The organism is Paenibacillus lacisediminis (assembly GCF_046567315.2).
Window position 1 is genome coordinate 115,344 of the sequence record NZ_JBKIAX020000009.1, and the last position, 57,671, is coordinate 173,014.

40 protein-coding genes and 1 riboswitch (2 of these 41 cut by a window edge) are annotated in these 57,671 nt (G+C 54.8%); of the genes, 11 read left to right on the forward strand and 29 right to left on the reverse strand.

The window, feature by feature from the left end; genetic code table 11:
* On the reverse strand, positions 1-1,032 hold the 5' portion of the coding sequence (locus ACLD72_RS18285) for a hypothetical protein (RefSeq protein WP_411000540.1). 207 nt of this gene lie to the left of the window's left edge; only the first 1,032 of its 1,239 coding nucleotides appear in the window; its start codon is at positions 1,030-1,032; the stop codon falls past the left edge of the window.
* Between the two features lie 555 nt (positions 1,033-1,587).
* Entirely contained in the window at positions 1,588-4,629 is a 3,042-nt protein-coding gene (locus ACLD72_RS18290; protein WP_411000538.1) for a glycoside hydrolase family 2 TIM barrel-domain containing protein, read from the reverse strand.
* A gap of 112 nt (positions 4,630-4,741) precedes the next feature.
* Here ACLD72_RS18290 and ACLD72_RS18295 point away from each other — a divergent pair, with 112 nt between their 5' ends.
* Positions 4,742-5,644 (forward strand): helix-turn-helix domain-containing protein, encoded by a 903-nt coding sequence (locus ACLD72_RS18295; RefSeq protein WP_411000536.1) that lies wholly within the window; start codon positions 4,742-4,744, stop codon positions 5,642-5,644.
* A gap of 29 nt (positions 5,645-5,673) precedes the next feature.
* On the opposite strand, the gene ACLD72_RS18300 is transcribed toward ACLD72_RS18295, so the two are convergent.
* The 4 genes from ACLD72_RS18300 to ACLD72_RS18315 all read right to left on the reverse strand — a co-directional run bounded on the left by ACLD72_RS18300 (position 5,674) and on the right by ACLD72_RS18315 (position 9,470).
* Positions 5,674-5,817, reverse strand: coding sequence for a glycosyl hydrolase family 28-related protein (locus ACLD72_RS18300; protein ID WP_411000534.1), 144 nt, complete (start codon positions 5,815-5,817; stop codon positions 5,674-5,676).
* An 18-nt stretch (positions 5,818-5,835) separates the two neighbouring features.
* Entirely contained in the window at positions 5,836-6,966 is a 1,131-nt protein-coding gene (locus tag ACLD72_RS18305; protein WP_411000532.1) for a glycoside hydrolase family 105 protein, read from the reverse strand.
* Between the two features lie 80 nt (positions 6,967-7,046).
* Positions 7,047-8,570 carry an extracellular solute-binding protein gene (locus ACLD72_RS18310; RefSeq protein WP_411000530.1) on the reverse strand — a complete coding sequence of 508 codons (1,524 nt, stop codon included), beginning with the start codon at positions 8,568-8,570 and terminating at the stop codon, positions 7,047-7,049.
* A 42-nt stretch (positions 8,571-8,612) separates the two neighbouring features.
* Positions 8,613-9,470: an ABC transporter permease gene (locus ACLD72_RS18315; protein WP_411000658.1), complete on the reverse strand. Its 858-nt coding sequence runs from the start codon at positions 9,468-9,470 to the stop codon at positions 8,613-8,615.
* Positions 9,471-9,833: 363 nt separating this feature from the next.
* Between ACLD72_RS18315 and ACLD72_RS18320 the strand changes: the two genes are divergently transcribed.
* Positions 9,834-10,748 carry a carbohydrate ABC transporter permease gene (locus tag ACLD72_RS18320; protein WP_411000528.1) on the forward strand — a complete coding sequence of 305 codons (915 nt, stop codon included), beginning with the start codon at positions 9,834-9,836 and terminating at the stop codon, positions 10,746-10,748.
* 364 nt (positions 10,749-11,112) lie between these two features.
* Here ACLD72_RS18320 and ACLD72_RS18325 read toward each other — a convergent pair whose 3' ends face one another.
* Positions 11,113-13,365, reverse strand: coding sequence for an AraC family transcriptional regulator (locus tag ACLD72_RS18325; protein ID WP_411000526.1), 2,253 nt, complete (start codon positions 13,363-13,365; stop codon positions 11,113-11,115).
* Positions 13,366-13,530: 165 nt separating this feature from the next.
* On the opposite strand from ACLD72_RS18325, the gene ACLD72_RS18330 reads away from it, so the two are divergent.
* The 4 genes from ACLD72_RS18330 to ACLD72_RS18345 all read left to right on the forward strand — a co-directional run bounded on the left by ACLD72_RS18330 (position 13,531) and on the right by ACLD72_RS18345 (position 18,526).
* Entirely contained in the window at positions 13,531-14,526 is a 996-nt protein-coding gene (locus ACLD72_RS18330) for a LacI family DNA-binding transcriptional regulator (RefSeq protein ID WP_411000524.1), read from the forward strand.
* Positions 14,527-14,868: 342 nt separating this feature from the next.
* Positions 14,869-16,308 carry a tagaturonate reductase gene (locus ACLD72_RS18335; protein WP_411000522.1) on the forward strand — a complete coding sequence of 480 codons (1,440 nt, stop codon included), beginning with the start codon at positions 14,869-14,871 and terminating at the stop codon, positions 16,306-16,308.
* Positions 16,296-17,783 (forward strand): UxaA family hydrolase, encoded by a 1,488-nt coding sequence (locus ACLD72_RS18340; RefSeq protein ID WP_411000521.1) that lies wholly within the window; start codon positions 16,296-16,298, stop codon positions 17,781-17,783. Before ACLD72_RS18335 ends, ACLD72_RS18340 begins: the two co-directional genes overlap by 13 nt.
* Positions 17,784-17,809: 26 nt before the next feature.
* Positions 17,810-18,526 (forward strand): rhamnogalacturonan acetylesterase, encoded by a 717-nt coding sequence (locus tag ACLD72_RS18345; RefSeq protein WP_411000519.1) that lies wholly within the window; start codon positions 17,810-17,812, stop codon positions 18,524-18,526.
* A gap of 165 nt (positions 18,527-18,691) precedes the next feature.
* On the opposite strand, the gene ACLD72_RS18350 is transcribed toward ACLD72_RS18345, so the two are convergent.
* The 9 genes from ACLD72_RS18350 to ACLD72_RS18390 all read right to left on the reverse strand — a co-directional run bounded on the left by ACLD72_RS18350 (position 18,692) and on the right by ACLD72_RS18390 (position 26,685).
* On the reverse strand, positions 18,692-18,967 hold the full coding sequence (locus tag ACLD72_RS18350) for a hypothetical protein (RefSeq protein ID WP_411000517.1): 276 nt from the start codon (positions 18,965-18,967) through the stop codon (positions 18,692-18,694).
* Between the two features lie 514 nt (positions 18,968-19,481).
* Entirely contained in the window at positions 19,482-21,023 is a 1,542-nt protein-coding gene (locus tag ACLD72_RS18355) for an MFS transporter (RefSeq protein ID WP_458476115.1), read from the reverse strand.
* A gap of 59 nt (positions 21,024-21,082) precedes the next feature.
* The gene (locus ACLD72_RS18360; protein ID WP_411000657.1) at positions 21,083-21,700 is read right to left on the reverse strand and encodes a cysteine hydrolase family protein; all 618 of its coding nucleotides are present in this window, start codon (positions 21,698-21,700) and stop codon (positions 21,083-21,085) included.
* 66 nt (positions 21,701-21,766) lie between these two features.
* Positions 21,767-22,804: an ABC transporter substrate-binding protein gene (locus ACLD72_RS18365; RefSeq protein WP_411000513.1), complete on the reverse strand. Its 1,038-nt coding sequence runs from the start codon at positions 22,802-22,804 to the stop codon at positions 21,767-21,769.
* A 41-nt stretch (positions 22,805-22,845) separates the two neighbouring features.
* Positions 22,846-23,751, reverse strand: a complete 906-nt coding sequence (locus ACLD72_RS18370; protein WP_411000511.1) for an ABC transporter permease — start codon at positions 23,749-23,751, stop codon at positions 22,846-22,848.
* Between the two features lie 41 nt (positions 23,752-23,792).
* The gene (locus ACLD72_RS18375) at positions 23,793-24,575 is read right to left on the reverse strand and encodes an ABC transporter ATP-binding protein (protein ID WP_411000509.1); all 783 of its coding nucleotides are present in this window, start codon (positions 24,573-24,575) and stop codon (positions 23,793-23,795) included.
* 131 nt (positions 24,576-24,706) lie between these two features.
* Positions 24,707-25,084, reverse strand: coding sequence for a Na-translocating system protein MpsC family protein (locus ACLD72_RS18380; protein WP_411000507.1), 378 nt, complete (start codon positions 25,082-25,084; stop codon positions 24,707-24,709).
* 179 nt (positions 25,085-25,263) lie between these two features.
* A complete protein-coding gene (locus ACLD72_RS18385) occupies positions 25,264-25,440 on the reverse strand; it encodes a hypothetical protein (protein WP_411000505.1) in 177 nt (58 codons plus the stop codon).
* 243 nt (positions 25,441-25,683) lie between these two features.
* Entirely contained in the window at positions 25,684-26,685 is a 1,002-nt protein-coding gene (locus tag ACLD72_RS18390; protein ID WP_458476103.1) for a Gfo/Idh/MocA family protein, read from the reverse strand.
* Positions 26,686-26,829: 144 nt separating this feature from the next.
* Between ACLD72_RS18390 and ACLD72_RS18395 the strand changes: the two genes are divergently transcribed.
* A complete protein-coding gene (locus ACLD72_RS18395; protein WP_411000503.1) occupies positions 26,830-27,417 on the forward strand; it encodes a Uma2 family endonuclease in 588 nt (195 codons plus the stop codon).
* Between the two features lie 334 nt (positions 27,418-27,751).
* Positions 27,752-28,672, forward strand: a complete 921-nt coding sequence (locus ACLD72_RS18400) for a M15 family metallopeptidase (RefSeq protein WP_458476104.1) — start codon at positions 27,752-27,754, stop codon at positions 28,670-28,672.
* A 17-nt stretch (positions 28,673-28,689) separates the two neighbouring features.
* On the opposite strand, the gene ACLD72_RS18405 is transcribed toward ACLD72_RS18400, so the two are convergent.
* From ACLD72_RS18405 to ACLD72_RS18440, 8 genes are all read right to left on the reverse strand, one after another.
* The gene (locus ACLD72_RS18405) at positions 28,690-29,646 is read right to left on the reverse strand and encodes a 3'-5' exoribonuclease YhaM family protein (protein ID WP_251592595.1); all 957 of its coding nucleotides are present in this window, start codon (positions 29,644-29,646) and stop codon (positions 28,690-28,692) included.
* A 107-nt stretch (positions 29,647-29,753) separates the two neighbouring features.
* Positions 29,754-30,785 (reverse strand): protein-glutamate methylesterase/protein-glutamine glutaminase, encoded by a 1,032-nt coding sequence (locus tag ACLD72_RS18410; protein ID WP_458476105.1) that lies wholly within the window; start codon positions 30,783-30,785, stop codon positions 29,754-29,756.
* 24 nt (positions 30,786-30,809) lie between these two features.
* Complete coding sequence (locus tag ACLD72_RS18415; protein ID WP_411000500.1) at positions 30,810-31,625, reverse strand: CheR family methyltransferase; 816 nt, start codon at positions 31,623-31,625, stop codon at positions 30,810-30,812.
* A gap of 3 nt (positions 31,626-31,628) precedes the next feature.
* Entirely contained in the window at positions 31,629-33,455 is a 1,827-nt protein-coding gene (locus tag ACLD72_RS18420; RefSeq protein WP_411000498.1) for a methyl-accepting chemotaxis protein, read from the reverse strand.
* A 28-nt stretch (positions 33,456-33,483) separates the two neighbouring features.
* Positions 33,484-33,978 carry a chemotaxis protein CheW gene (locus ACLD72_RS18425; protein ID WP_411000496.1) on the reverse strand — a complete coding sequence of 165 codons (495 nt, stop codon included), beginning with the start codon at positions 33,976-33,978 and terminating at the stop codon, positions 33,484-33,486.
* 35 nt (positions 33,979-34,013) lie between these two features.
* Positions 34,014-36,200 carry a chemotaxis protein CheW gene (locus tag ACLD72_RS18430; protein ID WP_411000494.1) on the reverse strand — a complete coding sequence of 729 codons (2,187 nt, stop codon included), beginning with the start codon at positions 36,198-36,200 and terminating at the stop codon, positions 34,014-34,016.
* 135 nt (positions 36,201-36,335) lie between these two features.
* Positions 36,336-36,424, reverse strand: a riboswitch (cyclic di-GMP riboswitch).
* 259 nt (positions 36,425-36,683) lie between these two features.
* Complete coding sequence (locus tag ACLD72_RS18435; RefSeq protein WP_458476106.1) at positions 36,684-43,952, reverse strand: WIAG-tail domain; 7,269 nt, start codon at positions 43,950-43,952, stop codon at positions 36,684-36,686.
* Positions 43,953-44,127: 175 nt separating this feature from the next.
* Positions 44,128-46,101 carry a glycoside hydrolase family 127 protein gene (locus tag ACLD72_RS18440; RefSeq protein WP_411000490.1) on the reverse strand — a complete coding sequence of 658 codons (1,974 nt, stop codon included), beginning with the start codon at positions 46,099-46,101 and terminating at the stop codon, positions 44,128-44,130.
* A gap of 134 nt (positions 46,102-46,235) precedes the next feature.
* Between ACLD72_RS18440 and ACLD72_RS18445 the strand changes: the two genes are divergently transcribed.
* On the forward strand, positions 46,236-47,117 hold the full coding sequence (locus tag ACLD72_RS18445; RefSeq protein ID WP_411000488.1) for an AraC family transcriptional regulator: 882 nt from the start codon (positions 46,236-46,238) through the stop codon (positions 47,115-47,117).
* 315 nt (positions 47,118-47,432) lie between these two features.
* Positions 47,433-49,313, forward strand: coding sequence for a right-handed parallel beta-helix repeat-containing protein (locus ACLD72_RS18450; RefSeq protein ID WP_458476107.1), 1,881 nt, complete (start codon positions 47,433-47,435; stop codon positions 49,311-49,313).
* A gap of 118 nt (positions 49,314-49,431) precedes the next feature.
* Here the strand turns inward: ACLD72_RS18450 and ACLD72_RS18455 are convergent, their stop codons facing one another.
* The 4 genes from ACLD72_RS18455 to ACLD72_RS18470 all read right to left on the reverse strand — a co-directional run bounded on the left by ACLD72_RS18455 (position 49,432) and on the right by ACLD72_RS18470 (position 53,823).
* Positions 49,432-49,890, reverse strand: coding sequence for a disulfide oxidoreductase (locus ACLD72_RS18455; protein WP_411000484.1), 459 nt, complete (start codon positions 49,888-49,890; stop codon positions 49,432-49,434).
* Between the two features lie 19 nt (positions 49,891-49,909).
* A complete protein-coding gene (locus tag ACLD72_RS18460; RefSeq protein WP_411000482.1) occupies positions 49,910-50,623 on the reverse strand; it encodes a DsbA family protein in 714 nt (237 codons plus the stop codon).
* A 1,068-nt stretch (positions 50,624-51,691) separates the two neighbouring features.
* Positions 51,692-52,594, reverse strand: coding sequence for a transposase (locus ACLD72_RS18465; protein WP_458476108.1), 903 nt, complete (start codon positions 52,592-52,594; stop codon positions 51,692-51,694).
* 611 nt (positions 52,595-53,205) lie between these two features.
* Positions 53,206-53,823 (reverse strand): 50S ribosomal protein L25, encoded by a 618-nt coding sequence (locus tag ACLD72_RS18470; protein WP_411001621.1) that lies wholly within the window; start codon positions 53,821-53,823, stop codon positions 53,206-53,208.
* Between the two features lie 263 nt (positions 53,824-54,086).
* Between ACLD72_RS18470 and ppk1 the strand changes: the two genes are divergently transcribed.
* Positions 54,087-56,198, forward strand: a complete 2,112-nt coding sequence (ppk1, locus tag ACLD72_RS18475) for a polyphosphate kinase 1 (protein WP_411001620.1) — start codon at positions 54,087-54,089, stop codon at positions 56,196-56,198.
* Here ppk1 and ACLD72_RS18480 read toward each other — a convergent pair.
* Positions 56,158-57,671, reverse strand: partial view of a Ppx/GppA phosphatase family protein gene (locus ACLD72_RS18480; RefSeq protein WP_411001619.1) — the 3' portion only. The gene runs 31 nt beyond the window's last position; only the last 1,514 of its 1,545 coding nucleotides appear in the window; its start codon lies off the right edge, out of view — the gene reads right to left on this strand; the stop codon is at positions 56,158-56,160. The two genes, ppk1 and ACLD72_RS18480, sit on opposite strands and share 41 nt — an antisense overlap.

Consider the following 57,671-nt stretch of genomic DNA (forward strand, 5'->3'; position numbering starts at 1 on the left):
TTTGAAAGTTTTAAAGTTCCATAAGTATATGTTACTTGCATTTCCGTCGTAACCCCATTCACTAAAACTATCTTCAATTATATTATCTATTTTAGTAGGAGGAGTTCCATCGGCTGTAGTATAGCCATTATCTTTCGCTTTTTTCAGCACATCTCTATAAATAGCACTTGTAGTACTTGGGATATCTGAATACCCTTGTTCCTCATACCAATTTGCCATTGCAGTTATTGAAACGAGGACACAATCGTTATCACCACCATAATCATCCATATCCAAACCAACGTATCCCGATAAAGAGATTCCATCTTCATATTCATAATCACCATATCTATCTTCCATATAGGCGTATCTGTCGTCAATTACGTAGCCGTCTATCTGACCTTCATAACTTTTTCCCATATAACTACCATTAATAATATTTTTCAACTCTTGATTTTTTCGGACTATTTCATCGCTCATTTCAAACTCACTTTTACTTTTTTTGATTTTTTCTCGATTTTTAATCTGTTTTTCATCCATATCGTAATATTTTCCATTAGATTCTAGATAATACTGTAATGGACCAGAGTATATAATTCTGTTTTTCTCATCTTCTTTCTTAGAAGAATCATTTAACTTTATTTCCTTGAGAGTTGCTGCTTCCAAATTTTCTTCAAATATTGGTGCACTTTCATAAGAAAACTCTTGAATTGGCATTTCATTTATATTAGAAGAAACTGTTACATACCCACTATATGATCCGTTTGTACTCAAATTAAATGTGTACCCAGTAACAAAACCGTCTGTATCATACAGGGTGTAAACTTCATCAATCATTGTAGTTTCGTCCCAGTTGTTTTCCTCACTTTTATTTTTTAGTACAAAAAGCAAAGCAATATTTGCCGCTTCATTCTCATTAAAAAAAGAGACTTCTTTTTCAGTTTCACTTTTAACTTCGGGCTCATCTTCACTGGCAAATGCAGTCAATGATGTAGTCAGTGACATACTTAGTGCTATTACTACTACAAACGCTAAGCCAAATAAGTTCTTCATGAATATTCCTCCACGAAATTTTATTATATTACGTAAGTATCCTTACTAATAATAACAATTTGCTTTTCCTGGGAAGTTTAATTAAATCAGGCTGGTGTTTTGATTAATTTTTTAGTTTACATGTGAGGTTTTCCTATTAGGGAAGCATGTGATCTCGGGGTACAAGTAATTGAAAAAGATTATGTTAATCGAAGTATGTAGATAAATTTTTATATCTGTTTTTGTGAATACATTAAAATTTAATGTAACAAAAAAGAGCAACTATTACGCTACACAAAATTAATTATATCAATACACAAACCTCCTTTATTATAATATTTTGGTAATAATTGCAGATATATGCTAACAAATATTGAATCCACATTCAAGTAGTCGAAATTAGTATAATATGAATTATTTATAACAATTTATTTATGTTATCAAATAATTTATTTTTTATTTCATTGCTTTGAAAGTTATTAAAAAATGAGATTACTTAAAAACACTAGATTACAAGAAAAAAGAGGAACCCCCGAAGCTTGGAGTTTCCTCTTCATTTTATTTAAGCAATTTTCTTTAATCCTCCTTAAACACCGGCGCCACCGTCAGCTCGAAATCAAACGATTTCTCCTTGAGCTGGTAAGCCTCGGCGAGCTGTGGGCCGCATGAGCCCGAGCCTGCCCCGCTCATTTTGTAGTCGATCGACACGATCGTTTCGTCGCGTCTTGTGAGCTCGTAGATGTGACGGGCCCCGGTCAGGTCCTCCGGCGTGTAGTGCAGGGCCTGGAAGGAAAACGGCTGCGGTGAGCGGAATTCCAACCCCATGCCCAGTTCGCTGGAAGCGATCGCCCATTCCGTTCCGTAGCGGGACCCGTTTTCCTGCGGCATAATGTAAGATTCGAACATGTCGTCCACGGTGAGCAGATATTTGCCTTTTCGGACGCTGGCCCGCTTGTCGACATAGCTTTCATGCGGACCGTAGCCGTAATACTCGATCTCCTCGGTTCCCTTCGGCATTGTCAGTTCCAGGCCAAACCGCGGCAAAAACGGAAGATCCTCGCGAACCTCGACGTGCACGGCCAGCTTCACTTCGCCGGTCGGCGCAAACGTCCATACCGCCTGCCCGCGCAGGAAGGGACTAAACGTATAGCCGCCCAGCGAAAAATCAGTGCAGACCTCAACCGCAGCGTCCGAACGTTGTTGCCACCGGCTGCCATACACCTTCATGCCGGCGCGGTCCAGTCCCGCCGCCTCCCAGGCTTTGCGGATGTACATGTCGTTGTCCATCGGCGCCCGCCAGATGTTGAACCGGGCAGGTTGCTGCAGCAGCGGAACGCCATGCTTCGACATCCGGCTGATTCCCCCGGTCCGCAAATCAAAAACATGCTCGAAATCAAAGCCAGTCACCGTCAGCAGGCCGCCATGTTCGCCAGCTTCCATAAACTCGGCGTAATGCTTACCTTGCGGCGGTTGAACCTCCGGCGCAGCCGCCTTCTCCCCCGAAAACTCGAATTGATAGAAGGCGATCTCGTAACCTTCTTCCGCCCAGCGGTTATCCTGCTGCTGCCGCACCGAGCAGGTCAGCACGAACGGCCCCGGATGAAGCTCCTGCGGAAGCACGAAAGGAATCGTCAGCGGCTGCGTTTCCCCAGGCAACGCCGAAAGCGGAGCCGTCCGGCCCTGCTGCAGCGTTTCGCCGCCCCGCTCCAGCTTCCAGCTCACCGCCAGGTGCGACAGTTCCAGAAAATCGTAGCGGTTCAGCACCCGGAACCGGCCTTGTTCCGCATTCTCCGCTTCGATCAGCACCGGCGCGATCACCTGCTTTAATTCCAGCAGCCCGGTATGCGGCTTGCGGTCCGGCGACACGAGGCCGTCAATGCAGAAGTTGCCATCGTTCGGCTTGTCGCCGAAATCACCGCCGTAAGCAAAATAACTTTCGCCGTCCGGCGTTTTGGCTGCAATCCCGTGGTCGCACCACTCCCATACGCAGCCGCCCATCAGCTTCGGATAGGCATAAATAACATTCCAATAGTCCCGCAAATCGCCCGGGCCGTTCCCCATCGCATGGCTGTATTCGCACAGGAACAGCGGTTTCGCGTTGTTTTCGTCCTTGGCGTACGCTTCGATCTCCGGCACCGACGCGTACATCCGGCTGTCCATGTCAAGGTTTTCCGTATTCGGATCGCCATAATACCGGGCGGCCGCGCCTTCGTAGTGAACCAGTCTCGACACATCGCGCGCTTTCGTCCATTCGGCCATCGCCATATGGTTCGGACCGTACCCCGATTCATTGCCCATCGACCAAATGATGACCGAGGCGTGGTTTTTATCTCGTTCAACCATCCGCACCGCCCGCTCGACAAAAGCTTCTTTCCAGGCCGGATCCACCGACAATTTATGAAAAGAACCCTCCTCGATTTTCCCGGTCTGCGTCACCCCATGGCATTCCAAATCCGCCTCGTCGATCACGTAAAACCCGTACTCGTCGCAAAGCTCGAGAAATCTGGGATCATTCGGATAATGCGAGGTGCGGATCGTATTGATGTTGTGCCGCTTCATCAGCTTCAGATCCCGGATCATATGGTTGAGTGGAACGGTCTTCCCAAGCGCCGGATGCGAATCGTGGCGGTTGACGCCTTTAAGCTTGACGGCGCGGCCGTTGATTTGGAAGACGCCACCCGCGATCTCCACCTTTTTAAAGCCGACCCGGAACCGCAGCACCTCCGCTCCCGCATACAGCAAAAGCTCGTAAGCCCTCGGCTGCTCGGCGTTCCACAGCTGCGGCTGCGACACGTTCAGCTCAATGACGCCCTGACCGTCAATCACAGCCTCTTGTTCCCCAACAAGGTTCCCGTCCGGGTCGCGCAGTTCAGCTTTGACCTTGATGCCGCCGGTCGTTTCGATTTCCGAACGCAGCTTGCCCGTGGCCAGATCGTCCGACAACAGCGGTTTGTTGAACGCGTCGCGCACATGCGCCTTGTCCCGGGACAGCAGGTACACATCACGGTAAATGCCGGAAAAACGCCAAATATCCTGATCCTCCAGGTATGTGCCGTCGCACCATTTCAGAACCAGAACCGCGATGCGGTTGCGGCCGGCCTGCACGTAAGGGGAAAGATCAAACTCGGCCGGAACGCGGCTGCCTTGGCTGTAGCCGACAAAACGGCCGTTCACCCATAGATAGAAGCAGGCGTTTACCCCTTCAAACACGACGTAGGTTTCCCGCTTCGTCCAATCAGACGGCAAATTGAAATCCCTTACATAAACGCCCGCGGGATTGTCGTCCGGCACGAAGGGCGGGTCATAAGGAATCGGATAGTTGACATTCGTATAATGAAGCTGATCGTACCCGTTCGTCTGCCAGCAGGAGGGCACGATCAGGTTGTCCCAAGCGGCGGGATCCGTGTCTTTTTCAAAAAAACGGTCGTTAATTTCATGCAAGCCGCGATGATAACGGAACTTCCAGGCGCCGTTCAAGGTCTGGTAAAAAGGCGAACGCCCGCGTTTTCCCGACTTGGCTGCTTCGGCCCCCGCATACGGAATAAAGGAAGCTCTCGCCGGCAGGCGATTTACTTGCAGGGTGGATAAAATTTCCCAGTATTTTTCCAACTCAATCATGGCTTCACACTCCTAACAGGTTTGCTCTCATTATAGATGTGAGCTATAATCGGGCGGAAGCGACAAATCGGACAAAACACCGTACAAAATGGACAAAAAGAGGTGACGCCCCATGGAACTGCTCCCGCTCAAAAGCAATTTGACACATTCCCTGCGCGAGTTTCTGCCACTATCCGTTTATACTGCGGGCACGGAAATTCAGCCGCCGATCACGCGAATGAAAGGTTTTTCCGCCCATCAGCTGTTTCTGACGCTCTCCGGCTCGGGGCGGTTTCGCCAGCTACAGATAGATAAGGACAAATGGGACACGCTTGCCCCAGGGCAGCTCTTATACATCCCCGCCGGCTGCGCGCATGAGTATATGCCGTATGGAGAACAACCTTGGTACGTCGGGTACGTTACGCTGGTGGAGAATTTTGGAGACCTGCTAAGCCAGTGGGGATTTCATCATGCTCCTAAAAAGCTGCAGTTGTCGGACGTGTCCCTGTTCACCGGTCCGCTCCGGGAAATCTGGGAGCACTCCGGCGCGGACAACGATCCGTGGCAAACGACGGATTTGCTGCTATCCCTGCTGCTGGCGATTGTGAAGGATACCGCCGCTGCCGGGACGCCCGGCAAACCGTCTTCCGAATCGCCGCAGCACACTCTGCTGCCCGCTTCCTACCGGGAATCGGTCGTTGACGTGGCCGTCCGCTTCCTGCACGACCATATGAACCGGCCGATCACCATCTCCCGGCTGGCGGAGCATGTCGGCTATTCGCAAAAACAGTTGACCCGTCTGTTCCGCCAGTCGATCGGCCTGACGCCGCTGCAGTATTTGCAGCAAGTCCGGCTCAGAACCGCGCGCCTGCTGCTGCAGGATCACCCCGAGCTAACCGTCCGCCAAGCCGCGTCCTACGTTGGCCTGGAGCCGGTTTATTTCACGCGGCTGTACAAACGCGAGTTTCACCAGCTGCCTTCGGAGGATCGCGGCAACGGGACATTGGGCTCGCCGACCAGTCCGCCCAGGCAGTGATCATATTCTGAATCACGATGCCGCTCGATTTATTGCCCTCGCGGATGCGATAATCCCACAAGGCAATTGAGCAGCGCCGCGCTCGCGGCTTCGATGGCGGCTTGAATCGCTGCGGTCGTGGGCGTTACTCCGTCACCAATCGCGCCGTAGTCGGCGGCGTTGTACACTTGCATCTCTTTTTTACCTCCTGTTCACGGGGTCCCTTTCATACCCTCGAGCCATTCCACCTCGGCGCAAGCCTGCAGGAACGCCCCGACTCCCTTAAGATCATTCGTAATGATCGGCTCGCTAATGTAATAAGCGTAGGTGCCGTCCCGCCGATCCTCTCCGCCCAGCCCGGCCACCTGGCAGTTTTTGTTCAGATTGACCCAGCCTTCTTTCGTTTCCAGCACAAATTCGGTAATCAGCCCCTGGTAAGCCTTATCCAACGTTTTCCGCCAACTGTCCGCATCCAGCACCCCAAGGCGGATTCCTTTAGCGATGGCAAACACGATCATGCTGGAAGCCGATGCTTCCAAATAGTTGCCTTTACATCCGCCCATATTCACGACCTGATACCAAACGCCGCTGGCCTCATCCTGATAATTCCGCAAAGCCGTCAGCACCTCAGCGAATATCCGGACAAGCTCGGAGTAATCGCGATGCCCTTGCGGCAGCAGCTCCAGCACATCCGCCAAGGCCATGACATACCATCCCAAGGACCGGCCCCAAAAATTCGGGGACAACCCGGTGGCGGGATCGCACCAGGGCTGGACCTTTTTTTCATCCCAGGCATGATAGAGCAGCCCCGTATCGGCGTCCTTTGTATGCTTTTCGCACAAAATAAACTGCTTCGTCACATCGTCCAGGCCGTTTCCATCCTCGAAAGTGAGCAAATACTCCAGATAGAACGGCGCTCCCATATAAAGGCCGTCAAGCCAAATTTGATAAGGATAAATCTGCTTGTGCCAAAACGCCCCTTCTGACGTACGAGGATGCGCGGCCAACTGCGATCGCAGCAGAGCGGCCGCTTGCCGGTACTTCTCCAGACCGGTTTCCCGGTGCAGCAAAAACAACAGCTTGCCGTTATTCAGGTGATCGATATTGTATTCATCCTTGCGGTATCCCCGCACACTTCCGTCTTCGCCGACAAAATAATCCATATGATCCCGGATATACTCAAAATACTTGCGCTCCCCCGTCTGTTTCCAAACAAGAGCAAAACCCTTTAACACCACGCCATAATCGTAAGACCATTTGCCGTTGTACCCCTTCTCGTACAATTTCGGCGTCCGCTCCATCACGGATAATGCGGTTTTTACCGCCCATTTCATCTGATTCATCGATCATTACACCCTCCCTGCGAAAAAATAAATGACGGTCCTTGCCACAGGTACGTGGAAAGGACCCCATCGGTATATGTTTAGGAGCTGGTCTCCTTATACGCGGCTTCGTACTCGCTGATAATTTTGCTGCCCCCGGACTGCTTCCACTTCTCAATCTCTGCCTTGAACCCGTTCAAATCGAGGGAGCCGAGAATGTATTTATAGGTAGCGTCCGTAATGATCTTTTGCAGCTCCGACCCCATCGTCGTAAAGGTTTCCGATTCCAGCGAAAAAGCCGGATTGTAGACCGCGTATTTCTCGTTATCCAAAATCAGTTCAGTGGCTTCGACCTTCAGCGGATCGGCATCGTGAATTTTATAACCGGGTTCCTTTGGACGGGAAGAGGAGAACGGTTGGACTTCCTGCTCCCACTTATTCTGATCCAGAATCGTAACGGCCCTATCCGCATCAACCGTGTAGTGCACGCCTTCAATGCCATAGGTCATCAAGGTGAAGATCTCTTCATCCATCAGATCGTTCACGAATTTTAAAAGACGCTTTAATTCCGCTTCATCTTTGACTTCCGATCTGGGGAAGGCCAGCAGTCCGCCGATTCCGCCGTTCCCCGCCCAGATCGCCCGATCGCTTTCGTTGCCCGTTGAAGTAATATCGTTGACAAGCGCAATTTCCATCTCGTCCTGAATACCGATCGCGTTATTGAGCAAGTTTTTACCGTCAAACAAGGCGCCGACATAAATACCGGCCTTGCCTTGCGAGAAGCCGTCCTGTTGATCCTTCTTGGCCGTAACGGCAAAATCCTGGTTAATATAGCCGTTATCATATAATTTCTTCATATAATCCATCGTTTTGATGTATCCCGCGGTTTCAAACTCCGGGGTGAATTTACCGTCTTCGCTGACTTCCCAGTTGTTGGGTGTGCCAAAATAAGAGCCCAGCGTCTTAAATGCTCCGTAAATCAAATCGCTGCGGTCGATAAATCCGTACGTATCTTTTTTCCCGTTGCCGTCCGGGTCCTGCTCGGCGAAAGCTTTAGCTACGGCCATTAATTCATCGGTGGTTTTGGGTACTTCCAGGCCCAGCTTATCCAGCCAATCCTTGCGGATCACCACGCCATTGCGGGCCACGTCCTTGAGAAAAGGAACCCCGTACAGCTTGCCGGCGATTGAAGCGGCCCGCCGCTGTTCCTCGGAAATCGCCGCCAGATTCGGGAATTCATTCAAATAAGGCTCGACCTCCCAGAACATCCCCGATTTAAGCGCGTTGCGTACGGATGCGTTTTCAAGTATGGTCAGGGAAACAATGTCGGCCAGCGAGTCGGACGCAAGCGCGGTATTGATCCGCTCCTCCTTGCTCGCGTCGGGAACCCAGGAAAACTTGATTTTCGTATTCGTCTTTTCCTCGATCAGCTTCTGAATATCGCCCGTCGGCGTTGTAGCCGTATGCAAGATATTCATCCAGGTGATGTTAGCCGGTTCTTCACCTCCCGAACTTCCGCCTCCTTCGCCCGCGCCGGTGGTTGCACTTTTCCCGCTGCCGCAAGCGGACAACAAGAGGATGATGGCGAACCCTAAAACTGCCAATTGCTTCATTTTCAATTTCATTTTTATACCCCTTTCTTTTCATAAATTCATAGATTGCACTTATTAGTACACTCCATCTTCCCCAAATTTTTTGGCCAGCTTGTTGGAAAGCATCACCAAGATCAAACCGACCACCCCTTTGAACAATCCGACCGTTGTGCTAAAGCTTAGTTGTCCGTTCTTCAAACCGGCGGTATAGATATAGGTGTCGAAAATTTCCGCTACCTCGCGGTTCAGAGAATTAAGCATCAAATACATGTGCTCAAAGCCGAGATCCAACGTGCTGCCGATTTTTAGAATCAACAGCGTAATGATCACGGGACGGATCGCCGGCAAGGTGATATGCCACGTTTTTCTCCAGCGCCCGGCGCCGTCCATTTCAGCCGCTTCATATAGTTGCGTATCCACGACCGTAATGGCGGCCAAATAAATGATCGTCGACCACCCGAGCTCCTTCCAAATGATCTGCAGAATATACACGGTCCGCAGCCATTCCGGAGAAGTCAAAAAGCTGATCCTGTTAAAGCCCAGCGCGGCCAGAAATTCATTGATTACCCCGCCGTCCACATTCAGCAACACATACGTGATGGACACGATGATGACCCATGACATGAAATGGGGCAAATACATGATCGATTGGACCGCATTTTTAAACCATTTGTTCCGCACCTCGTTCAGCATCAGTGCCACAATGATCGGCAGCGGAAAGAAAAATACGATGTTCATGGCAAATAGGATAAGCGTATTCCTCAGCAGCATAATAAACGTAGGCTCCATAAACAAACGGATGAAATGCTTAGCTCCCACCCAAGGGCTTCCGGCAATCCCCAGGAAAGGCTGATAATCCTGAAAGGCGATCACCAGTCCGCCCATCGGCAAGTACTTAAATATAAGGAAATACACAAGCCCAGGGAAAATCATGAGATACAACAGTTTGTTGCGATTTAAGGCTTTCACTAGTGCAACCTCCTAAAAGTTTTGTGAGCATTACTTCCTGAATTGACTTCGAACAAAACTCGCTTCGGAAGCATAGGCCTAGTTTTGTGAGCATTACTTCCTTTTCACGTCCTTAAGCGTAATGGAAGGGGGGCATTCCGTATATAATCACCAGATGACAGCGGTTGCAGAATCGGCTGAGGACGGGCGTTTTCCGCGCTATCGCCTCATTTGCTGATTACGAGCTAAGCTGGTGAGCATATGCGTTTTAGTCTTCTTTTTCACGGTCCGAATAAGACCTCAATTGGGGATTATATACGTAATCCTCCTTTCGCTGGTAAGGTGAAAATGTCAAACGACGAAGAGGAGGAAACTCAAGTGGCACAAACTTTACGCAAAAAACATTCCATCGGCGATCGTATCTTTACGATCGTCAACAGCGCCTTGTTAGCCTTCATTGCTCTGGCTTGTCTCTTGCCTTTTGTCAATGTCATCGCCAGCTCTTTTGCTTCAACCCAGGAAATTATTGAGAAGAAATTCATCTTGTTCCCGACCACGTTTTCCCTGGACGCTTACAAGTATATTTTTTCAACGCCGACGATCTTCAGAGGATTGGGCGTATCGATCGGAGTCACTTTGGTCGGGACGCTCGTGAGCATGGCCCTTACCGCCTTAATGGCGTACGGATTGTCCCGCAAATATCTGTTCGGCCGAAGCTCCATCAACTTTATCGTCGTTTTCTCCATGCTGTTTAGCGGCGGGATGATTCCTACATTTCTCGTCGTAAAAAGCGTACATCTGATCGATTCCTACTGGTCCATGATTATTCCCACCGCCATCAACGCGTTTAACCTGATCATCATGCGCAACTTCTTCCAAGCGCTGCCGGACAGCCTGGAGGAATCGGCCAAAATCGACGGCTGCACCGATTTCGGCGTTTTCTTCAAAATCATGCTGCCCCTGTCTCTGCCCTCAGTCGCAACCATCTCGCTCTTCTACGGGGTAGCGTATTGGAATACGTATATGAACGCCATTCTGTATCTCAACGACTCCCTGAAATGGCCGATCCAGGTGCTGCTGCGCCAGATCGTTATCGTGTCCAGCGGCATGCAGGGCGACAACAGTGTCGTCGATATCGTCCCGCCGGCCCAAGCGATCAAAATGGGCGTAATCGTCGTCGCCACCCTGCCGATGCTGATCGCCTATCCTTTCGTGCAGCGCCACTTCGTGAAAGGGGCCTTGCTCGGCTCGGTCAAGGGCTAATACTTCCCCCAGCAAAGTGACTAAAAAACTGTCCGATTTCGGTTTTGAGCCAAAAAATAAGGCCAAGAAATGTCGTTATTCCAGTGACGCCGGACTATTTGAGAGAAATAGCGGAAATTTATGTCGCTATTTTCCCTGGTCGTAAGGAAATGCCCGCGTTCTGGACCATCCATAGGAAAATAAGCACATAAAATGCCGCTAGTGGGGACGAACAAGCCAGATTCCTGATAATAAGTACATAAAGTGTCGCTATCTGAAGGCCAACGGTCGGTCGTTCCGGTAGCCGGCCTGCAGGCACCGATTTCTACATTGATCATTACAAAAAGGAGCTTTTCCGCCTATGGAAAAGCTCCTTCTTCTATCGTTAAACCGCTTGCCTTGCTTTGCGGTATTCGCCAGGGGTGACATGCTCTTTTTTGCGGAACGAACGGATAAAGTTTTGCGGTTTATGGTACTGAAGCCGCTCCGCGATCTCCCTGACGGTCATGTCGGTTTCGACCAGCCACTTTTTGGCCATTTCCAGCCTGTAGTTCATCAAATATTCGCTAAATGTCGTGCCGTGTTCCTTTTTAAAAATATTGCTTAAATAGTTCGGATTATAATGCAGCCGGTCGGCGATTTGCTCGAGCGTTAACTCCTGATCATATTCGGACCTGACAATGACGGCGATTTCTTCGGACAGGCTGCGGAATTGCTTGTTCGTCTTATCCTTCATGCTCCTTACCATCGGAAAAATAATTTCGTCCACCAGCATCCGTTCGATTTCTTCGGGATTTCGCGTATCCAGCAGCACATGATACAGGGCGTAATTGTCCTGCTTCAGCAAAACCTCGATGCCGAGCAGCTGCTCAAGCTCAATCAGATTGTTCACGAACCGGACCAAGGCCACCTCGAAATTCATGGAGTGTTTATTCTTTTTCATCATCTCCGCCAGCAACAAATACAAACTGCGGCTAACCTGCTCCTCATCGCCGAGACGAATCGCATCAAAGAGCCGGGATTCCAGCTCCGCCGGATAATGAAGCAGTACCGGGCCCGTGACGCCCTGCGAAATATCTTCATAAAAGATGATCGATTCCTTGCCCAAATTAAGCCGGTGATGCAGCGCCTGTTTGCCCATTTCACAGGCTTCCTTGCTGCCAAGCAAACTGCCGTACGGGTTGCTGATGCCGATGCTGATGGACACCTTCAAATATTCCCGGGCCAGCTTCATCAAGGCCGTCGCTTGTTCAAACAGCGGTTTGCGGATTTCCTGTTCGGTTTTGCCCGTAAACATCAGGATCGTCGCTTGAGTCTTATCGTTCAAAATAATCGGAAGCATCCGCTGCTCCGGCGGAATTTGCTCTTCCGCCAATTTATTGACCGCCAGCAGCAACACATCTTTGTCCGACGCCTCGCGTTCGCCCAAGTTGTCCAATTGGATCAGCATCGTTACGTAAAGGCGGCCTACCGTCAGCCGGTATCCCAGCCTGGGCAGCTTTACGGCCAACTCGTCCGCGGAGACGCGCCCCCGGAACAGATTCATGACAAGCTGCGTTTCCAGCTGCGGTTTTTCCGCTTCCATCAGGTTCTCTAAACTTTCCTTTTCGGTTATTATCGTATCGATGGAATGAATAATCGTTTTAATTTCATCTTTGAGACCGGTTTGATCGTCAAGCGACAGACTGCGTTTAATTTGCCGGATCGGCCTTGTAAAATAAACGGCCAGGATATAAGCCACAATGACGATTAACAGCGTCAGTACCGTCCCCATCGTGATGATTCCGAACCTGGTCAGCTTCAAGGCGCCGGCGACTTCCCGTTGATCCAGCGAGGTCAGATAGATCCAGTTGTTATAATCCGAGACGGCATAAATAATTTTTGGCGCGGAAGCAGGATCGCCAGCCCTTTGCAGGGACAGCACCCCCGTTGGTTCATGATCTTCGTCAATCCGGGTGATAACCTCCTTCAGTTGCCCGGAAGTGACCCCAGAGTCTTCCGGATTGCTCTCATACATGAGTTCGCCCTGCTTATTCAAAATATAAACGCCGCTGCCGTCACCGGTTTGAATCGTCTGATTCAGCGTCTCCAGCGAGATATCCGACATGGCGATCGCTTGTTTGTTCTTGGAGGATACCGGCAACGTGTTGACGAACCGAATCCCCGTATCCGTTTTGATCCAGAACAGGCTTTGGTTTTTATCTTTCACATAGGTTGCGATAAGCTCGTTTCTCTCTTCTTCGCTCAGTTTCGCCAGCCTGCCGTTCGAAATCCGCCAGTTCTGCTCCAAGCTGATCAGCGCGTATTCCGTTCGCTCCATCCCCAAGGTGGCGATATAGTTAAGCTGGCTATTCACATTCCGGTACGCGATGAAGTCCTGCTCTGTGATCGGATTTTTGACAATTTCACTAAATGACGTTGTTGTGCTGTAGGTATCAAACGCATATTCGATCGACCGGATTTGCTGCTCCAAATTATTTTTCGTCTGTAAAATAAAGTTTTGCTTGCCGCCGGCGATCCGTTCATTCACGGAGTTAACCGTACTAATGTAGATGTAGCTGGCAAAGCTGACCACAAGACCAATGCCGAGCACAAGAATCGGGATGAATATTTTATAAAACAAACTTCCTTTATGCATGGGCGGGCGCTCCTTCTCTCAAGTGATCATTGTTATTATAGCGCTTACATGATTTGCGCGGCAATGCATTTTTCACGTGTGCAAAACGATATTTTTCTTGACTTTAAAAGAAAAGTGGATTTAGAATGAAAACGTGAAAAATATAATTGACGAAGAAGAGGTTGTATGGTCACGATCAAAGATATCGCACGCGTCGCCGGCGTATCGCACACCACCGTATCCCGGGCGTTGAACGGAAGTACGCTGATCAAGAAGGAAACGCGCGACAAAATCGAAAAGATCGCCGCGGAGATGAACTACGTTCCGAATTTCAACGCCAAAAGCCTGGTCATGAAAAAATCGTATACGATCGGACTGTTTTTTTCCAGCATCGATCAAGGGACTTCATCCAGCTTTCTCGTCGACGCCATCAAAGGCATCAACGCCGTGCTGGACGAAAACTACAGCTTGACGGTGCACGGGATCGACAGCATCCGCCACCTGGACGGCATTTCCCCGCACCGGTTTGACGGCATTCTCGTCATGAGCCAAAGCGACGCCGACAATGCCTTTATTTATCACGTCAAAAGCATGGGCATTCCGCTTGTCGTATTAAACCGGCTGCTGGAGGACCGCAGCATTCCCAATGTGGCGGCAGGCGACCGCGACGGGGTGCGGGAAGCGATCGATTACGCCCTGGCGCAAGGCCACCGCAGGCTGGCGATCATCGAAGGCAAACCCGGCTTCAAATCGTCGGCGGAGCGCCGGCAAGGTTTTCTCGACAGCCTGCTGGCCCAAGGCGTTGCGATCTCTCCCGAGTATATCGCCCTCGGGGATTACAGCATCGAAAGCGGGCACGTCATGATGGCCCGGCTGCTTTCCCTGCCCAAGCCGCCGTCGCTCGTGTTCTGCTCCAACGACGATATGGCGATCGGCGCGATGAACGCCTGCTTCGAAGGGCGGGTAGCGATACCGGACCAGGTTTCGCTCATCGGCTTCGACGACATCCTGTTTGCCAAATACACCAACCCGGCGCTGACGACGGTCCGCAGGCCGATTGCCGGCATCAGCGAACTCGGCATGCGCAAACTGATCGAACTGATGCAGGAGCCGGACGCCCAGCCGGAGCAGCTGCTTGTTCCCACATCGTTAATGGTGCGCGGTACGGTGGCGAAGGTTTAAGGGCGAGAAAATGCAAAGTCCAGCCACAAAACGATTCTAACGGTTGCCACAACCGCTATTTGTTCCTAAAGCGCTGGTTTCAAAATCTAACGGATGCCACCGCGCTTATTCCCCTTAAAACCGGCTATTTTTACCTGGAATAAGGCAAATAACGCTGCTCACAACCGTTAGGATTTAGAAAAGGCCTTTTTTCGGAAAATAGCGGCTACTACAACCGTTAGATTTCTGCCAGAGCCGGTTAGAGGACAGCAGCACACACGGTTCTGAAATCAACTCAGAATTTACGCAAAATTGTTAACGTGTGCATTAAATCTATACGATTCAGCAAAGGAGCGATGACGGATGACGCGATTGCTTTCCAGAACCATTTACCCGGATTTGCCTTCCTATCCCGAGCGCGTGATTCAATTCGGGGAAGGCAACTTTATGCGCGCTTTTGTCCCCTGGCAGCTGCAGCAGATGAACAAGCAAGGGCTGTTTCAAGGCAGCGTGGTGATGGTCAAACCCCGGGGCGGGCAAATGGACGAGAATTTCGCGAAGCAGGACTGTCTCTACACCGTATTGATCGACGGCATTGCCGGGCGGAAAACGGTGCGGGAACGCGAGATCATCACCAGCGCCAGCCGCCTGATCAGCCCTTACAGCGATTATGAAGGGTTTTTGGCTTTGGCCGAAGACGATGACCTGGAGTTCATCACCTCCAACACGACCGAATCCGGAATCGCTTACAATCCCGCCGACACCCTGAACGACCGGCCCCCCAGCAGCTTTCCCGGCAAGCTGACGGCCCTGCTCTACCGGCGTTTTCGGCTCGGGAAAAAAGGCTTCGTCATCCTCCCCTGCGAGCTGATCGACCGCAACGGCGAAAAGCTGCGGGAAATCGTGCTTCGCTACGCGGCGGATTGGGGGCTCGGCGAACCATTTACGGCCTGGCTGAACCGGGAAAACACATTTTGCTGCACCCTGGTCGACCGGATCGTCACCGGTTATCCGCAGGAGCAAGCGAACGAACTGGGGCGTGAATTGGGCTACCAAGACCGGTTGATGGTGGCGTCTGAACCGTACCTGCTTTGGGTGATCGAAGGCCCGTCCTGGCTACCCGAGCGCCTGCCCCTCGTTCAGGCGGGATTAAATGTTATTTTTACCGAGGATCTAAAGCCTTACCGTGAACAAAAAGTCCATCTGCTGAACGCCCCGCATACGGCAATGGCTTCGCTGGGGCTGCTCGCCGGGCTGCAAACGGTGGAAGAGGTGATGAAGGACGCTGACTTTTCCGTGTTCGTGCGGCAATTGATGGATGACGAGCTGCTTTCGAGGCTCCATTTGCCCAAACCTGAGCTGCAAGCTTATGCCGGGGCCGTGCGGGAGCGGTTTATGAACCCGTTTGTCCGGCATGAACTAAGGGCGATTTATTTGAACAGCATTTCCAAATTCACAACCCGTCTGCTGCCCGTCCTGCTGCGGCATGTGCAGGAAACCCGGAAGCTGCCGAGGCTCCTTACCCTCTCCTTTGCCGCCCTGCTGCTCGGTTACCGGGGAGACCGCCTGGAACGGAGGGACAGCCCGGAAGTGCTGGCCGTTTTTGACGAGGCCTGGAAAACCTCGGATCCGAGCTTGTTTATCCAGATCATCTTGGAGAGCGAAGTCCTGTGGGGATTGGACCTGTCGGACATCCCGCAGCTCACTGAAGCCCTGAAGGACGATTTAAGACAGCTTGAAGACAATGGTTGCCGCGCTGTCCTGCGGCAGCGTTTAGGAGGAGAAATCACATGCAACGACTGATGAAAATGAACCCCCGGGACACGGTGGCAGTGGCTTTGCGCCCGATTGAGGCCGGGGAAGAAATCGCGTTTGAAGCTTTGTCCATCAAGGCCCGGGAAGCGATCCCGCAGGGCCATAAAATCGCGCTTGCCGATATGGCGGCCGGCTCCGCCGTCACCAAATACGGTTATCCGATCGGCCGCGCGGCGGCGGATATCGCTCAAGGCGATTGGGTGCATACCCACAATGTGAAAACCGGTTTGGCCGGGGAAGAAACCTACCAATACCGGCCCGATCTTCATCCGGTCACTTATCCCAAACGCAACCTGACCTTTGACGGCTATCGCCGCCGAAACGGCAAAGTCGGCATCCGCAATGATCTATATATTGTACCGACGGTCGGCTGCGTCAACGGCATCGCCGAGCAGATCATTGCCGAATTCAAGGCGCTGCATCCGGACCTCGGCCCTTTCGACAACGTGACCGTGCTGAAGCACCCGTATGGCTGCTCGCAGCTCGGCGATGACCATCGGATGACCCGCAGCATTCTCTTGGATGCCGTGGGTCATCCCAACGCCGGCGGCGTGCTGGTGTTTGGCCTCGGCTGCGAAAACAACGTGGTCGCCGAGTTCCGCAGCCTGCTTGGCGATATTGACGAAAGCCGGGTCAAATTCCTCGTCGCCCAGGAGGTGGAAGATGAAGCGGAAGCCGGTGTGGCGCTGCTGGAAGAGCTGTATGAGGCAGCCAAGCAGGACCGGCGTGAACCGGTCCCGATCAGCGAGCTGAACGTGGGCCTGAAATGCGGCGGGTCCGACGGATTTTCCGGAATTACGGCCAACCCGCTGCTGGGAGCGTTTTCCGATTTTCTCGTCTCCCAGGGCGGCTCGACGGTTCTGACCGAAGTGCCGGAAATGTTCGGCGCGGAAAAAATGCTGATGGCGCGCGCCGCAAACAAGGATGTTTTTGCGCAAATCGTCACCCTGATCAATGACTTCAAACAGTATTTTCTGTCTCACGGCGAGCCGGTGTACGAAAACCCGTCCCCCGGCAACAAAGCCGGCGGCATCAGCACCCTGGAGGACAAATCGCTCGGCTGCACGCAAAAGGCGGGAACTGCGCCGGTCGTCGACGTGCTGCAGTACGGCGAGAAGCTGCGCAAAAAAGGGCTCAGCCTGCTCCAGGCGCCGGGCAACGATTTGGTCGCAAGTTCGGCGTTGGCGGCCGCAGATTGCCAACTCGTCTTGTTTACGACCGGGCGGGGAACGCCGTTCGGCAGCTTTGTCCCGACGGTGAAGGTGGCGACGAACAATGAGCTGTTTGGCCGCAAAGGGCATTGGATGGACTTTAACGCTGGCCCGCTGCTGGAGAAACCGATGGAAGAAGTGCTCGAGGAGTTCATCGCCTATGTGATCGCGGTGGCCAGCGGCCAAAAAACGCGGAACGAGCAAAACGAAGTGCGTGAGCTGGCGATTTTCAAAACCGGAGTTACATTGTAAATCGGGCCCACAGGAGGAATGAGAAAATGAAGATCACCGTATTTATCGCCGGCGATTCTACGGCTGCGCTGAAAGGCGCCGCCGAGAAGCCGATGACCGGCTGGGGCGAATACCTGCAGGATTATTTCGATTCGTCTGTCCAGGTCGACAACCGCGCCGTTAACGGGCGCAGTACAAAATCGTTTCTGGACGAAGGCCGGCTCGCCGACATTGAACGGGATTTCCGGCCGGGAGATTACCTGTTCATCCAGTTCGGACACAATGACAGCAAACAGGAGGATCCCTCCCGTTACGCCGATCCGGAAGAGGCGTACCCGGGCAACCTGAAGCGGTATATCGCCAGCGCCAGGCAGCGCGGCGGGACGCCGGTGCTGCTGACTTCGGTCAGCCGCCGCCGGTTCCTGGCGGACGGAAGCCCGGATCCCGAAGCCGTGGGAGCATATCCTGATGCAATGAGGCAGGCCGCCACGGAGACCGGAACGCCGCTGCTCGATATTTTCACGGCATCCCAGCAGTTGTACCGGGCGCTTGGCGAGGACGGGTCCCGGCATCTGTTCATGCATCTGCCCGAAGGGGCGCATCCCAACTATCCGGACGGTATTCGGGACGACACGCATTTTTCCGACACCGGGGCCCGCCATATCGCTAGGCTTGCCGCCAAAGCGATCAAGCACTCCCTTTCGCTGCCGGAATTGAAGCCGCATTTAAGCGGGCTAGCGGAAAGAGTGCAGGAAACCAAATAAATATGGACACTTTGGATAACGGCATAAAGATGCCCGAGGCCGGAACCTCGGGCATCCATCGTATAAAGCTATATACTATAGCGTCACTGTTCAGCGTAAACCGAAGCAGAGTATTTAAACAACGCATATCCCAAAAAATGGTCGACCAGGTACTCCGTTATATTTTCATTCAGACAGGCTGGCGATTTGCGCCAGGTTCCCATCGATTTCGGCCTTCAGCTTAAGAATCCGTTCCATATTTTCAGTGAACGCTTCCTTGCCGAGAGGCCAGTTGCCTCCCTGAGCAGCTTCGAAAACCCGTTTGCCCATCTCCTGGTATTGCTGATCGATTTGCCCCTGCAGGGTGTTATTTTGCATTTTTAGCCGGTTGATATCCACCACCGTCTTCGCCTTGCTGCCCGCCTCGGCCACACCTGCTTTCAGTTTATCGAAAAAATCCAATTCATCTCACCCCGCTTTCTGATATGATGGTAACTGTGAATTTTCTACATAACTCTCCAAATTCCTTCAAATTGCTTCGTAAAAAAACAAACCGGGGCCGTCCCCTGATTTACCGTTATAAAAAACTGGGGAATATGCTCCGGCGGTTATTTAAAGGTCAAACCATGCTTTAGGTGTGTGGGCGTTCCACAAAACGATTCTAACGGTTGCCACAACCGCTATTTGTGCCAAAAACGTTGATTTCAAATTCTAACGGTTGGGATGGCGCTTATTTCGCTGAAACCCGGCTAATTTTGCTTAGATTTAGGCAAATAACGACGATCACAACCGTTAGAATTTAATAAAGGTCTTTTTTCGTAAAATAGCCGCTGCTGCTACCGTTAAATTTCCGGCGGGCAATCGTATCGGCACGAAAACCTACGGGCCTCTTCTATTGGAAATATCCAATCAGGCGACTGTATTTACCATCTAATTTCCAATTCTATTGGATATACAATCACAACTTTAGTGTATATTAAATCTTCGACGACACCGTCTCCTTATGGCGATGTCTGGCCTGACGAACGGTGAAGAGCAGAAGCAGCAGGGAAAACAGCACCAGCACCAGGCAAATGGCAAAAACCGTATGGAAACCGGCCAGCTCCATCACCTGCGCCGCCTCGGCCGTTTCAGCCATTCCGGGCGTTCCGGCGCCGCCGGCCACATTCGTCCCCGCCTTTCCCCAATCTCCCGCATTGCCCGCCCCGCCGGCCAGCAATGCGCCGCCAGCCGCCGTGCCAAACATCATGCCGAGATTTCGGGACAAAGCGAGCAGGCTGCTGATCAGACCCAGCTGGCCGCTGCCCGCCCGGCCCATGACTAGGCTGTTGTTCGGCGAGGTAACCATGCCCATGGAGCTGCCAAGCAGCACGATCAGCGCGATCAACAGCAATAGCGGATACGCCGGCGTCAGAAACCCGAGGACCGCCAGCACGCCGCCCATCGTCAACAGCCCCGCCGCCAGCAGCGGCAAAGGCCCCAGCTTGTCCGACCAGCTGCCGAACACCGGGGAGGCGACGATCAGCGCGAGCGGATATCCCATCATGATCAGCCCGGCCATCGCCGGCGGTATGCCCAACTCGCTGCGCAAAAACACCGGCAGGACGAGTTGGGCCGAAAAAGCCGCCATATACGTGACAATGGTGATCCAGATGCCCGTATTCATCGCCCCGTCGGTAAGCAGCCTCAGGTTGATAAACGGAGAGCTTGCGCGTCCGCGAAATATCCTCCCTCCGGCCGCGCCGCCCGCCCTGTTCACACGTCTAACTTCCCAGCGGGAGGACAGGCACCAGAAGGCAAATCCCGCCGCGCTGCCCGCAAACAACAGCAGCAGAGCCAGTACCGCCGGAGAAGCCCAGCCCCACCCTGAGCCGAGATTGATCGCCGTCACCAGCCCCACCAAGGCGACCGCAAACAGCAGCGCTCCGGTCACATCGATCCGCCCTTCAAGCACAGGCGGATCTTTGGGAATAAACCGTTGGGCCAGCACCCATGCCAAGAGCGCGACCCCGGCAAGCAGCCAAAAGCTGGTCTCCCAGGAGAACCATTGAATCAGCACGCCGCCGAGGCTGGGGCCGATCATCGAGCCGGCGGCGACGAACGTGCTGATCAGGCCCAGCGCTTTGCCCCGCTTCTCCGGGGGAAACACCGAGACGATCAGCGCCATGTTCGTCGCCTGGTACATCGACGCGCCCACGCCCTGAACGACCCGGAAGGCGAGCAGCCAGCCGAGGGACGGGGCCAGGGCGCAGCAGAGCGCCCCAAGGGCAAAACAGAAGTAACCGAGGTTGTGCACGGCCCGCCTGCCGAACGTATCCCCAAGCCGCCCCATGATCGGCAGCAGCACCGAGATGATGAGCAGATACACCGTGACGACCCATTGCGCGACAGCCATGTTTACCCCAAAATTATGAGCGATGTCCACCAAAGCGATATTAAACAGACCGGCGGAAAGGTTGGACAAAAAAGCCCCGGTGCAAATGATGTATTGAACGAGCAGGCGCCGCCTGCCGTTCAGCGGGGGATTCCCCGAAGGACGGCCCGCGGCGGCCTTGCTTTTCTGCAGCGCTGCTTCCGTCACCGGTGTTTCGCGACCTTCAGCAGCATTTCCGGCTCTTTCCGTTCGCGCTCCCAGAGGGCGATCACCTTCCCGGAATCCGTTACATCGCCGAAATACCCTCTGATGTTTTCCATCGTCATTTCATGAGCCTCCTTGGAGTAAGAAGCGCAGGCGTCGCTGAGCAATACGATGTGGTAATCGAGCATAAACCCGTCCCTCGCCGTCGATTCCACGCAAACGTTGGTGCTGACCCCGGTCATGATCAGGGTTTCGATTTTTTGGCTGCGCAGCACGGAATCGAGCCGCGTATTGACAAACGCGCTGTAGCGGTGTTTGTTCACCACCGTTTCGCCCGGCTCGGGGGCGACTTCATAGAAGCCTGCCCCCCAGGTGCCCGTCCGGCACACCTCCAGCGACCGTCCGTTCGAGCGGGCTTTCCAGGCCTCGGAATCGGTCGCTTCTTCATGGAACGTCTGGATAAATATGACCGGCACTTCATAACGTCTGGCCGCCGCTAGCAAGCGATGCAGATTCGGCATCATCCCGCGCACGCCGCTGACGTCGCTTCCGACCTTGGCCAGCGCCCCTTCCGGATGGCAGTAATCGTTCTGCACATCGACGACCAAAACGGCCATCCGGCTGCGCAAAAGCTTTTGTTCCAGGTTATTGTCATTGTCCACGGATCTTCACCCCGCTATCGTTTATTTGGATTTGTTCACAAACTGCATGTCCACCAACTTGTCATAGGCATAATCGCCTTTAAAAATGCCGGTTTTGATCAGCACGTCCATATCCTGCCTGACGGCCGTTTCCGTAATAAAACCGTCCCGGCTCCACAAGCTGTCCTCATAGGCCCTACCCAGCGAAGCCTGGATTGCGTCGTCCGGCAGCGTCGGGAACTCGGCTTTCATATTTTTCTCCGCCAATTCCTTATCGTTGTTGACGGCTTCCAACGCTTCCTTGATCGCATCGATGAACTTTTGCACCGTTTCCGGATCGTTTTCGATCGTCGACTTTTTGACGCTGAGCACCGAATAGGAGAAATCGCCGAAATCATGGAACTTGTAAAACGGCTCGCCCCAAACGTCTTTGGAGATCCCGTCGCTGATCTGCGGTTCGGCGCCGTTGCCGATATCGGCTGCGCCCTGCTGCACCATCGTCACCACGGTCGACGCGTCGGCCGGCTCCAGCAGGGTGACGTCTTTTTCCGGGTCCAGCCCCAGATACAGCAGCAAATAGCGAATCAGCAGGTTCGGGGTTCCACCGTGGCGCCCCGCGTTGATTTTTTTGCCTTGGAAAAATTCCTTCAGATCGGCTTCCGAATCGCTTTTGGGCGCCAGCCCTTTTTTGGCGACCAGGTACACGTTGGCCCGGTTGACGACATTCACGACTGACACGATCGGGTCGGAGTTTTTGTTGTTGGCCAGCGCATTGGACTCCGTGCCGCCGATAACGCCCCAGGCGTCGCCGCTGACGACGGCGGTCACGTGCGCCCCGCCGGACGCCTGGATCACTTCCACATCGAGCCCGCGTTTTTGGAAGTAGCCTTCCCGCTGAGCCAGGTAAAGCGGTAAATACCCTGTGGAATGGACCGGCTCGGCGATGACGATCTTTTTGAGTTTTTCCCCGCCGGGCGCGGCTTCCGCCGTCGGCTCGGCCTTCTTGCCCCCGCATCCGGCGAGCAGCCCGCCGGCCAGCGATAAAGCCAGTAGCAGCGGCAATGTGATTCTTTTTTTCATACGGTTTCCCCCTCAAGTTGAATGGATGATGGCGCGATGCACTACTTCACGCCAAGTCCCTTTGACAGCCCTTTTTCCAGCAGCACCACGCCCCAGTACATAACCATGGACAGCACCGACAGTACGGCCACGCCGACCCATACGAGATTGATGTCGAGAATCGTGCCGGCGTACATGATCATCCGGCCAACGCCTTGGCTGGAGGCGATAAACTCGCCGACGATGGCTCCCGCCAGCGCGAGCGCGATATTGATGCGCAGGCTGCTGATGATCCACGGCATCGACCACGGAATCACCACTTTGGTGAACACCTGCATCCGTTTGGCGCCAAGCGAGTACATCAGCTTCTCCATGTCCGGATCAACGCTTTTGACCCCGCTGTAAGCCGAAAGGGCCGAAACGACGACCGTCATCGAAAAAGCGAGCGCCACTTTGGAGAAAAAACCGATCCCAAGTAAAATGACAAGCACCGGAGCCAGCGCCAGTTTCGGCATGGCGTTCAGAATGATCAGGTACGGCTCGCTGATGCCGGCATAGCTCTTAGACCACCAGAAGGACAGGCCGAGCAGCGCTCCGAACAATGTCCCGAACACAAAGCCAAGCACGGTGGAGCCTGACGTGTAGACGATGTCGGAGAGCAACGCGCCTTCCGTTAACTGCACCCAGGTCGTTTGCAAAATCGCGCTCGGACTGCTCCAGTAATAAGGATCGAGCCAGCCCAGACGGGTAAACACCTCCCAAACGACAAACAGCAGCAGCGCTACGGCTAATCTGCCCCAGCCGATCACGCGGGTTCGTTTCCGGGCGGCCGCTTCCTCATCGCGGATCAGCGGAGCCGAGCGGGACGCAGGCGGCGCTTTGGCCGCCTTCCCCGCCGCACTTGCCGTCTCCGCCGCATCCGCCGGCAGCGGGTGAACCACAAAAGCCGATTTTCGTACCGTTTCCATCGTAGAATCGCCTCCTAATAAATGTGATTATGAGTGCCAGGCTACAAAGCGATGTCCTCTTCCGCGTGCCCCATCGACAGCTGATCGAGCAGGTGATGCTTAAGCTCCATAAAATCCGGCGAAGTCATATCTTCCGTCTTGCGCGGCCGATCCATCGTGACCGTAATTTTCGACTTCACGCGCCCGGGGCGCGGGGAGAACACGTAAATGTCGTCGGACAAATAAATCGCCTCATCGATGTCATGCGTGACGAACAAAACCGTTTTGCCGAAATCAGTCCAGATTTGCAGCAGCCAGTTTTGCATCGTCAGCCGGGTTTGCGCGTCCAGCGCGCCGAAGGGCTCGTCCAGCAAAATGATGTCGCGGTCGTACAGCAGCGTCCTGAGCAGCGCCGCCCGCTGCCGCATGCCTCCCGACAGCTCTTTCGGATAATGCTTGTCAAACCCTTTTAGCCCGTACTTCTCCATCAAAGGCAAGGCCCGCTCGACGGCCTCCTTGCGCGGAACGCCGCGCACCTCCATGCCAAGGATGATGTTGTCCAGAATCGTCCGCCACGGCAGCAGCATGTCTTTTTGCAGCATATAGCCGACATATCCCGTTTTGCCGACGATATTGCGCCCGTCCGCGATCACCTGCCCGGTCGAAGGCGGAATCAGGCCAGCGATAATGTTGAACAAGGTCGACTTTCCGCATCCGCTCGGACCGATCATGCTGACGAACCGGCCCTCCTCGATCGCCAGGCTCGTTTCCCGCATGGCGGGAATCTCCTGACCGTTTCGGCGGAACCATTTGCTGACCCCGGAAATTTCGATTTTTTTCTGCATGCTCCCCATCCTCCTTAAAGTGCGAATCTTTTTTTACAACAAATTTGGGTATAAAAAAATCGCCAGCCCAGGCCCATAACGCATCCTTCGATGCGCCCACGAGTCTAAACTGACGATTAGCCGGCTCTCCGCTAACGGAGTTCCAACGTTTCCTTCAGATAATGCTCCACGTCGCGATCCAAGACCACGATCGTACCGGAAAATTCGGTCTCGGCATCATAATCTTTGAGCACTGCGACAATATTCAATTGAAATTGCTGCTCAAGCGCGGCCTTGATTTCCCGCTTAAAGACCTGAAACAGCAAATAATCGAGCTGCCTTGTCGAAAAACGGTACTCCTCGTCCAAAAGCTTCAACACCGGGACTCGTCCATTTAAGGAGATGATCACGATTTTGTTGCCGACGAAATCCACCTTTTGCTGTTTTACACCCACGTTAAAAATCTGCTTATTGATCGCGTTGTAAATCCTCAAAATTTCCTGCTTCAGTTCGCCCGCCGAAGTAATCATCCCCACACCCCTTCTTATGTAAGGTAATATGTCATACAAACTGGGTGTGATCCTTAAAACAATAAATCTTGTGTTTAATTATAGGCGAATCCCGAGACTTGTCAATATATTTACGTCAAAAAAAATAACATATTTTCATATATGTTATTTAACATTACATATATATAACATAATTCAATCTATCCCGAATATTCCGACAGCCTGTCGATTTCCTGGTACAACTGCTCCGCTTCCACGGCCAGCCCGGGTTGACCCAGCTGGATCGACATCGCGAGCAGCCGGTCCGCTTTCTGCTTCAACCGTTTCATCTCCACCAAAACAGCCTCCTTGTCCATTTCCAGCGAAGAACCATTCACACGCGATAACCCCTTTCAAAAAAATTCCCATTCATCTCATCTTCATCCAATTTACCGCATTTTGCATTAATGGCATTTTCAAGGAGTTTTGAATTGGCCGCTTTTTTTGGGGGACAAACCGCCAAAACCATGAATACGCAAGCGGACCGAACATGGAAGCAGACCGCGCCTCAGTGGTTGCTGAGGAACGGCCCGCATGGCTTTCCGCTGTCATCCGGCGGCAGCAGTTCCGGCAGTCCGGCGCTAATCCGTTTCCGGGCGAACCGCACCACCTTCACGGACGGAACGGTACGAGGCTTCCATCAAAGCGGTCAGCTCGACGGCGGCCCGGATGTTCTCCTCGCCCTCCGTGCCGTTTTGGATATGGCCGACCCATTGCTTAAACGCGCTCGGGAGGCTGCCATGAACCGGGAGCTCATGCCATTTTGCCGCATAATCCTCCCCTTTGGCGCGCGTCCGCACAAGCAGCTTCTCCTCCGGTGTACCGTACAGCAAGCTGCCCTCGGTGCCGTGCACCTCGATCGCAAACGGCGAGAAACTGTTGACGAAGCCGGCTTCCACGATACCAACCGCTCCCGATTCAGCACCAAGCAGCACAGCAGCATTATCCTCCACCGGCTTTCCGGTCAAAGCGCCGAAGCGAGCCGACACCACCACAGGGAATTCCCCCAAAAAAAGACGTGCCAAATACATCGGATGGCAGCCGAGGTCGATCAGCGCCCCGCCGCAGCAATCCTCCATGCTGTAAAAATGCTCCGGCAGCCAGCCGGCAATCGCTCCGTTATGGGATAGGCGCACGCGTACCTGTGTCACGCTCCCCAGCAATCCCTCCTTCAGGGCCTGCAAGATCGCCAGCGTATATCCGTCATTGAGCCGCGGCAAAGAAACGGTTAGCTTCACGTTGTTTTGCCGGACTTCATCCACGATTTCCCGCGCTTCCCGCAAGGTAGGCGCCAGCACCTTTTCCGTAAAAATATGCTTGCCCGCCCGGGCGGACTTGACCATGACATCCCGATGCATGCGGGTCGGCGCATCGACGATCACCGCGTCGACCCCGCTGTCCAGCAACTCCTCCAGGGAAGCATAAAAAGGAACACCCAGTTTCTCCGCTTCCGAGCGGCCTCTTTCCGGATTTTCGTCCCACACCGCCGTAATTTCCGTGTCCGGATGGGCGAGCGCCTCCTTGGTATAATCCCACGCGTGCACATGCCAAAAGCTGATTTTCCCGATCCTGATCTTTGCCAAAATAATCCCTCCTACGAGAATATAATAGAACTTTCTTTCGCGGTAGTGATCAAAGTCTCACGTCCCGTGCTCACTTCAGGTAGGCTGTACGCCCTTATCCGCATGCATTAAAATAGAAATAAATACGCCTTAAGGAGGTCTACCATGAGCGAAAAGAAGCAGGACAAGCCGCGCACCTTCGTCAAAGAAACTCCAGGCAGCTATTGGATCGAAGAGCGATTCGAAATTATCGGAGGCGTGCGTTACGATTTCCTGTCCTCACCCAAAATATCCCATCAGATTTTAGTGACGGAATTATATGCATCGATCAGGGAAACCTGCCATTCCCAGGGGATCACGATCGTCGCGCCGATGGACGTCCACCTTGACGAGGAGAACATCGTCCAGCCTGACCTTATTTTCATCCGTCACGAGAACCTGCACATCATCCGGGACGGTTTTGTCAAAGGCGCTCCCGACCTGCTGATTGAGATCCTCTCCCCTAGAACCGGCTCCAAGGATAAAGTCGTCAAAAAGGCGCTTTACGAGCGGTTTGGCGTCAAAGAATACTGGATCGTTGACCCGCTGTACGCCACGGTCGATCAATTTGTGCTTACGGATGGAGTATACGCACTTGCCGCTACGTATGACGATCAGGGAATGATCACCTCGCCGCTGGTCCCCTGTCTTTCCCTCGATTTGAACCGGCTGTTCCGGGAAGCCCTGCGGTTTGAGGAGAAGCCTTCCGGCTAATTATGTCATTATGTTAATCGCCGCTAGTTGTTCAAGGCTCTGGCTGCTGAAAAATTCAAACTGAAACATAAGGGAAAAAAATGGCGTTATTTCGGCGATCCCCCCGTGTTGAGAGAAATAATGGAAATTTATGTCGCTATTTTCTCAAATCGCAGGGAGTTGGACGCATTTTGTACCGTTCATTGAAAAATAAGGCCATAAAATTCCGCAATTTTAAATGAGTGGGACGAATAATTGCAAAAGCCAGTCGGACTTGCCGGTTAGCTTCAAAAAGCCCTCTCCTTGGGGTAGTATTACCTTAAGATTATGTAAGAAAGGAAAGGAGCACTACAATATGTCATCCCATAACCGCAGGCCCGCCTGCCTCGATACATCCATTCCTGCTCAATCCCGGGCCCGAACGTCCCGGTTCCCCCGGCGCAGCTGGCGGCGAACTCTCCTGTTCGGCCTGTCCGCGTTGCTGCTGTTCATTAACTGGAATACCGCCGGGACCGGCAGAACCGCAGCAAGCCAGGACAAGGCCGCCGTATCCGCGCAAGCGGAAACGGAATCGGCATCGCCCGGTTCACCGCAAAGCGGACCTTCCCCGGAGGCATCGCCGGACGCATTACAAGACGAATCCATCGAAAAGCTGAACCGGATGCCCAAGGGCAAAGGGTTCGTATATCTCGATGAAGTGGTCCCGGATGCCCTTTACGACATCCGCTATTATACCGGGGACAACTTTATCGGCGAGCGGATCGACGGCTATAACGGCCCATTTGCCATAACGACTTTACAAGCGGCCCGCGCTTTAAAGAAGGTCAATGACGATCTGGAGAAGCAAGGCTACCGGCTCAAAATCATCGACGCCTACCGTCCGCAAAAAGCGGTCGACCACTTTGCCGCCTGGTCCAAAAAACCGCAGGACACTTTGATGAAAGAGAAATTTTACCCTGACGTCGACAAGAAAAAACTGTTCAAGCTCGGCTATCTCTCCTCCAAATCCGGCCATTCCCGCGGCAGCACGATCGATCTCACCATGGTGTACAAACGGACCGGAGAAGAGGTTGATATGGGCAGCCGGGTCGATTTTCTGGGGCTGATTTCCGCCCACGGAGCCAAAGGGCTTACCAAAGAGCAACGCAAACACCGCTACATCCTGAAAACCGCGATGGTCAAGCAAGGTTTTAAACCGTACAGCAAGGAATGGTGGCATTATACGTTAAAAAACGAACCTTATCCCTCGACCTATTTCGATTTTGATGTAGAATAGCCCGGCCGCCGGGTCACTCACCACTTCAAACGATAGATCGCCTTGTTCTCCAAACCGCGGATGAACGGCGTCCAGTCCTCGGTCTCCGGCGTCGTATTCAGCGCGTCCTCCACCATCTGCAGTTTGGCGTCCAGCGCATCGATATGGTGCAGCGCGACCGCTTCGGCCATTTGCGGCTGCACCGGGCTGCCCCATTCGCCCAGGTTGTGGTGCGACAGCACCAAATGCTGCAGCCCCAGCACCTTCGGCGAATCGGGATCGATTGCGAGGCGGATCGCCGCCTCGGTGATCCAGCTCGAAGCCATCGCGATATGTCCGACCAGCTTGCCCTGCACGCTGTATTCGGACACGATGCCGAGCTGCGCGACCATCTCCTCCGGCTTGGCGATATCGTGCAGTATAATGCCCGCCTTCAGCAGATCGCGGTTCAGGAACGGCCGCTGCCGGCACAGGAAATCGCCGATTTCCAGCATCCGCACCATATGGTACGCCAGCCCGCCGAAATAGGCGTGATGATGGGTTTTCGCCGCCGGATAATGGGACAGCTTCTCCTTCACCTTGCCGACGCAATATCGAACGATCTCGCGAATCTCGTCATCGTCGATATCCGCGATGACCGCCTGAATCGTATAAATCAAGTCGTCCGGCGAAATCGGCGCGGAGCGGATAAAATCCGTCAGCGTCACGCCATCCTCCGCTTTGGCCGGCCGGATTTGCATGATTTTGACCTGCAGCTTTTCCCGATAGGTCTGCACAACCCCGCGTACCTTTACGAGCCCCATCGGAAAAAACGTCTCTTTGTCCGTTTGCGAAGCGTCCCAAAATTTCGCCGGCATCTCCCCGGTTGCGTCGCATAATACGATGTCCAAATAATCCTTAGGCGGATTTGCGTTCGTCTGCTTCACTTCCAGCTCCTTGAGCAGATAAAAGCCTACGAAATCATCCTGGTTCTTGAGCTGCTTGATTAAAGTCACTTCCAAATTCCTCCCCCAAATGATACCTCCATTATACTACGGGATCGGGGAAACCGGCATGGAGCAAAAAAAAGAGCCCTCCCATCCACCCGGGGGAACTCTCTGCCTTAATCCTCAATCACCGCCGAACATAACGCCCGCGCCATCCGTTCCAGCGAAACTTGCTTATCTACCGCCCCCAGCTCATAAGCGACTTTGGGCATGCCGTACACGACGGATGACGGCCCATCCTGCCCCAGCGTACGGGCACCCTTTCGGCGCATGGACAGCAGCCCTTTGGCGCCGTCGTATCCCATGCCGGTCAGGATCACGCCAACCGCCCGGGAGCAGCATTCCTTGGCCGCCGATTCGAACAGCACGTCAATCGACGGACAATGTCCGTTGACCTTGTCGCCTTCAAAGCACTCGACCTTAAACCGTCCGCCCGCTTTGCGGAGGCGCATATGCCGGTCTCCGGGCGCTATCAACACTTTTCCCGGCTCCACCATGTCCCCCGATTCCGCCTCCTTGACCGTAAATTTCGTGCTGTGATTCAAGCGGTCGGCGAACATTTTAGAGAACAGCGGCGGGATATGCTGTACGATCACCATACCCGGAAACGACGAAGGCAGCTGTTTCAGAATATGCGAAATGGCCTCCGTCCCCCCGGTTGAAGCGCCGATGGCTACGATGCGGTCACCGTTGAACCGCTGCTCCGGGATGGCACCGGTTCCCACAGTTCGGAACCCAGGCCGCGCAACATTCGTAACGGCGGCGATCTTCACCTTTTCGATCAATTCCCGGATAAACAGCTCCACGCCTTTGGGCGACCTTGGATCCGGCTTGCCGACAAAATCGACGGCCCCGGCGTTCATCGCCTCAAACACGGCGTCGCTGATCGTGCTTACCACGATGACGGGCAAAGCGTATTGCGGAAGCAGGCGGCGAATAAATTCGATCCCGTTCATCTTCGGCATTTCCACGTCGCAGATCATCACGTCCGGGCGCAGGCTGACGATTTGGTCGCGGGCGTCGAACGGATCAACCGCTTTTCCGACAATCTCGATATTCGGATCCGATGAAAGTCCCAGGGAGAGCACTTCCCGGTACATCATGGAGTCATCAACGATCAGCACGCGCAATTTCCTGGGTACTCCCATACGATCTCCTCATTTTCACAAATCTTATTCTTTACGATAAACTGCGGGCATCACGTATTTGAACGGCGTCGTTTCCCGCTGCAGCGATTCGGAATGGCCGACGAACAAATAGCCGCCCGGCTCCAAATGCCTGTAAAACTTGTCCACCAAAGCCTGCTTGGTAGGCGCATTGAAATAGATCATGACGTTCCGGCAAAAAATGACGTGAAACTTCCGCTTAAACGGAAACGCCGGCTCCATCAAATTGAATTTACGGAAAATAACCTCTTTTTTTAATTTATCGGTTACGACGCTGTGCATTTGATCCACCCCGGTGAAATATTTCATTCGCCAGGCGGGAGGAAGAACGGCGATATCTTCATTGGCGTAAACGCCTCTCTGCGCTTTGTCCAAAATTTGCCGCGAAATATCGGTCGCCAGCACCTGCGAATCCCACAGCGGCTTGTTCCGGGCAAAATATTCATCCATCAGCATCGCCAGCGTATAGGGTTCCTCCCCCGAGGAGCACCCCGCGCTCCAAACGCGGAGGTCCTTGTCCTTCACCGTGGCTTCCAGGTAAGGGAGCAACTTGTCGCGAAAAAACTGAAAATGATCGTTTTCCCGCATAAAAAACGTGTGGTTCGTCGTGATTTTGTCCACCAGCGTCATGACCGCCTCTCCGGTTCGGTCGGAGACGATATATTCGAAATAGGCCTTAAAGCTGGTGAAGTTTTTGCTCATCAATACGTTGTTCAGCCTGCCCATCACCAGCGCCTGCTTCTCTTCCTTGAGATGAATCCCGTAATGGAGCCGGATGTAATCCGACAGCTGCCGAAACTCCTGGTTCGTAATGCGGATCATACCTCAATATTTACCGAATTCCGAGTCGCTGAGGAGAATCTTGGGCGCCGCGGAAGCGCCGGAGGGCTCGTGATTCCGCTCTTTTGAACCCATGTTTTCCAGGACGCGAAGCACTTCGGGATTCAATTCCTCAAGGCTGCCGTTGTATCCCGCAAAACCTCCGTACCCGCTGCGCTTCAGCTTAAACTGCGCAACCTGCTGCTTCAGGAGAGCCGCCTGGCTGGACAGCTCCTCGCTGGCGGCGGCGCTTTCCTCCGAGGTCGCCGAGTTGGTTTGGATGACCTGGGACACCTGCGAGATGCCTTGGTTGATTTGCGTGATCGCGGCCGCCTGCTCCGTCGAGGCCATCGCGATATCGCCAACCAGGTTGGCCACCTTTTCGATGTCGCCCACGATCGACTGCAGCGCTGCGGCCGTCTGGTCGGCGATTCTCGTGCCTTCCTGCACTTTGTCGATCGAACCTTCGATCATATCCGTCGTTTCCTTGGCCGCGTTCGCCGAGCGGGCCGCAAGGTTGCGGACCTCCTCCGCCACGACGGCGAAGCCTTTGCCGTGCTGGCCGGCCCGGGCGGCTTCCACGGCGGCGTTGAGCGCCAAAATGTTCGTCTGGAAAGCAATTTCATCGATGACTTTGATGATTTTGGAAATGTTGCTGGAAGCGTCGTTGATTTCGCGCATCGCCGCCAGCATGTCCCTCATCTGCTCGTTGCCCTGGAGCGCGCTGTTTTTCGAATCGGCCGCGAGCTTGTTCGCTTCGTTCGCGTTTTGCGCGTTCAGCTTCGTCTGCGAAGAGATCTCCTCCAGCGAGGCGGTCAGTTCCTCGACCGAGCTGGCTTGCTCGGTGGCCCCTTGCGACAGCGCGATGCTGGAATCGGACACCTGTTTCGAGCCGGAAGCCACCTGGTCCGCGGCCGTATTGATGCTGGTTAATATCTCGTTGTTGCGTTCGATCATTTCCTGGATTTTTTTGCCCATGAGGTCGTTTTCCGATCTTACTCTCACCTGCACGGTCAGATCCCCGCTCGCCACCATCTCTACCGCCTGGGCCTGCTCGCGGATGCTGGCGATCATGCGGGCAAACGACAACATCAATTGACCGATCTCGTCCTTGCTCTTCGTCTCCACGTTGATGTTTACATTGCCCAGCGCCAATTCCTCGGCCGCCTCAGACAACTTGCGGATCGGCTTCGTGATGCCGAGGACGATCAGGAAAGCCAGGCCGATGGCGATCAGCGTGATGACGATAATAAGCGTGGTCAGGATGGTGATCGTGCTAGCGTACGTTTTATCTCCGGCATCGCTCGCCAACTGCGAATGATCCTGATCATACTTAACCAATTCGAGCAAAGAGTTCGAAGCCTGATCGAATAACGTTCTGGATTCTCCGCGCAAAATTTCCAACGCCTCATCCACTTTATGCTGATCGATCAATCCGACCATTTGATTGCTGACTTGCAAATAACTGGTCCAATCCTGTTTGAAGGTGTTGAACAGCCGGGTGTCCTCGTCGTCTTGGAGTTTCTGCTCATAGCCGGCGATCAGCTCTTGCAGCTCTCCCCCTTCGGTGCTTAAACGATCTTTCATCTCATTCAACTCTTGGGGATTGTTGGCCGCAAGTACGATCCGTAATTCGGTGATCCGGTAATCGGACGTGTGCGTGTTCATCGAATGGGCCGAATCCATCGCCGGCAGCCAATTTTCGCTGATGATCGTGGACTGCAAATTGACCTTGTTGACCGAGTTGATCGAGTAGACGCCAAGGCCGACAAGAGAAAGCACCAAAAAGCTAAAGGACAGGATTAATCTTGCTTTGATCGTTAGCTTCATCATTTTCCATAACCCCCGTTGTGGTATTTCCTTACAGTTGACTTAAATTTTCGGCTTCATCATGATGAAGCAGCTTGTCGCCGTCCAGCAGCAGTTTGACCTCACCGCCTACTTTCCCCACCCCTTTGATAAAACCTTGCTGGTTGCCGTTTTTGATTTCCGGCGGAGGAACGATATCCTCTTCCGCAATCGTTACGACCTCGGCGACGCTGTCGACGATCAGCCCGATCGAAATGTCCTTCATATCCACGACAATGATGCAGGTCCGGTCGTTATACTCCCGGAACGGCTTTTTGAAGCGCAGCCTCACGTCCATGACCGGAATGATTTTGCCCCGCAAATTGATGATGCCGCGGATATGCTCCGGCAGCTCCGGCACCTCGGTAATCGCCTGGATGCCGATGATTTCGGTGACGTATTTGATTTCGATGCCGTAAACGTCGCTCCCGATCATAAACGTGAGAAACTTCCCTTTCTGCGTGTCGTCGTCCTGCTCCAGCGGCAGGCTTGCCTCTTGATTCGCCATGTCTCGTTCTCCTTTGCTTGGATGTCCTATGATGCCTACGCCTTGACGAGTCCCCCGACATCGAGGATCAGGCTGATGCTTCCGTCCCCGAGCATCGTGCAGCCGGCCAAGCCCCCGATGTTCCGGATTTTGCGGATATACGCCGGCAAGCTCTTGACCACAACCTGCTGCTGCCCGATCAATTCATCGGCAAAAATGCAAAACGGAGTGCCGTCCTGTTCCACCATGATCAAAATGCCGTCTTCCATCGCGGTAATCTCAGTCTTGACCTTATACCGTTCGTAAAGGCGCAGTACGCCGTAGCACTGCCCGCGCACCATGACCATTTCGTTGCCGTCGGGATCGGTGACCACGCTGCCGGGGGCGGCGCGGAACGATTCCTTGATCGCCGTCGTCGGGATCGTATATCTCGCCATCCCCACCTTCACGTTCATGCCGTCGATAATCGCCAGGGTCAGCGGAATGCGGATCGTAATCGTTGTTCCTTCACCCGCCGCGCTGTCCACCGACACATTGCCGCCGACGCTTTCGATATTACGCATCACGACATCCATGCCGACCCCGCGCCCGCTGAATTCGGTAATGACCTCTTTCGTGGAGAAGCCGGGCAGAAAGATCAAATTGTAAATCTCGCGATCGCTCATCTCCGACTCGTCCTTGAACAGCATTTGCCGCTCGCGGGCGCGCTGCAAAATTTTCGCTTTGTTCAGCCCCCGGCCGTCGTCGCGTACGATGATGAACACCTCACTCCCGACGTTTTTCGCTTCAAGGGTCAGCGTCGCGGATTCCTCCTTGCCAGCCTTTATGCGTTCCCCTGGAGTCTCGATACCGTGGTCTATCGCGTTTCGCACAAGGTGCATGATCGGATCGGAGATATGCTCGATGATGTTTTTGTCCACTTCCGTATCCTCGCCAAGCAGCTCCAGCCGGACCGACTTATCCTGTTTTTTGCACATATCCCGTACGATGCGGTTCATCTTTTGAAACGTATTAACCAGCGGTACCATGCGAATCGACATGACCTTGTCCTGGATTTCGCCGGTGATCTTCCGTAAATGCCGGGCGGCCTTCTGAAACTGTTCAAGCTCCAGTCCGGCCAATTCCGGGTTTTGCGTGACCATCGATTCGGCGATGACGAGTTCGCCGACCAGGTCCATCAACTCGTCGAGCTTGGCCAAATTCACGCTGATGAAGCTGGAGTGCTGCGAGGCATTAGCTCTGGCGTTATCCTGCATTTTGGCCTCCGGCGGCTGCGGAGTGCGGGCAGCCGCTCCCGGCACCGGGGAGGGGGCGGCGGCGCCCGGCTCGGAAGGGGAGGCTGGCGCAGGATCTGTAGAAAGCGCTGCTTCGTGCTTTGGAGAAAGTGCCGCCGTAGACTCTCCTGTACGTGCTTCCGCTTCAGGTATCGGCCGGAGCGTCTCTGCCGCGGCGGCCGTCTCAGCCTCCGGCTCGGCCCGGCTTTGTTCCGGCAAATCGATAATTTCCAAATGCTTTAAGGATGGCGCCTGCGACAGGTAAGAAGCTACCGTGTCCGCAGATTCGCCGTTCCGGAACAGGATTTGGAAGCCCTGCTCTCTAATAAGCGAGGCTGTTTCCGGATTTTCGGCAATGTCCTCGGGCCAGTAGGCGAAATGCTCGGTCATTTCCTGCAGGCTGTGAACGACTTGATATGCCCGAACATTTTCCATGTTGTAATCGTCATCGAAATAAAGAACGGCTTTTAAATGAGCGTCGGGGGCGGAAACCTCAGCGTCCTGACGTTTGCCAGTCTCGAGGTCTTCAAGAGGGGAAACAGCCGGCCCGGCATCCTGTGCGGCTTTGAGTTCCTCCAAATATCCGGTAATGCTGCTTTTGAGCGAAGATGCGTCCCCGTCGGGGGAATCGCCCTGCCTGATCTTATACAGCTCAAGCTTAATGAAATCGCCCCCCTGCAGCACCAGCTCGGACAATGCCGTGCAATCGGCCAAACGGGGCTGATGTTCGCGGATAAACGCAAACAGATCTTCCATGATGTGCGACAAAGCCGCGATGTTATCGAAATTCATCATCGTAGAGGAGCCTTTGATCGTGTGCATAATGCGGAAAATGTCGTGGATGGCGGCGGACGGAAAAGCGTTAAGCTCTTCGCATTCCAGGATGATCTGTTCCAACTGCTCGAGCAGCTGCGAATTTTCGTGAAGATAGACCTCTAATAACGGATCGCTATTCTCTTGTTCTGCCATAAACTATCTCCCCGTTTTGCATAATTCGACACTGTTTATGTTTTTTCGACAAATTCCGGGCATAAAAAAACTCCTTCTTCATAAACCTTCTAGCGAAGAAAGAGAACCCGAAGAAAGAGAGGACGCCTATCTAACTATAGAAACCCGGCTGCCGTAGCTGTTACTGGTACTTTAGGCCCGTGGCTTTGCGTCCTTGTCTTTCGGCAAGTTTGCCCTTCTAGTCTTTGCTATTTTTTAGTTGGTTTCATACTAACACGCCTGAGCAGATTGTGTAAATACTAAAAAAACAGCCGGTTTGAGCCGTGAGCAAGCCCGATTGACCGACGAAGTATGCAGCGGTTTCCGAGCCGGAATCACGGCTATCCCTTGGGTAATTCGACGCAGTTCCGGGCACCGGCAGGGATGAATCCCCGCCCGGCAGTCACGGCAAAAGCCGCCGAGTTTTGTTCGGCGGCCCTGTTTCAACCTTATCTTTTCTAGTCGCTAAAGCGTGCTTCCGATGGCAATCCACATGACGAAGCCATAGTGAATATGGCTTTCCTTCAGCCTGGAAATCGTGATGACGGCCGAATCCTGCGTTTGTTCGCTTAACGTGGCGTAAAAAGCCGAATGGTTCGTCATCGCGACGATAACAAAGTTGGGACTGGCAAACGGTTCTTCAAATTCAACCGTAATTTGCGTTTCGACCTCATCGCGCGGCAACAAAAACGCTGACATTCCAAACTGCTGTTTGGCCGGCTGGTCCAGCAGCGTCTGAACCGGAGTAAAGGCAAGGTGCTCTGCACCAACCGCACCGGTTTTCAGGTGGCGCGAGGCAACCGCTTCATCTGCAAGCTGTGCGCTGCCGACTGCCGCGTTGGCAAGATGCCCGCCTTGCACCGCTCCCCGCTGCAGATGTTCGCTGCCGACGGACTCCTCGGCCAGAATGTCGGCGTCCACAACACCGGCCTGAAGATGTACCCGATCTATCGATAATGGCTGAATGTCCTCCCCGTCGATCCCTTTTTCCGGCAGCAGCCCGCTGCGCTGCAATTCTGCCGACAAATGCCAAACATCAATCGACTCGGGGCCGATGTGGCGGGATGTGATCGCCGCTTCCTCGATATGCCGCCCTTCTACGCTCTCCTTCGCCAGATGCAGCGCCCGGACGGACTCGGGGGCCAAATGAGTGCTCTGCACTGACTCGGGGGCGAGATGCCCGCTTTGCACCGCTTCCCGCTGCAGATGCTCGCCGCCGACCGCTCCCTCGGCCAGCACCTCGTCGTCCACAGCTCCGGGCTGAAGATGCGACCGGCCTATCGACAGCGGGTGAATATCCTCCCCGTCGATTCCTTTTTCCGGCAGCAACCCATTTCGCTGCAGTTCGGCCGACAGATGCCGGACATCGATCGACTCGGGGCTGATGTGGCGCGAGGCGATCGCCGCTTCTTCGATATGCCGGCCTTCTACGCTCTCCTTTGCCAGATGCAGCGCCTGGATGGACTCGGGGGCCAAATGAGTGCTCTGCACCGACTCGGCGGCGAGATGCCCGCCTTGCACTGCTCCACGCCGCAGATGCTCACCGCCAACCGCACCCCCGGCCAGCACCTCGCCATCCACAGCTCCGGCCTGAAGATGCTCCCGGCCTATCGACAACGGGTGAATATCCTTACCCTCGATTCCGTCTTCCGGCAGCAGCCCGCTGCGCTGCAATTCAGCCGACAAATGCCAGACATCGATCGACTCGGGGCCGATGTGACGCGAGGCGATCGCCGCTTCCTCGATATGCCGCCCTTCTACGCTCTTTTTCGCCAGATGCTGCGCCTGTACGGCCTCAGCGGCCAGATGGGCGCTCTGCACCGACTCGGCGGCGAGATGCCCGCTTTGCACCGCTCCCTGCTGCAGATGCTCGCCGCCAACCGACTCCTCGGCCAGCACCTCGCCGTCCACGACTCCGGGCTGAAGATGCTCCCGGCCTATCGACAGCGGGTGAATATCCTCCCCGTCGATTCCTTTTTCCGGCAGCAACCCATTTCGCTGCAGTTCGGCCGACAGATGCCGGACATCGATCGACTCGGGGCCGATGTGGCGCGAGGCGATCGCCGCTTCCTCGATATGCCGCCCTTCCACGCTCTCTTTCGCCAGATGCTGCGCCTGTACGGCCTCTGCGGCCAGATGGGCGCTCCGCACCGACTCGGCGGCAAGGTGGCGAGATGCGATCGCCGCTTCCTCGATATGCCGCCCTTCTACGCTCTCTTTCGCCAGATGCTGCGCCTGTACGGCCTCTGCGGCCAGATGGGCGCTCCGCACCGACTCGGCGGTGAGATGCCCGCTTTGCACCGCTCCCTGCTGCAGATGCTCGCCGCCAACCGACTCCTCGGCCAGCACGTCGCCGTCCACGGCTCCGGACTGAAGATGCGACCGGTCTATCGATAAGGGGTGAATATCCTCCCCGTCGATCCCTTTGTCCGGCAGCAGCCCGTTTCTGCGTAATTCGGCCGACAGGTGCGCACTCTCGATCACTGCGGGCGCAAGATGACGCGAGGCGATCGCCGCTTCCCCGATATGCCGCCCCTCTACGCTAGCCTCCGCCAGATGCTGCGACCGGACGGCTTCAGCGGCCAGATGAGCGCCCTGCACCGACTCCTCGGCAAGGTGGCGCGAGGCGATCGCCGCCTCCTCAATATGCCGCCCCTCTATACTGGCCTCTGCCAGATGCTGCGACCGGACGGACTCAGGGGCCAGATGGGCGCTCTGCACCGATTCCGTGGCGAGATGCCAGCTTTGTACCGCTCCCCGCCGCAGATGCTCGCCGCCAACCGCCCCCCCGGTCAGCACCTCGCCGTCCACGGCTCCGGGCTGAAGATGCGACCGGCCTATCGACAGCGGATGAATATCCTTACCCTCGATTCCGTCTTCCGGCAACAGCCCGCTGCGCTGCAATTCAGCCGAAAAATGCCAAACATCGATCGACTCGGGGCTGATATGGCGAGATTCGATCGCCGCTTCCTCAATATGCCGCCCTTCTACGCTCTCCTTCGCCAAATTCTGCGCCTGTACGGCCTCAGCAGCCAGATGGGCGCTCTGCACCGACTCGGCGGCGAGATGCCCGCTTTGCACCGCTCCCTGCTGCAAATGCTCGCCGCCAACCGACTCCTCGGCCAGCACCTCGCCGTCCACGGCTCCGAACTGAAGATGCGCCCGGCCTATCGATAAGGGGTGAATATCCTCTTCTCCGATACCGTCTGCCGGCAGCAGCCCATTCCGCTGCAGTTCGGCCGACAAATGCCAGATATCGATCGACTCAGGGCCGATATGGCGCGAGGCGATCGCCGCTTCTTCGATATGCCGGCTTTCTACGCTCTCTTTCGCCAAATGCTGCGCCTCGATGGACTCAGGGGCTAAGTGAGTGCTCCGCACCGACTCGGCGGCGAGATGCCCGCCTTGCACCGCTCCCTGCCGCAGGTGCTCGCCGCCAACCGACTCCTCGGCCAGCACCTCGCCGTCCACGGCTCCGGACTGAAGCTGTGCCCGGCCTATCGACAGCGGATGAATATCCTCCCCGTCGATTCCTTTTTCCGGCAGCAGCCCGCTTCTGCGTAATTCGTCCGATAGGTGCGCACTCTCGATCACTGCGGGCGCGAGATGACGTGATGTGATCGCCGCTTCCCCGATATGCCGTCCCTCTATACTAGCCTCCGCCAGATGCTGCGACCGGACGGCTTCAGCAGCCAGATGAGCGCTCTGCACCGACTCCGCGGCAATGTGGCGCGAGGCGATCGCCGCTTCCTTAATATGCCGCCCCTCTACGCTCTCCTTCGCCAAATGCTGCGACCGGACGGCCTCAGCGGCCAGATGGGCGCTCTGTACCGCCGCACCAGCGAGATGCCCGCCTTGCACCGCTCCCTGCTGCAGATGCTCGCTGCCAACCGACTCCTCGGCCAGCACCTCGCCGTCCACGGCTCCGGACTGAAGCTGTGCCCGGCCTATCGACAACGGATGAATATCTTCCCCGTCGATCCCTTTTTCCGGCAGCAGCCCGCTTCTGCGCAATTCGGCCGACAGGTGCGCACTCTCGATCACTGCGGGCGCGAGATGACGCGATGTGATCGCCGCTTCCCCGATATGCCGTCCCTCTATGCTGGCCTCCGCCAGATGCTGCGACCGGACGGCTTCAGCGGCCAGATGAGCGCCCTGCACCGACTCCTCGGCAAGGTGGCGCGAGGCGATCGCCGCATCCTCAATATGCCGCCCCTCTACGCTCTCCTTCGCCAGATGCAGCGACCGGACGATCTCAGGGGCCAGATGGGCGCTCTGCACCGACTCCGCGGCGAGATTCCTGCTTTGCACCGCGCTCCGCTGCAGATGCTCGGCACCGACCGACTCCTCGGCCAGCACGCCGGCATCCACGGCTCTCGACTGAAGATGCGACCGGCTTATCGACAAAGGCTTTATATCCTCCCCGCCGATTCCGTCTTTCGGCAGCAGCCCGCTTCTGCGCAATTCGGCCGACAAGTGCGAGCCCTCAACCGCTTCGGGTTCAAGATGACGCGAGGCGATCGCCGCTTCCCCGATATGCCGCCCCTCTACGCTTGCCTCCGCCAGATGTTGCGCGCGTACGGCCTCAGAGGCCAAATGATCGCTCTGTACGGCCTCGGCGGCGATATGTCCGCTTTGCACCGCAACCCGCCGCAGATGTTCGCCGCCAACCGACTCTTCCGCCAGCACGTCGCCGTCCACGGCTCCGGACTGAAGATGTGACCGGCCTATCGACAGAGGATGAATATCCTTCCCGCCGATCCCGTCTGCCGGCAGCATTCCGCTTCTGCGCAATTCGGCCGACAAATGCCCGGCATCGATCGACTCTGGCCCGATATGGCAGGATTCGATCGCCGCTTTCTCGATATGCCGCCCCTCTATGCTAGCTTCCGCCAGATGCAGCGAGCGTATGGCCTCAGGGGCCAGATGGGTGCTCCGCACAGCCTCGGCGGCGATATGCCCGCTTTGCACGACGCCCCGCTGTAAATGCTCGCCGCCGACCGCCTCCTCGGCCAGCACTTCGCCGTCCACCGCTCCGGACTGAAGATGCGGCCGGCCTATCGACAAAGGCTTTATATCCTTCCCATCGATCCCGTCCACCGGAAGCAACCCGCTTTGCTGCAACTCAGCCGACAAATGCCAGAAGTCGATCGCTTCGGAGGCAACATGACGCGAGGCGATCGCCGCCTCACCGATGTGCCGGCCTTCTACGCTCTCCTCCGCCAGATGCTCCGCTTGCACGGCCTCTTGCGCCAGGTGATCGCTTTGAACGGCCTCACTGGCGATATGGCCGCTTTGCACCGCCCCACTTTGCAGATGCTCGGATCCGACCGCTTCCCCGGCCAGCACCTCGGCATCCACGGCCCCGGACTGAAGGTGCGACCGCTCGATCGACTGCGGCTGGATATCCTCCCCGTCGACACCGTCTTCCGGAAGCAGCCCGCTGTGCTGCAGTTCGGCCGACAGATGCCAAAAGTCGATCGTCTCAGGCGCGAGATGGCGGGATGCAACCACCGCCTCGCCGATATGCCGGCCCTCTACGCTTTCCTCCGCCAGATGCCGCGCCTGGACCGCTTCGGCGGCCAGTTTTCCGGCCGAAACGACGCCATCCTGCAGCACCCGCGGCGAAACGGCTCCGGAAGCAAGATGACTCTCGTCAACGGCATGCATCTGCAAATGCTCCGAGGAGACAGCGCCGTCCGTCAGATGCAAGGGCAAAACGACACCCGCAGCCAGGTTCTCTGACTGCACAGCGCCCGGAGCCAGATGCCGGGGCTGGATAGCCTGCGGAGCGATCTTTGCGGCCGTCACGTTACCATCGGCCATTTTTGCGGTGGTTACCGCCAGATCGCCCAACTTGTCGGTCGTGACGCTTTCCGGCGACAGCTTCAAGGACGTGACCGCATGATCCTGCAAATGCGGAGAAAAGATCGATCCGGCCCCCAAATGCTCCTCCCGGATAGCCCCGTTTTGCAGCAGGCTGCCATCAATGCTCTGTTTGGCCAGATGAATGTTTTGAATCGCGCCCGGGGTTAGATGTTCCGACGACACCTGGCGAGGGCCGATCGCATATCCCGTCACCGCTCCCGGAGCCAGGCTGCGGCTGGTCACGCTGTCCTCCGTGAGCTTGTCGGCGCTGACGCTGCCGGGCTGAAGGTGGGCCGCCGTAACAGCGCCCTCTGCCAGATGATGCCCGGCAATCTCACCGAAAGCCAGCTTTTCTCCCGTGACGGCCCCATCCGCCAAATGCCATTCCTGGATCGATTCCGGCAGCACATGTTCCCCTTGGACCGAAGCAGGAGCCAGATGCATCCCGGTGACGGAAGCTGGCGCAAGCTGCGCCGATTGGACAGCGGACTTGGCTAGATGGCGGGACTGCACGGCCTCGTCGGCGATTTTCCCCGGCAAAATGCTCTGATCGGCGATTTTGGATGAAGTGACGGCCTGTTCGACGATTTGCGCGGTACCGATGGATTGATCGGACAATTTGGTAGACAGTATCGACTTGTCGGCCAAATGCCGGCCTTTAACCGAACCGTCCGCAAGTTGCTCCGTTCCAACGCTGCCGGGCTGCAAATGGGCGGCTCCGATAGTTCCCGAGCGAATATGGCGGGATTCGATCGCCTGGTCGCAGATATGGCCATTGCCGATGCTGCCCTCCCGCAACTGCTTGGTACCGACGCTGGAGGGAGCCAGCATCTCACCGCCGATCATTCCGGGGGCAAGGTGGCTGGCGGTAATGGTATGTTTCGCCAGATGCCGGCTTTCCACCGAGCCTTCCCGCAGCTTAGCGCCCGTCACAGCGCCGTCGCGCAGCTTGGATGTCGTGACCGATTCATCGCCCAGCTTGGAGGTATCCACGGCACCGTTCGCCAGGTTGACCGATTCGATCGCCCCGCTGCGGATTTTTTCGCTGGTCACCGCTTGATTCTGAATCAAGTTGGTCGTGACGATCCATTCGCTTAAATGCCGGCTTTCGATGGAACCGTCCGCCAGCTTCTCGCCGGCGATGACCCGATCGGCCAATTTATCCGAGGTGATGCTGCCGTCCGCGAGCTTTTCCCCGCCGACGGAGCGATCCTTGATCGCTCTTCCCTCAATCGCGCTGTCCACCAGATGGCTGCCGGTTACGGACATGGGGGCAAGCTTGCTAGAAGTGACGGCTCCATCGGCCAATTTGATGCTGTCCACTGCATAATCGGCGATCCATGCGGTACCGATGCTGCCGCGCATAATCCGCGAAGCGTCGATCGTATGGGGCGCGATTTTTTCCCCGGTCACCGCTGCATCCATAATATCATCCGTGTAAATAATCCCCAGTTCCTGTTTCAGGATGTTTCGTTCTATCAGTGTTTTTTGTACCTGCGGCATACGCTCGCCGGTAGGGTATTCCGGCGTTTCCTGCCTGGGCGGAGGAACTGCCATCACTTCCTTCCCGGACTGAGGAGCTACCATCGCCTTCTTCCCGGGTAAAGGGGCTGCCATCGCCTCCTTCTCGAGCAGAAGGTCTTCTATCTCCTCCTTTACGGGTGAAGGGGGTTCCAGCTCTACCTCTCCAGGGGTGGACAATAGCGAAGGGGCGTTCTGATGGATTTGGATCTCCTTTGCTGGCTCCTCCGGCCGTTCCACCTTCCTTTCTTCCAACAACATCAACTCGTTCATATCCGGATTATCCACATAATAGAGCGATGATTTTCTCGCCCTGCCGGATCTCATACCTTTGCCTTTTCTCAAGGACCGCTCGCTCCTTTACCAAAAAGATGATCGTCTCTTCTGGTATCATATGCGGGCGTATAGGCACTCGTCACAGACGACTTCCCCCATATCTGCCGATGACCTGACAAAAAAGAGAAAAAATCATTGGCTAGTCTTAACTACATGCCGCAAATTACTCGCTATGCGGGAATCGTCACTGCTCCCGCACCCATACGGTCATTTCGCCTTCCCCGCGGTTTGCCCAGGCAAAATACGGGATAAATTTAAGCGTCGCCGGCCGCGTGGCCGAAGGCGCCTGCGAACTGTACAAACCGTCGGCCCATGCCGCTTCGTCCTGGCGCTCAGCCGCAGCCTCGATCGTAACGACGCCGCCGAGCAGTTCCTCTTCACGCCGGGCGGAAAGCTCCGCCGTTTTCGGCAGCACCAGCCCGTGCAGGTTCGCTCCGTTATCCGCCTGCTCGAGGCAATACACAAGCGGTCCCCGCTGCAGCGCCACCTTTCCGGCGTTTGCGCGAACAAGCGGATGACTGTACAGGCGCGTCGCCGGCATGGCAAGCCGCAGCTCTACTACGTCGCCTTCTTGCCAACGCCGCTGCACCCTTGCATAGCCGCCCTTGACCGTGCGGCCATCCAGCGGCACCGTTTCGCCGCAGACGGTGAGGCTAGCTTCGGGACACCAATCCGGCAGCCGCAGCGCCAGCGCGAACTCTCCGCCCTCCTGCGGGTGGACCGTAAAGCGCACCAGGCCGTCCCACGGATAATCGGTCGTCTGCACTAGCTTTACCCTGCTTCCGCCAACTTGCAGTTCGGCTTCCCCGCCGATGTAGAGGTGGGCATACACCGTATCCCCCTGCACCGTATAAATGTATTCCCCAAGCGATGCGAGCAGGCGGGCGACGTTGGGCGGGCAGCAGGCGCAGCCGAACCATTCCTGGCGCACCGTTTTGATATGGTCGTATTTGTGGTTGGCGCCATGGCAGGCTTTCGGGTCCACTTCAAGCGGATTGACGTAAAAGAAATGCTTGCCGTCCCGTGCCATCCCGCCGACAACCGTATTGTAAAGCGCCCGCTCCATGACGTCCGCGTATTTCGCTTCGGGCGTGAGCCGCAGCATCCTCTGGGCAAAGAAAATGAGCCCGATCGAAGCGCATGTCTCGGCATACACCGTATCGTTCGGCAAATCATAGTCGAATGAGAACGCCTCGCCCTGGGGCATTGCGCCGACCCCGCCGGTGATGTACATCTGTTTGCCGGCAATGTTGTCCCACAGCTTGCGGCACGCCGCGAGCAGCGACTCGTCTCCCGTCAGCGCCGCCACATCGGCCATCCCGGTAAGCATGTACAGGAGCCGTACCGCGTGCCCGATCGCGGTCTCCTGCTCCCGTACCGGCAGATGCGCCTGATGGTAGGCCAAATCCACATACTTGCCGTCTCCCGGCCAGTGCGTTTTGCCGCCTCGTTTTTGCAGCTCCGCTTCAAAAAAGTCCGGTTTTTGCCCGCGTTGATCCAAAAAATACTTACTCAGGCGCAAATACCGCTCATTGCCCGTCACTTCGTACAGCTTGACCAGCGCCAGCTCGATTTCCTGGTGGCCGTCATAGCCGAGCAGTTGCCCCGGCTCGTTTCCGAACACGGTGTCGATGTAATCCGCAAACCTGCAAACGACGTCGAGCAGCTTTCTTTTGCCCGTAGCCCGGTAATAAGCTACCCCCGCCTCGATCATATGCCCCGCGCAGTAGAGCTCGTGGCATTCCGTCAGGTTGGTCCAGCGTTTGTTCGGTTCCTTCACCGTAAAATACGTATTCAAATACCCGTCATCCTGCTGGGCCTGGGCAACGATGTCGATCAAGTCGTCGGCGATTTCCTCCAGCTGCGGATTTGCATCCGCTTCCAATAAATAAGATACGGCCTCCAGCCATTTCGCCAAATCGCTGTCCTGAAACACCATGCCATAGAAATCCCCTTGCTCAAGCCCGGCCGCAATCCGGAAATTGCGGACGGCGCCGCTCGGTTCCGCGCTCTCTACCCGGTCATTCAGCGCCTCCCATTGATAGGGAACGACCACGTCGCGCACAAGTCCAATATAGTAGCTCCAAAAATCATCCCGAATCCGTACCCGGTTTAACGGCACTCTTTCGGACCGCTGTGTTTTATCTGTTTGGGACATGCTAGGGAATCCTCCTCTTTTTTTGAAATATCATACTAACCAACCCTATTCTATCTCATAGATTTGGTTCATAATATGGATGTCAGCAACTTAAAAGTTATAATATTTCACACTAAACCCGGAGGGATCGTTCGATGCTGAAAGCAGGGGAAATCGTGCAAATCGCCGCTCCGCCTTTGCCCTATTTTCTTGAATGCGGGTATACCGTTTACAAGCCCGGTGAAGAGCATCCGAGCCGCAGGAATCTCGGTATTTTCGACCTGCTCGTCATGGAGAGCGGCACGCTGCATATTGGTGAGGCCGGGCGGCGGTGGAGCTTGACGGCGGGGCAGTCGCTGCTGCTGCTCCCTGACCAGTATCACTATGCGTTGGGGCCGTGCGAGGAACCTACGGCTTTTTATTGGCTGCATTTTCACACGGTTGGCTCCTGGCAGCAAATTCCCGCGGAGGAACCGGATTTTCCGTACCTCGGCGCGGAGGAGCACTACCGGCGGTTCCTGGCTTCACCTTATTCCATCCAGTTGCCCAAAATGTGGACGATGCCGTACCCCGAGCAAACGCATCGCCTGTTCCGCCAACTGCTGCATCATTCGGGGGAACGCCAGTCGAGCGCCTTTTGGGCCGGGCAGCAGCTGTTCGGGGAGCTGCTCCGTACGATGGACCTCCGGCAGCTGGAGTTGTACGCTTCCCCGGTCGTCACCGTGGCGGAAAAAGCCGAAGCATTCATCAAAAACAATTACCGCGCGGAAATCAGCAGCGAGCAGATGTCCGAGGCGCTGCACTACCACTACAACTACATTACGCGCTGCATGAAGCAGGTATACGGGATGACGCCAAACGATTATCTGCTGCATTACCGCCTGGAGCAGGCCAAGCTGCTGCTGTTGAAAACCGAATGGCCGATCTCGGTGATCGCCGCTTATGTCGGTTTTGGCAACACGCCGTATTTCTCCAACCGCTTTGCGCTCAAAAACGGCTGCTCGCCGCGGCAGTTCCGCAAACAATACACGACGTAAGTCCAAGGCGGTTCCTAAAACTATGTGAGTATTGGGGAGCGGCGTGCCCCCCCTTTATCCCCTGTCCTCCCATTTTCTCCTTGCCCGCTACCTGTCTGCTCCTTGTCCGCTTCTTGGCCGTTCGCCGCACTCGGGTTCTGCTACATTGGTAGTGCGGGAACTATAGGGAACCGGCTCCTTTGGCTCCCGATTGAAAAACACCACCCGGGTACTTAAAGTCTTTGTGCAAAGGAGATGAAATTTGCCGGAATACTTAAACGGCCATAAGGCAAGCAAGCCAAAAATCAAAAAGGCAAGAGACAAGGAGGAACAATGATGAACAACCAATATGAAAACAAAACGCAATCGGCACCAAACAGCATGGAAAATGTTAACGGGACAGTGACCGGCTTGACCGCACAGGCTACGGCCTTAACGACCCCATGCTACGTCATCGATCCAACGCAATGGGGAATCAACACCAATGGCACCGAGGCGGTAAAAACGACGGAAGGACTGAACAAGGCGATCGCCCATGCGAAAAGCGCCGGGTACAACGAAGCGTTTATTCCGAAAGGGACGTACTTGATTGAAGGCGTTGGAACCACCTATCCAAACACTCCGGAGAAAGGGGCGGGCATCCAGGTGCCATCCCACATGAAGCTTACTCTGGATCACGAGGCGGAACTGAAGGTACAGCCTAACTCTGAGAAAGGTTACTCCTGTATTTATCTGCGCAAAGTGGAAAATGTCACGATTTCGGGCGGGATCATTACCGGGGATCTGGACCAGCACGATTTCAGCAAACTCCCGAAGTCGACGCATGAATGGGGCTTCGGCATTTACGTCCATGGAGGCAAAAAAGTTACCATCGAAAACATGAAGATCCGTAAATGTACCGGGGACTGCGTCATGCTTGGCTCGGTGGGCCTTATGGGCGTAGACCCGGACTATGCCGAACCCAAACTGGTATCCATCCGCAATTGCTCGCTGGACGGAGCGCGCCGGAACAATATTTCAATCACGGCCGGCGAAGGCGTTTTTGTCGAAAACAATGAAATTACAAACGCAGGCACCGAGAAGGGAACCGGTCCGAGCGTCGGAATCGACATCGAAGGATACGGCGAAGGCGATATCGACTACGAGCAGCCGCGAAAAGTCGTAATTTACGGCAATGTATTCCGCGGGAATGTCGTAGCTTCCGTGCTCAATTTCAGCGGCTACGAGGTTGTAATCGACGGGAATCATTCGGATCATATGTTTTCTTACAGCGGCGGTACGGATACGGTTATTTCCAACAACGTGCTGGTACGGACGGACAAAACCAACACCGCTATCGCCGGGGAAAAGGTATCGAACGGATTTGACGGTAACAACGTGACGATTACCGGGAACACCATCAAAGGCTTCAGCAGCGGCATCGACGCCCGCGGCAAAGACGTGGTCGTAACGGGAAATGCGGTCTCCCATCTCGGCGAAGGAACGGGCATCGGCGTATGGGATGCGGAAAACGTATTGGTCGCGGACAATGCCGTGCATCGCGGTGCGGGCCTGCCTTACAAGGTCGACAACAGCAATGACGTGCAATTTTTGAACAACAAGGCACTCCATTCGGAACGTTTCGGCCTCGAACTGGACAAATCCACCAATGTCGTGCTGCGGGGCAATTCGTTCGGCCAGTGTAATGGCGGCATTTCTATTAAAAACTGGGGGACAAAAGGGACATCGGTTTTCGCGGAAGGCAATTATATCGACTGCGCCAGCTACACAGGAAAACAAACCAATAATTATGCGATCAGCTTCGACAAAAACAGCGATGTTACGCTCAAAGGGAATTATATACTTGGCTCCCGGTCAGTCGCTATTTACGGAGTGAGCAGCGCCGGCAAAACGGTTAAAATCACCGATAACGAACTTGCCGACACTGCAGGCACTTCGGCGATTCAAATCAAGGGGGGACAACGCGCCGAGATTGTCGGCAACCGCATTACCTTCAAAAGAACGGATGACGTCGCGTACGGCATTTCATTAACTGATGACGCCGAGGATGCGATCATAGCTCAAAACACGATTTATTCCAATACTGGTAAATCTATATCCAACGCGATCGTAACCGAAAAGGCGAAACGAACCAAGGTTCTAAACAACTTGCTGATCAAAGGCAAAATGCAGCTCAATACCGGAACGGACACCAATATCGGCAACACGATTGTTTAAAGCTGCTTTGGTAAAACAGCAAAAACCCTACCCCTCAAGTCAAGAGGGATAGGGTTTTTAGTGATCCTCGGGTCCGGCCGCCGCCATCCTGCCTGCTTCAACCCCGACCGTTTGTGCATCACGACAAGCCGCCAAGTTCTTCCGTCTCCTCCACCTCTACCTTACGGCGCGCCGCCAGCAGGCACAGGACAATCAGAACAAAAGCGACCAGCGCCATAAACGGAATGGTAATAAAACCAAACCAGCCGCTGCCCAAATAATCCACGTTGCAGGGAACCCCCACTTTGCAAGGAATCAGCCGGGCCAACCCCGGAATTTTTTGCTCCCCGTAATGATAAAGCGAAATCGCCCCACCGATGATGCTGAGCGGCAGCACGTACGGAATAATGCTCCGGTCGTTCCGGTAGGCCGCGATGCCCAGCAAAATGACCTGCGGATACATGAATATCCGCTGGAACCAGCAGAGCCGGCACGGTTCATAGTGCAGCACCTCGCTGAGATACAAGCTGCCCGCCGTAGCGACCAGCGCGACCAGCCAAGCAAGGTAAATGCCGTAACCTCTTAGAAAAGCCCGCACACCCGTTCCTCCCCGTTCGTTATTTGCCCTGGAGTTCCTTATCGATATATTTTTTCAGAGCGGCGTAATCGCCGATGTTACCCGCATACTCAATGCCGTTAATGAAAAACGTCGGCGTGCTGTCGACGCCCAGCTTGTTCCCTTTGGTGTATTGCGCATCGACTTCGTTTTTATAGGTAGCTTCCGCAATGTCCTTCTGCAGTTGGTCATAATCGATCGGCAGCTTCAGTTCCTTGGCCAAATCGACGAAAAACTCCGCCGAAGCCCATCCGGCATTTTCATCGCCCTGGCGCTCATAAATCGCATCGAAGTAAGTCCAGTAAGCGTCGCTGTTTTGATGATATACCGCCTGCGCCGCCAGGGCGGCCGTCGTCGAATCCGTCCCGATAAACGGAAGATTCATGAAATAAAAGGCGACCTTGCCTTGATCTATATAATCCTTAACCAGTTCCGGCTTGATCAGTTGATTTACGTTTTTGCAAGCCGGACACTGGAAATCGCCAAACTCTACGATTTTCACCGGCGCTTCGGCATTCCCTAACACAGGGAGGTTCGCGTAATCAAACGACGTCGCTTTTGCTTTCGGTTGGATCGCCAGGACGGCAATGATCAGCACGAGCAGGACTCCCACCGTGCTGAACCAGATCAATCTTCTCGTCTTTTGTTTTTGCTGCTGCTTAAGCTGCTCGGCTTTGCGCTGGGCCATAGCGTTGGTTTTCGTTTTCGGCGGCATTCGAACCCTTCTTTCTGATATATAATCTATTAAATTCCGATTATCCTGCAACCATTCTAGTTACAAAAGCGAGTTTCGTCAAGCTTGGACACCTCTAAGACAAACCTCGCCGCTAGCGAGGGCTTTGACTGTGCAATCCCATACCTTGATGCGCGGGACTCTTTCTAAACTTTGGACGCTGCTCAAACGGACACCAGCGACCTTATCCGCCCATTTCCCTGGTATTTCCCAGCCTAACGGACCCACATGACCTTATTTCGCTCTAAAGCAGTTCATCCAGGCCAATTTGAGGTAAATAAGAGCATCTGTGTCCGTTTACATTTTGCAAACCTCCGTTTTTCCGCAAATAACGGCTCTAGTGTCCCTTAGCCCCCTAGAATCCTCTTCTCCTCCCCTCTGTACCTGTGCATCATCCTCTACCCCGCCGGAAATTTTATAACTCAACTTTCGCAGAGCAAAAATCAGCTTGAGCCCTTGAGCTGAAGGTTTTCAAAGAATTAAGAATAGGCGGCTGGCAAAATAGAAAAACACCGCTTCGTTTGGTAAAGCGAGAGTGGGAGCTTCTACGATCAGACAGAAGATGTGTATTTCATTGTTAAAGACATCAGCCCGACCTAAATCAACTGCCAAACGAATTAAAGTATTCTTTTCTTGGGGTGGGCAGCAGACCAACACTCACTGTCCGGAGACTTTGCACGATTATCCCGTTTGATCAGGGTAGCAGAGAAACAGACAAGCTCGGGAGAAGAAAATATTTGGTGGAGAAGCAGATAGGTTCGAGATCATTTAGACGGGCTTAGGAGAAGAAATCAGGTTTAGGGGAGGTGAAACAGAGCGGACAAGAGTTCAAGACAAGAGATCAGGATAAGAGATCAGGACAGGAGATCACGAACAAGACGCGTGGGAAATGAAAAGACCGTGATTTTGCTGTAGCCTGAACCCTTCCATTTGCAGCAACGCCCGCACCGTTCATGCTAATTCACACCAATCAAGTTGATCCGCATTAAGCTAACCCCTACCCATTAAGTTGATCTTCGTCAAACTCCCCCCGCCGTTCCAGCGTGTCGATCAGGCCGCAGCCGCAAGGGGCTGGTTCGGTTGGCGCGCGATCAGCTGGCGGTAAGGGATCGCCGGAATCGCTACACATATGCGCAGCAACTTCTGCCGCATCGTTTCTTTCGCTCCGGGCAGGTGCAGCCGGCGGCGTCCGGTATACTCGTTGAGGTACGCCTGCAGATGCTTCAGTCCCAAGGCTATATATGTACTCTTCAACGATTCCCACGCTTCTCTCACCACTTTCCGCAAGGGCGCATACAGCCGATAAGCTAGAGGGAACGACTGTACCGCCGATGTACGGACATCTACATGCCCGTTGATGAACGCAGCGAGTTCGTGACGGTTTGCCCTTTGTCCGTCTCCTCTTTTATGCGGCACCAGGCGGATTTTGACCTGCTCCGGCTCGCCCGACTCCGTGACCGTGCATCCCGCTATAACCGCCGTGGCATACGGATGCGAAAGCTCACACCGGGACGGATTACGCCCATACAGATCGCTGTTCATCTTCACGTCTCCGCTCAGCAGTTCCCGGGCATCGAATTCCCCGACGGCATGGCGTATTTTGTGCAGCATCAACCAGGCGGTTTTGTAGGTGACCCGGATCACCTGGCTCAGCCGCAGCGCCGAGATGCCGCCCTCAAGCAGAAATAAATCCAGGGCCTCGAACCACTTGAGCAGGGGCAAATGCGTTCCTTCAAAAATCGTACCGACCAAAGCCGACGTTTGATGTTTGCACTTTCCGCACTCGAACAAGGGGATATGCCGGGAAGTCAAACGACTGCACCGGGTGTGAGCGCAGCGCGGGCATATGAAGCCGTTCGGCCACTTCATCGCGATCAGCGCCTCCATGCAGGCCTGTTCGCTATTATAACGGCTGCTGAATGGTTGAAGTTCCGTTCCCGCATTGGCATCCATGTTCGCTCGCCCCCGAACCAAAAATTTACAAACACATGTTCGATTTACTTCATTATACCAAACGTACGTTCCCTTATCAAGCCGAAAATCTCACCTGAACCGCCTCATTTTTTTCTTCATCTTTTTTATTTTTTTCTTCTCTCTTTTGTTGGAACCCTTGCCTTGCCCCACCCCCTGCTATCTGAACAAAAGGGATAATCGTGCAAAGGCAAGCAGCCAGCAGGGACACCAAGACACCATGACACCATGACACGCCCCCTTTAGACAGCCCCTCACCTAGCGTCGATTTGCAACACTGCTCGAGGGCGGCTACGGTGCAAAAGGTAGATGCGCTGACCTCGGAGAAAGCTGACCTCGGCGGATCGTGAAGCCCTCTTCATTGTTGACGCTTCCATACTTCCAGGTTTGAACAGAATCGCAGCAAAGCGGTCGAGTCGCTTGCCCGGTTTAAGGAAGACATTGTCCGCCGATTTTTTGCTGAGAAATTTGAGTTATAATTTCTGGTATTCAAAAAAAACGAGCCGCTCTCCACGTGATCGTGCAGGGAACGGCCCGCCAGATGGCAGCCTGTACTCCAGGCCTATGATGTTGCCGGCTTTTTATCCGGTCCGTTATTCGCCTGCGCCTTCGGCTGGTTCCTCATCGGCATTCCGGGCCGCATCCGCGTCTGCGGAACGCGGCAGGACGATTGAAGCCAGCAGTTCGTCCGCTTGCGAATGCAAAACAACGCCGTCCGGCAGCCGTACGTCTCCGGCCAGCAATTTATCGCCCGCATCCAGGGACGAAATATCTATGTCCAAGCTGGCCGGCAAAATATCCGGCAGCCCTTCCACCTCCAGCTCCGTCTCCTGGATTTGCAGGACTCCGCCAATCTTTGTGCCTTTCGCCGTACCGACCAAATGCACCGGCATTTTTACGCGGATCGGCTTGTTTTTGGTCACCTGCTGAAAATCAACATGGACGATTTTCCCGTTCTGCTGCTGAATGTCCTTAATCAGCGCCGGAAAAACCGGTCCGCCTTCCACCTTCAAGTCGAAAAACTCCGTTCTTCCGGTGCGAACGACTTTCAGAAATTCCTTTACATCCACATGAACCGCCAGATTTTCGGTTTCCGCCCCGTAGATCACCGCGGGCACCCGGCCGTTTTGTCTTAGCCGGCGCAGCGACGAACGGTTGAACTCCGTCCGGGGCGCGGCATCCAAATGATAAGCGTGATGGTTTGCATGCATCTTGAAACTACCTCCTTGAAATATATAAACTTCATGGCAGGCGTCAAAAGACGTCGCAATTCCATTTTACTCCTTTTTTCGCGAAAATGTACAAGCCTGGGGTCATTTTCAGAAGTGCAATTTTACATAGAGTTATATTTTTTACATAGATTTTACAAAAGGAGGTATTTTGCCGGCATCTAGCATTGTAAAATAAAAGGTGAAACAACCTATGAATATGAAGACTTAAAACAGCTTGCCGGCCAATGGAGGTCATGATAGAAATGGCGCTTGCAGAAATGAAAAACCAAGGTTCAAGATATTTAAACCGGGATTTAAGCTGGGTGGAATTCAACCGCCGCGTGCTGAAGGAAGCCAAAGATCCGGAGACGCCTTTGCTGGAAAAAGCCAAGTTTCTCTCGATCGTGTCGAGCAATTTGGACGAGTTCATGAGCGTGCGCGTGGCCGGAATCCAGGATCAAATCCGCGCGGGTTACACCAAAAAAGATTTTACCGGCTATACGCCCGATGGATTATACAAACGCCTGATTTCGCGCATCTCGGCGATGGTCGGCGAGCAGTACCGGACGTTCCGGGACCTGTCGAGACAGCTCGCCAAAGAGAACATCGTGTTCCTCAAATACGATGAGCTGACTACGACGCAGCGCAAATCGATGGAAACGTACTATCACGACATTATTTTTCCGGTGCTGACTCCGATGGCCGTAGACCAGAGCCGACCGTTTCCGCTGGTTCATACGGGTTTTGTGTATTTGTCCGTCGTGCTGGAGCGGGAAAAGGAAGCGCGGAAACCGGATGGCGAAGAGGAGAAGGAGCCTTTTTTCGCGATCGTGCAAATTCCTTCCAACCTGTCCCGCATCATTCCGCTGCCGCATCATTCTAATAGCAAAAAGCAGTCCTTCATTCTGATCGAAGAGCTGATCCGCCACCATATTCAAACGCTGTTCAGCGGTTATGTACCGCACGCCGTACATGAGTTCAGGGTAACCCGCAATGCCGATTTGGCGTTTGACGAAGAAGGGGCCGAGGATTTGCTCGAAGAGATTGAAAAAGAGCTGCGGAAACGCCGGTGGGGAGCGCCCGTGCGGCTGGAGATCCAAAAGGGCATCCACCCTTACGCGCTAGAGGTGCTGAAGGAGGAATTTGAAATTACGGACGCCGTATTTGAGATCGACGGGCCGCTTGATTTAAGCTTTCTCGGCAAGCTGCCGGGCGTGGTCAAAGGGTATCCGAAGCTCCGCTACCCGCAGATCGATCCGGTGTACCCCCGGGAATTCGAAGCCGATGACGATTTTTTCGAAGTGCTTAAACAACGGGATGTGCTGGTTTATCACCCTTACGAAAGCTTCGACGCCGTTACGGATTTCATCAGCCAGGCTTCGGAGGACCCGGCCGTGATGGCGATCAAGATGACGTTGTACCGGGTCAGCGGCAATTCGCCGCTCATTCGGGCGCTCGCCAGCGCCGCGGAATCGGGCAAGCAGGTTACCGTCGTCGTGGAGCTAAAGGCGAGGTTTGACGAAGAGCGCAATATCGCCTGGGCCCGCACGCTGGAGAAAGCGGGATGCCACGTCGTGTACGGCTTGGTGGGCCTCAAAACCCATGCCAAAATTTTGCTCGTCGTCCGGCAGGAAGGCCGTGATTTAAGACGGTATGTGCATGTGGGGACGGGGAATTACAACGACATTACCGCGCGTCTGTATACCGATATCGGCTTGTTTACGACAGATTCCGCGATCGGCGAGGACGCCTCGCAATTGTTTAATTTGATCACCGGATATTCGGATGCCGGCGAGTGGCAGGCGTTTACGCTGGCGCCGACGGGGATGAAGGACAAGCTGTTTGCGCTGATTTGCCGGGAAGCCGAACACGCTGCGGCCGGCAGGCCGGCCAAAATCATTGCCAAAATGAACTCGCTGTCCAACCAGGAGATGATCGACGCGCTGTACGCCGCTTCCCAGGCCGGGGTTTACATCGATTTGATCGTCCGCGGCGTCTGCTGCCTGCGCCCCGGCGTGGAAGGCCTGAGCGAACGAATTACGGTGCGCAGCATCGTCGACCGTTTTTTGGAGCATTCGCGTATTTATTATTTTGAAAATGGAGGAGAGCCGGAGGTCTGGCTGTCCAGCGCGGATTGGATGACGCGCAACCTGACCCGCCGGCTGGAGCTGATGTGTCCCGTGACAAAGCCGGAAACCCGGGAGACGCTTGTGCAGATATTAATGCTGTCGCTCGCCGATAACGTCAAAGCGAAGCAGCTCGTGCCGAGCGGCAAATACGAGCCGGTCATCGGCAGCCAACCCGCCTGCCGCAGTCAATTTGACGCGCTCGACATCAGCGTGTGGAAGAAGGGCGAACCTCCCACTCCAATCTGAGGTCCCACGCCTTTTTGAAGTTTTTGGCCGCAGCTTCGAGCTGCCTGATTTCCAGGTAAGCTTGACTGCGGCATTTTAGCGTCAGCAGCAGGGCGCCGTCGGCAGCTTCGGCCTTAAGCAGTTCGACGCTTTGCGTTTCGCTGGCATCCAGTGCGACGGCTGTTTCCACGATGGAGCCAAGCTTCTGGATCAGCGCTTCGTCCCCCTCCATAAGCAGCTCTTTGTAAATCCCCAGGTTCACTTTTTTCCCGTGATTGACCGGATAATCGGCCACGTATCCGCAGATTACGGCCTCGCGGTGGGTTAAGGCGCCGAGCGGGGCTTGCGTCAGCCAGTATAATGTATGCTTATCGTATTGATGATAGCGTACAGTGCCGCCGATTTTGTACAGCATGGCCGCCGCTGCCGCGATCTGGCGGGTTTTCGGCCCGCCGGCTGAGGCTCCTCCCAACAAGAGGTCATGCAGCCGGCCGGCGTAATGGCTGGCCTGCTGAAAATGGGCGAGCGGTGCCTGCGTATGAAAAGCGAGCAAGCCGCAGGCCTGCCAGACTAACACTTCGTCAGCGGCCAGAGCCTGCAGTCCCAGCGCATCCTGCAGCAGGCCTTCCCGCAGGCCCGATCCGCTGACCAGGCAGCAGCCTGCCCCGATACGCGCGAAAACGGTCTGCAGAATAACCAGCCCGGGAGCGATAATGTCGGTCCGCGCTTTGGACAACCCGTCAAGGCGCTTGCGTTTTTCCAGCGGCATGAACGGCAGCGTCTCAGCATAATGGCGGATGCTTTCCGGGTCCAGCCTGTAATAGTGGGCGAGCCGCAGCGGATATTTGCGCCGGCGCTGGTCCAGCTTGCCGAGCGAGCGGATCGTGCCGCCAAGGCCGATTAACGGCAGGCCCGGATGAGCGGACACCCAGGGATGCCTCGACAGCATCCGCTCAATCTCGGCCGCCAAACTGGCCGCATTTTCGGCCGTCCACGGTTCTTTTCCGTTCCCGAACCGGACCTGGGCATTAACCGCCCCTAAAGGGAGCGAGACGCTGTGCAGCAGTTTGCGGGCGCGAAACAACGTAATTTCTGTACTGCCGCCCCCGATATCGATAATAAAACCGTCCTCCTCCGCCATGGCTCCGGCGACGCCGAGAAACCCAAAATAGGCTTCCTGCTCCCCGGTGAGGATTTCGATCTCTAGTTTGGTATGCTCCTTAAGTAATTCGCTAATTTCCCGCGCATTGGCCGCGTTCCGGATCGCCGCCGTCGCGGCGACACGGATTCGCCGGCAACTGTACACGGCGCAAATTTCCCTGAATTGCTCCAGAATCGGTACAATCGAAAGGACGTCCTTCCGCTCCATGGCACCCCCCGCGTTCATCTTTTCGCTGAGGCGGGCGGACTCTTTCATTTCCTGAATTAACCGGTACTCCCCTTGCGGCGTTGCTTCATAAATAGCCAGACGGATAGAGTTGGATCCGATGTCAA

Excerpts from the sequence above, each read along its gene's own strand:
- ACLD72_RS18420 (WP_411000498.1), bottom strand. The coding sequence starts at position 33,455 with ATGATGAAGCTAACGATCAAAGCAAGATTAATCCTGTCCTTTAGCTTT.
- ACLD72_RS18360 (WP_411000657.1), bottom strand. The coding sequence starts at position 21,700 with ATGGCCGTTTTGGTCGTCGATGTGCAGAACGATTACTGCCATCCGGAA.
- ppk1 (WP_411001620.1), top strand. The coding sequence starts at position 54,087 with ATGGCGCTTGCAGAAATGAAAAACCAAGGTTCAAGATATTTAAACCGG.
- ACLD72_RS18315 (WP_411000658.1), bottom strand. The coding sequence starts at position 9,470 with ATGATTTTCCCTGGGCTTGTGTATTTCCTTATATTTAAGTACTTGCCG.
- ACLD72_RS18330 (WP_411000524.1), top strand. The coding sequence starts at position 13,531 with ATGGTCACGATCAAAGATATCGCACGCGTCGCCGGCGTATCGCACACC.
- ACLD72_RS18440 (WP_411000490.1), bottom strand. The coding sequence starts at position 46,101 with ATGTCCCAAACAGATAAAACACAGCGGTCCGAAAGAGTGCCGTTAAAC.
- ACLD72_RS18345 (WP_411000519.1), top strand. The coding sequence starts at position 17,810 with ATGAAGATCACCGTATTTATCGCCGGCGATTCTACGGCTGCGCTGAAA.
- ACLD72_RS18450 (WP_458476107.1), top strand. The coding sequence starts at position 47,433 with ATGAACAACCAATATGAAAACAAAACGCAATCGGCACCAAACAGCATG.
- ACLD72_RS18400 (WP_458476104.1), top strand. The coding sequence starts at position 27,752 with ATGTCATCCCATAACCGCAGGCCCGCCTGCCTCGATACATCCATTCCT.
- ACLD72_RS18375 (WP_411000509.1), bottom strand. The coding sequence starts at position 24,575 with ATGCAGAAAAAAATCGAAATTTCCGGGGTCAGCAAATGGTTCCGCCGA.
- ACLD72_RS18430 (WP_411000494.1), bottom strand. The coding sequence starts at position 36,200 with ATGGCAGAACAAGAGAATAGCGATCCGTTATTAGAGGTCTATCTTCAC.
- ACLD72_RS18460 (WP_411000482.1), bottom strand. The coding sequence starts at position 50,623 with ATGCCGCCGAAAACGAAAACCAACGCTATGGCCCAGCGCAAAGCCGAG.
- ACLD72_RS18310 (WP_411000530.1), bottom strand. The coding sequence starts at position 8,570 with ATGAAATTGAAAATGAAGCAATTGGCAGTTTTAGGGTTCGCCATCATC.
- ACLD72_RS18365 (WP_411000513.1), bottom strand. The coding sequence starts at position 22,804 with ATGAAAAAAAGAATCACATTGCCGCTGCTACTGGCTTTATCGCTGGCC.
- ACLD72_RS18410 (WP_458476105.1), bottom strand. The coding sequence starts at position 30,785 with ATGGGAGTACCCAGGAAATTGCGCGTGCTGATCGTTGATGACTCCATG.
- ACLD72_RS18325 (WP_411000526.1), bottom strand. The coding sequence starts at position 13,365 with ATGCATAAAGGAAGTTTGTTTTATAAAATATTCATCCCGATTCTTGTG.
- ACLD72_RS18290 (WP_411000538.1), bottom strand. The coding sequence starts at position 4,629 with ATGATTGAGTTGGAAAAATACTGGGAAATTTTATCCACCCTGCAAGTA.
- ACLD72_RS18300 (WP_411000534.1), bottom strand. The coding sequence starts at position 5,817 with ATGCAAGTGTACAACGCCGCCGACTACGGCGCGATTGGTGACGGAGTA.
- ACLD72_RS18470 (WP_411001621.1), bottom strand. The coding sequence starts at position 53,823 with ATGCATGCAAACCATCACGCTTATCATTTGGATGCCGCGCCCCGGACG.
- ACLD72_RS18445 (WP_411000488.1), top strand. The coding sequence starts at position 46,236 with ATGCTGAAAGCAGGGGAAATCGTGCAAATCGCCGCTCCGCCTTTGCCC.
- ACLD72_RS18320 (WP_411000528.1), top strand. The coding sequence starts at position 9,834 with ATGTCAAACGACGAAGAGGAGGAAACTCAAGTGGCACAAACTTTACGC.
- ACLD72_RS18395 (WP_411000503.1), top strand. The coding sequence starts at position 26,830 with ATGAGCGAAAAGAAGCAGGACAAGCCGCGCACCTTCGTCAAAGAAACT.
- ACLD72_RS18305 (WP_411000532.1), bottom strand. The coding sequence starts at position 6,966 with ATGAATCAGATGAAATGGGCGGTAAAAACCGCATTATCCGTGATGGAG.
- ACLD72_RS18335 (WP_411000522.1), top strand. The coding sequence starts at position 14,869 with ATGACGCGATTGCTTTCCAGAACCATTTACCCGGATTTGCCTTCCTAT.
- ACLD72_RS18295 (WP_411000536.1), top strand. The coding sequence starts at position 4,742 with ATGGAACTGCTCCCGCTCAAAAGCAATTTGACACATTCCCTGCGCGAG.
- ACLD72_RS18370 (WP_411000511.1), bottom strand. The coding sequence starts at position 23,751 with ATGGAAACGGTACGAAAATCGGCTTTTGTGGTTCACCCGCTGCCGGCG.
- ACLD72_RS18425 (WP_411000496.1), bottom strand. The coding sequence starts at position 33,978 with ATGGCGAATCAAGAGGCAAGCCTGCCGCTGGAGCAGGACGACGACACG.
- ACLD72_RS18380 (WP_411000507.1), bottom strand. The coding sequence starts at position 25,084 with ATGATTACTTCGGCGGGCGAACTGAAGCAGGAAATTTTGAGGATTTAC.
- ACLD72_RS18465 (WP_458476108.1), bottom strand. The coding sequence starts at position 52,594 with ATGGATGCCAATGCGGGAACGGAACTTCAACCATTCAGCAGCCGTTAT.
- ACLD72_RS18415 (WP_411000500.1), bottom strand. The coding sequence starts at position 31,625 with ATGATCCGCATTACGAACCAGGAGTTTCGGCAGCTGTCGGATTACATC.
- ACLD72_RS18340 (WP_411000521.1), top strand. The coding sequence starts at position 16,296 with ATGCAACGACTGATGAAAATGAACCCCCGGGACACGGTGGCAGTGGCT.